The sequence below is a fragment of the Paenibacillus sp. FSL H3-0321 genome, assembly GCF_038002865.1.
GTDB lineage: Bacteria > Bacillota > Bacilli > Paenibacillales > Paenibacillaceae > Paenibacillus_AQ.
The window spans coordinates 1-57,671 of the sequence record NZ_JBBODH010000001.1 but is presented as its reverse complement, the minus strand read 5'-3'; the positions used below and the strand labels follow the sequence as shown (position 1 = coordinate 57,671).

Annotated in this window: 47 protein-coding genes and 1 pseudogene (1 of these 48 running past the window's edge); 14 read left to right on the top strand and 34 right to left on the bottom strand. The window is 47.3% G+C overall.

Going from position 1 to position 57,671, the window contains the following annotated elements; all coding sequences use genetic code 11:
- From kdpA to MHI45_RS00230, 3 genes are all read right to left on the bottom strand, one after another.
- On the bottom strand, positions 1-726 hold the start of the coding sequence (gene kdpA, locus MHI45_RS00235; protein WP_076112014.1) for a potassium-transporting ATPase subunit KdpA. The gene continues 951 nt to the left of window position 1, outside the view; the window shows 726 of its 1,677 coding nt (coding positions 1-726); its start codon is at positions 724-726; the stop codon falls past the left edge of the window.
- A gap of 71 nt (positions 727-797) precedes the next feature.
- On the bottom strand, positions 798-875 hold the full coding sequence (gene kdpF / locus MHI45_RS35055) for a K(+)-transporting ATPase subunit F (protein ID WP_076112028.1): 78 nt from the start codon (positions 873-875) through the stop codon (positions 798-800).
- Positions 876-1,105: 230 nt separating this feature from the next.
- Positions 1,106-1,234 (bottom strand): hypothetical protein, encoded by a 129-nt coding sequence (locus MHI45_RS00230; RefSeq protein ID WP_256718162.1) that lies wholly within the window; start codon positions 1,232-1,234, stop codon positions 1,106-1,108.
- A 452-nt stretch (positions 1,235-1,686) separates the two neighbouring features.
- Here MHI45_RS00230 and MHI45_RS00225 point away from each other — a divergent pair, with 452 nt between their 5' ends.
- A complete protein-coding gene (locus MHI45_RS00225) occupies positions 1,687-2,445 on the top strand; it encodes a carbohydrate-binding protein (protein WP_256718168.1) in 759 nt (252 codons plus the stop codon).
- A gap of 553 nt (positions 2,446-2,998) precedes the next feature.
- Here MHI45_RS00225 and MHI45_RS00220 read toward each other — a convergent pair.
- Positions 2,999-3,622: a hypothetical protein gene (locus tag MHI45_RS00220; protein ID WP_076112017.1), complete on the bottom strand. Its 624-nt coding sequence runs from the start codon at positions 3,620-3,622 to the stop codon at positions 2,999-3,001.
- Between the two features lie 358 nt (positions 3,623-3,980).
- Here MHI45_RS00220 and MHI45_RS00215 point away from each other — a divergent pair, with 358 nt between their 5' ends.
- A complete protein-coding gene (locus tag MHI45_RS00215; RefSeq protein WP_076109383.1) occupies positions 3,981-5,132 on the top strand; it encodes an IS110 family transposase in 1,152 nt (383 codons plus the stop codon).
- Between the two features lie 616 nt (positions 5,133-5,748).
- Here MHI45_RS00215 and MHI45_RS00210 read toward each other — a convergent pair.
- The 6 genes from MHI45_RS00210 to MHI45_RS00185 form a co-directional block, all read right to left on the bottom strand.
- Complete coding sequence (locus MHI45_RS00210) at positions 5,749-6,459, bottom strand: response regulator (RefSeq protein WP_038591707.1); 711 nt, start codon at positions 6,457-6,459, stop codon at positions 5,749-5,751.
- On the bottom strand, positions 6,452-9,151 hold the full coding sequence (locus MHI45_RS00205) for a sensor histidine kinase KdpD (protein ID WP_341118786.1): 2,700 nt from the start codon (positions 9,149-9,151) through the stop codon (positions 6,452-6,454). Before MHI45_RS00205 ends, MHI45_RS00210 begins: the two co-directional genes overlap by 8 nt.
- Before the next feature lie 113 nt (positions 9,152-9,264).
- Positions 9,265-9,822: a 5' nucleotidase, NT5C type gene (locus MHI45_RS00200; protein ID WP_340898372.1), complete on the bottom strand. Its 558-nt coding sequence runs from the start codon at positions 9,820-9,822 to the stop codon at positions 9,265-9,267.
- A gap of 181 nt (positions 9,823-10,003) precedes the next feature.
- Positions 10,004-10,990, bottom strand: coding sequence for an alpha/beta fold hydrolase (locus MHI45_RS00195; RefSeq protein WP_341118784.1), 987 nt, complete (start codon positions 10,988-10,990; stop codon positions 10,004-10,006).
- Positions 10,991-11,140: 150 nt separating this feature from the next.
- Positions 11,141-12,583, bottom strand: coding sequence for a hypothetical protein (locus MHI45_RS00190; RefSeq protein WP_341118783.1), 1,443 nt, complete (start codon positions 12,581-12,583; stop codon positions 11,141-11,143).
- Between the two features lie 21 nt (positions 12,584-12,604).
- Positions 12,605-13,114 carry a sigma-70 family RNA polymerase sigma factor gene (locus MHI45_RS00185; protein ID WP_256718035.1) on the bottom strand — a complete coding sequence of 170 codons (510 nt, stop codon included), beginning with the start codon at positions 13,112-13,114 and terminating at the stop codon, positions 12,605-12,607.
- A gap of 198 nt (positions 13,115-13,312) precedes the next feature.
- On the opposite strand from MHI45_RS00185, the gene MHI45_RS00180 reads away from it, so the two are divergent.
- Positions 13,313-13,498 (top strand): hypothetical protein, encoded by a 186-nt coding sequence (locus MHI45_RS00180; protein ID WP_076109391.1) that lies wholly within the window; start codon positions 13,313-13,315, stop codon positions 13,496-13,498.
- A 49-nt stretch (positions 13,499-13,547) separates the two neighbouring features.
- Here MHI45_RS00180 and MHI45_RS00175 read toward each other — a convergent pair whose 3' ends face one another.
- Positions 13,548-14,138 carry a TetR/AcrR family transcriptional regulator gene (locus MHI45_RS00175; RefSeq protein WP_038591692.1) on the bottom strand — a complete coding sequence of 197 codons (591 nt, stop codon included), beginning with the start codon at positions 14,136-14,138 and terminating at the stop codon, positions 13,548-13,550.
- 204 nt (positions 14,139-14,342) lie between these two features.
- Between MHI45_RS00175 and MHI45_RS00170 the strand changes: the two genes are divergently transcribed.
- Together MHI45_RS00170 and MHI45_RS00165 are read left to right on the top strand one after the other, a co-directional pair.
- Positions 14,343-15,548 (top strand): MFS transporter, encoded by a 1,206-nt coding sequence (locus MHI45_RS00170; protein ID WP_076109390.1) that lies wholly within the window; start codon positions 14,343-14,345, stop codon positions 15,546-15,548.
- Between the two features lie 193 nt (positions 15,549-15,741).
- Positions 15,742-16,545, top strand: coding sequence for a polysaccharide deacetylase family protein (locus MHI45_RS00165; protein ID WP_256718034.1), 804 nt, complete (start codon positions 15,742-15,744; stop codon positions 16,543-16,545).
- Positions 16,546-16,602: 57 nt separating this feature from the next.
- Here MHI45_RS00165 and MHI45_RS00160 read toward each other — a convergent pair whose 3' ends face one another.
- From MHI45_RS00160 to MHI45_RS00140, 5 genes are all read right to left on the bottom strand, one after another.
- Positions 16,603-17,196: a TetR/AcrR family transcriptional regulator gene (locus tag MHI45_RS00160; protein WP_076109389.1), complete on the bottom strand. Its 594-nt coding sequence runs from the start codon at positions 17,194-17,196 to the stop codon at positions 16,603-16,605.
- 39 nt (positions 17,197-17,235) lie between these two features.
- The gene (locus MHI45_RS00155) at positions 17,236-18,006 is read right to left on the bottom strand and encodes a flavodoxin family protein (protein ID WP_076109388.1); all 771 of its coding nucleotides are present in this window, start codon (positions 18,004-18,006) and stop codon (positions 17,236-17,238) included.
- 189 nt (positions 18,007-18,195) lie between these two features.
- The gene (locus MHI45_RS00150) at positions 18,196-21,636 is read right to left on the bottom strand and encodes a discoidin domain-containing protein (protein WP_341118778.1); all 3,441 of its coding nucleotides are present in this window, start codon (positions 21,634-21,636) and stop codon (positions 18,196-18,198) included.
- A 165-nt stretch (positions 21,637-21,801) separates the two neighbouring features.
- On the bottom strand, positions 21,802-22,479 hold the full coding sequence (locus MHI45_RS00145) for a DUF6273 domain-containing protein (protein WP_341118777.1): 678 nt from the start codon (positions 22,477-22,479) through the stop codon (positions 21,802-21,804).
- Between the two features lie 278 nt (positions 22,480-22,757).
- The gene (locus MHI45_RS00140) at positions 22,758-25,430 is read right to left on the bottom strand and encodes a family 78 glycoside hydrolase catalytic domain (RefSeq protein WP_340898388.1); all 2,673 of its coding nucleotides are present in this window, start codon (positions 25,428-25,430) and stop codon (positions 22,758-22,760) included.
- Between the two features lie 134 nt (positions 25,431-25,564).
- Between MHI45_RS00140 and MHI45_RS00135 the strand changes: the two genes are divergently transcribed.
- Positions 25,565-26,437 carry an AraC family transcriptional regulator gene (locus MHI45_RS00135; RefSeq protein ID WP_076109384.1) on the top strand — a complete coding sequence of 291 codons (873 nt, stop codon included), beginning with the start codon at positions 25,565-25,567 and terminating at the stop codon, positions 26,435-26,437.
- Between the two features lie 653 nt (positions 26,438-27,090).
- On the opposite strand, the gene MHI45_RS00130 is transcribed toward MHI45_RS00135, so the two are convergent.
- From MHI45_RS00130 to MHI45_RS00105, 6 genes and pseudogenes are all read right to left on the bottom strand, one after another.
- Positions 27,091-29,352 (bottom strand): amylo-alpha-1,6-glucosidase, encoded by a 2,262-nt coding sequence (locus MHI45_RS00130; protein ID WP_340898389.1) that lies wholly within the window; start codon positions 29,350-29,352, stop codon positions 27,091-27,093.
- A gap of 33 nt (positions 29,353-29,385) precedes the next feature.
- Entirely contained in the window at positions 29,386-31,233 is a 1,848-nt protein-coding gene (locus MHI45_RS00125) for a glycoside hydrolase family 13 protein (protein WP_340898391.1), read from the bottom strand.
- Positions 31,234-31,316: 83 nt separating this feature from the next.
- Complete coding sequence (locus MHI45_RS00120; protein ID WP_341118775.1) at positions 31,317-32,471, bottom strand: MFS transporter; 1,155 nt, start codon at positions 32,469-32,471, stop codon at positions 31,317-31,319.
- 150 nt (positions 32,472-32,621) lie between these two features.
- Positions 32,622-32,924: an ArsR/SmtB family transcription factor gene (locus MHI45_RS00115; protein ID WP_038591660.1), complete on the bottom strand. Its 303-nt coding sequence runs from the start codon at positions 32,922-32,924 to the stop codon at positions 32,622-32,624.
- A gap of 31 nt (positions 32,925-32,955) precedes the next feature.
- Entirely contained in the window at positions 32,956-34,026 is a 1,071-nt protein-coding gene (locus tag MHI45_RS00110; protein ID WP_341118772.1) for a PdaC/SigV domain-containing protein, read from the bottom strand.
- A 209-nt stretch (positions 34,027-34,235) separates the two neighbouring features.
- Positions 34,236-35,139: pseudogene (locus tag MHI45_RS00105) on the bottom strand (NAD(P)/FAD-dependent oxidoreductase).
- 235 nt (positions 35,140-35,374) lie between these two features.
- On the opposite strand from MHI45_RS00105, the gene MHI45_RS00100 reads away from it, so the two are divergent.
- Together MHI45_RS00100 and MHI45_RS00095 are read left to right on the top strand one after the other, a co-directional pair.
- On the top strand, positions 35,375-36,424 hold the full coding sequence (locus tag MHI45_RS00100) for an ArsR/SmtB family transcription factor (protein WP_076109376.1): 1,050 nt from the start codon (positions 35,375-35,377) through the stop codon (positions 36,422-36,424).
- A gap of 149 nt (positions 36,425-36,573) precedes the next feature.
- Complete coding sequence (locus tag MHI45_RS00095; protein WP_076109375.1) at positions 36,574-38,286, top strand: ABC transporter ATP-binding protein; 1,713 nt, start codon at positions 36,574-36,576, stop codon at positions 38,284-38,286.
- Positions 38,287-38,424: 138 nt separating this feature from the next.
- Here the strand turns inward: MHI45_RS00095 and MHI45_RS00090 are convergent, their stop codons facing one another.
- Both MHI45_RS00090 and MHI45_RS00085 read right to left on the bottom strand, forming a co-directional pair.
- Positions 38,425-39,240, bottom strand: coding sequence for a GNAT family N-acetyltransferase (locus tag MHI45_RS00090; RefSeq protein WP_076109374.1), 816 nt, complete (start codon positions 39,238-39,240; stop codon positions 38,425-38,427).
- Between the two features lie 13 nt (positions 39,241-39,253).
- On the bottom strand, positions 39,254-39,376 hold the full coding sequence (locus tag MHI45_RS00085; RefSeq protein WP_256718033.1) for a hypothetical protein: 123 nt from the start codon (positions 39,374-39,376) through the stop codon (positions 39,254-39,256).
- A 279-nt stretch (positions 39,377-39,655) separates the two neighbouring features.
- Between MHI45_RS00085 and MHI45_RS00080 the strand changes: the two genes are divergently transcribed.
- Complete coding sequence (locus MHI45_RS00080) at positions 39,656-40,453, top strand: YheC/YheD family protein (RefSeq protein WP_076109373.1); 798 nt, start codon at positions 39,656-39,658, stop codon at positions 40,451-40,453.
- Positions 40,454-40,592: 139 nt separating this feature from the next.
- On the top strand, positions 40,593-41,183 hold the full coding sequence (locus MHI45_RS00075) for an AAA family ATPase (RefSeq protein ID WP_076109372.1): 591 nt from the start codon (positions 40,593-40,595) through the stop codon (positions 41,181-41,183).
- Between the two features lie 83 nt (positions 41,184-41,266).
- Here MHI45_RS00075 and MHI45_RS00070 read toward each other — a convergent pair whose 3' ends face one another.
- Positions 41,267-42,088, bottom strand: a complete 822-nt coding sequence (locus MHI45_RS00070; RefSeq protein ID WP_340898405.1) for an AraC family transcriptional regulator — start codon at positions 42,086-42,088, stop codon at positions 41,267-41,269.
- A 165-nt stretch (positions 42,089-42,253) separates the two neighbouring features.
- Here MHI45_RS00070 and MHI45_RS00065 point away from each other — a divergent pair, with 165 nt between their 5' ends.
- Both MHI45_RS00065 and MHI45_RS00060 read left to right on the top strand, forming a co-directional pair.
- Positions 42,254-45,367: a glycoside hydrolase family 2 TIM barrel-domain containing protein gene (locus tag MHI45_RS00065; RefSeq protein WP_341118767.1), complete on the top strand. Its 3,114-nt coding sequence runs from the start codon at positions 42,254-42,256 to the stop codon at positions 45,365-45,367.
- A 218-nt stretch (positions 45,368-45,585) separates the two neighbouring features.
- Positions 45,586-46,161 carry an acetylglutamate kinase gene (locus tag MHI45_RS00060; RefSeq protein WP_306080813.1) on the top strand — a complete coding sequence of 192 codons (576 nt, stop codon included), beginning with the start codon at positions 45,586-45,588 and terminating at the stop codon, positions 46,159-46,161.
- Positions 46,162-46,237: 76 nt separating this feature from the next.
- Here the strand turns inward: MHI45_RS00060 and MHI45_RS00055 are convergent, their stop codons facing one another.
- From MHI45_RS00055 to MHI45_RS00025, 7 genes are all read right to left on the bottom strand, one after another.
- A complete protein-coding gene (locus MHI45_RS00055) occupies positions 46,238-46,399 on the bottom strand; it encodes a hypothetical protein (protein ID WP_179091682.1) in 162 nt (53 codons plus the stop codon).
- Between the two features lie 241 nt (positions 46,400-46,640).
- Positions 46,641-47,519, bottom strand: a complete 879-nt coding sequence (locus MHI45_RS00050) for a metal ABC transporter permease (protein ID WP_341118765.1) — start codon at positions 47,517-47,519, stop codon at positions 46,641-46,643.
- Positions 47,516-48,439: a metal ABC transporter permease gene (locus tag MHI45_RS00045; protein WP_341118764.1), complete on the bottom strand. Its 924-nt coding sequence runs from the start codon at positions 48,437-48,439 to the stop codon at positions 47,516-47,518. Before MHI45_RS00045 ends, MHI45_RS00050 begins: the two co-directional genes overlap by 4 nt.
- Positions 48,439-49,167, bottom strand: a complete 729-nt coding sequence (locus MHI45_RS00040) for a metal ABC transporter ATP-binding protein (protein WP_076109367.1) — start codon at positions 49,165-49,167, stop codon at positions 48,439-48,441. The genes MHI45_RS00045 and MHI45_RS00040 overlap by 1 nt, the downstream gene beginning before the upstream one ends.
- Position 49,168: 1 nt before the next feature.
- Positions 49,169-50,134 carry a metal ABC transporter solute-binding protein, Zn/Mn family gene (locus tag MHI45_RS00035; RefSeq protein WP_341118763.1) on the bottom strand — a complete coding sequence of 322 codons (966 nt, stop codon included), beginning with the start codon at positions 50,132-50,134 and terminating at the stop codon, positions 49,169-49,171.
- A gap of 292 nt (positions 50,135-50,426) precedes the next feature.
- The gene (locus MHI45_RS00030; RefSeq protein ID WP_341118762.1) at positions 50,427-51,200 is read right to left on the bottom strand and encodes a DUF817 domain-containing protein; all 774 of its coding nucleotides are present in this window, start codon (positions 51,198-51,200) and stop codon (positions 50,427-50,429) included.
- Positions 51,201-51,346: 146 nt separating this feature from the next.
- On the bottom strand, positions 51,347-53,134 hold the full coding sequence (locus MHI45_RS00025; protein ID WP_341118761.1) for an SgrR family transcriptional regulator: 1,788 nt from the start codon (positions 53,132-53,134) through the stop codon (positions 51,347-51,349).
- Positions 53,135-53,246: 112 nt separating this feature from the next.
- Here MHI45_RS00025 and MHI45_RS00020 point away from each other — a divergent pair, with 112 nt between their 5' ends.
- Entirely contained in the window at positions 53,247-54,491 is a 1,245-nt protein-coding gene (locus MHI45_RS00020; RefSeq protein WP_341118760.1) for an MFS transporter, read from the top strand.
- A 7-nt stretch (positions 54,492-54,498) separates the two neighbouring features.
- Here MHI45_RS00020 and MHI45_RS00015 read toward each other — a convergent pair whose 3' ends face one another.
- Both MHI45_RS00015 and MHI45_RS00010 read right to left on the bottom strand, forming a co-directional pair.
- On the bottom strand, positions 54,499-55,107 hold the full coding sequence (locus tag MHI45_RS00015; protein WP_341118759.1) for a hypothetical protein: 609 nt from the start codon (positions 55,105-55,107) through the stop codon (positions 54,499-54,501).
- Complete coding sequence (locus MHI45_RS00010) at positions 55,088-57,100, bottom strand: sedoheptulokinase (protein ID WP_076109361.1); 2,013 nt, start codon at positions 57,098-57,100, stop codon at positions 55,088-55,090. The genes MHI45_RS00015 and MHI45_RS00010 overlap by 20 nt, the downstream gene beginning before the upstream one ends.
- A 179-nt stretch (positions 57,101-57,279) precedes the next feature.
- Between MHI45_RS00010 and MHI45_RS00005 the strand changes: the two genes are divergently transcribed.
- A partial coding sequence (locus tag MHI45_RS00005; RefSeq protein ID WP_341159853.1) for an SDR family NAD(P)-dependent oxidoreductase occupies positions 57,280-57,671 on the top strand: 392 nt, incomplete at its 3' end.

Here is a 57,671-nt window from a genome sequence, read left to right as displayed (position 1 = left end):
TGGATGTGCGGAATTCGCCCCGAAGAATCCTCCGCCATTCGTTCCCAGATGCTTGATGGATTCCAGTGAGGCAACCGGCCCGATCGCAATCTGTTGAGCAGCACCCTCCAGCGTAGTTACCTCCAGTGTAGGTTTTAATGTCTGCGGAACATGCAGTGCTACTAAAGCCATTGTTACAAGCAGTGCAAGCGGCAGGAACACCCGAATAATCGCCTTGACGAAGTCTTCGAAGAAATTCCCCAGTGAATTTTTACCGGTAATCCCTCTCACAAAAGCTGCTGCAACGGAAAAACCGCTGGCTGCCGATGTGAACATCATCATGGTGATAACCGTCATCTGCGAGAAATAGGAAAGACCGGTCTCCCCGCTGTAATGCTGCAGATTAGTGTTGGTCATGAAGCTGATTACCGTGTTAAACGTAAGGGTCTGTTCCAGCTCAGTAATTCCATTCGGATTTACAGGCAGTCCGCCCTGCAGGCGGAGAACCAGATAACCGAACACAACCAGCACAATGTTGGTAGAAAGAAAGCTGAGTGCATAGGTCTTCCAGGACATCCCTTCACGGTTTTTCAGGCCGCTCACCTTGTATATGCCTCGCTCGAATCCCCCAAAGATCCGGTCCAACCGGTTTGGTTCATTTGAGAACACATGATATAAATAAGTTCCTACCGGTTTAACCAGCAGCAGCAGTATGGCAATGACTACGACGATTTGTATAATACCCACGAATGCCCCTCCTTCTTATAATGAGCTTCAGCTCAATGCTCTATATGTCTTGCTGTTTTTTACCGCACTGCCTAAAATTTCTCCGGATGAATCAGGGCGTAGACCAAATAGAGAAACAACAGCAGCGTTGCGATCAGGACCACTGTCATTGCTCTTTCCCCCCTTTATCGTCGATGACGTGCCCACACCACTGTGCAAACGCATAGAACATACCGAAAAACACAGCGAGTGCCACCACCATATACATGTCCATCATACCCTTCGCACTCCTCTCCAACATTCTCTCATATCTGCTTTTAACTACTGATTCAGCGTAACATCTATGCCATTAGTTCAGGGTTAGGGTTTGCATGAGAGAATAAAGATTGCATTAAGATTGTCAGAATTCATCATCTTCATAGTCTCCTGCCCTCTTTAAATCAATGTAGTCGTAAATCTTCTTAATGGTATAAAGCACCACGATCACGATTGCGATCAACCCGGCATTTTTTAAAAATTCATCCATCATAAAGATCCTTTCCTGAATGTCATATTTAGCTACCGGTTTAGAATAGCACTCACGGCATTAATTCAGGGTCAGGGTTTGTATGAGCGGATAAAGATTGCATTAAGTTGATCGTATAGACGGCGAGTCCTTCCTTTTCTGAAACCAAAAAAAACCGCCTTCACGCAAGACGGTTAATTCCGTACTACAGTATCCAGTTAGTCTGTACATTCTTCCAGATGCGAAAGTACCCTTACTTAATATATTAAATATGTTACTAATTTACTATTTACATCAAGCCTAATTAAGATTATTGTATTAACAGGAAATGATTTCCTTTCCGTAAATTGCAATTTCGTTTCAGAGTGTTGAGGGAGGGATGAAAGAACAATAACGCGTATAAATGTATGTCTTCCTTGTCGGCTCAGACTCAGGTGTAAAAATTTTAAATTAGAGGAGCGAGAACTGTGAAAGCAATGAAAAAACTTTTTGCTGGATTGATGATGTTTACTCTGATTTTTGGTGTATCCTTTGCCGGATCGGCATTTGCCAGCGGTAATGAGGTCAAGCTTATTGACTCGGATGTCGGCGTTATTTATAAACCTGGATATGTCGGATTCAGCGGCAATATTGAAGTTGCTAATCTGGGACCCGTGAAGAATGTGACTGTCCACTACACGACAGATAACACAAATTGGTATGATACGAGTGCATCTTATGTTGGGACGGCGGATGTAAACCGTGAGAAATGGCATTTTGGCATTTCCAGAACTGATTCTTCAACAGATCATTTGGAGTTGAAAAATCTGGACTTCATAAAATTCGCAATCAAATACGAAGTGAATAACCAGACCTATTGGGATAACAACGGGGGAGCGAATTATTACAATCAAGTGAATCATACAGTTCCCCTAAGTTCAGTGATTTTGGGATCACCAAATGTGCTTAACGCCAATAGCACTCTGAGCAATGGTGAATTTAGCGGCAATATCTATGTGAAAAACCTGAATCCGGCGAAAACAGTAAAGATACTGTACACAACGGACGACTGGGCAACAACTCATGAGGGCTACGCCACTTTTAATGGCTCCGTGAATAATTTCAATAGTGTTGAAAGATGGAGCTATAGTTTCAATGTTCCGGGTGCTACAAATGTTAAATATTCGATTGAATATACAACTGGCGGGCAAACGTATTGGGATAATAACTATGGCCATAATTACGAGGTATTCTAATTCATTTTACATTTAATAGCAGGATCACAGGCGGCTTATTATTCCGCTCTGTGATCCTTTTCTCTGTGGAGACCAAGTATCTCCACTATTTATAACGCTGCTTAGTGTTCCTATTGATTTTACACTTTTCTTTATTGAATCATTTTGTACCTATAGATTGAACTTATAATTCTTCTATTTTGGGATTGGTCGTGACTACAGAGAATGTTTGGACTTCCGGCCGCTGTTAGGTTTGGATTTCCTGAATTTAACCGCGAATCGCGGTAGAAATCCAAACCTAAAGGCGGACGCTGTCGCTCCTACAGTTCCAAAATCCCCCTCCGCCACTTTTCCCTACATGTAATTCTCAAGTTCAATCTATATTGCATAATTATAGTCATTTACTTGAATACAAATCTTTTGACCTTCCACAGAAAGAGCCTTCTCAATTTGTAAATATAGTGATTAAAGGGCTGTCAATAAAAGAATCATTATTTTCAATAAAAAACTTTCACAAAGTGAATTAAAAAAATGCCCATCAGCCGAAGCCGTTGGGCAGATATATAACATTTTATTAGTGAAAAACTGTAAGCGATCCATCTATTGGGCTATCCATATCATTCAAAATACCAAAGTAATACGTCTTATTTTGATTGAGATTATAGAATATCGCATTTGCAGTTATGCCAACAGTCCCCTTATAGGTTGCAGCAACATTTCCAGTTGTAAGTTCATAAGCAACAATTCTATATTTTCCAGTTGCCCCATGATTCACTGGGGTAGTAGTAACATTGATATATATTATTTTCTCACCATTAACAGGGAAATAATAATTCGTAAATACATAGTCCTCTACATAAGAGAAGGAGCCTGAATAAGAGTTATTTGCCAAGTTCCAAAAGTTAGTTGGAGCATTACTTCCTCTTGCAGCAACGTTTTTCTCAGTCAGAACTTGCACAGGCTCTGTGGATAGAGGGACAGTGATATTAGGGACATCAGTAACTTGAACAGTAGAATTTGTCTCAATCTGTGTTGTATTTAAATTATCTACGAAATTGCTACTTGGAACAACCTGAGCAATTCTGGCAGGTGCATCCGAAGCATTTGGTGTAGAACTTGCCGCCGATACAGAAATAGAGATGGAAGTTAACAAAAATGCTGTAGCTAAAACTGTAAACACTTTTTTATTTTTCACCATTCAACCTTCTTTATAAATTATTATTATTGAAAGTAGGGACCCTAAAAGCCCGCAGCGGGTTCATTTACTCGTAACGGACTCAGGAGGCGCTATGGAGAGTAAAACCCCTGTTTATTCTCTTATGCGGACCCAGGCGACCTTATCAGCTCTGCATTCTATCTAAAAACGGCTATCAGGGAGAAATAACTGCGCTGGAGTCCGTTGTCCTCCTGTAACAGGTTAAAAACCCCAAATAGTTATCATGAACGAAACCGACATCGCAATTTGTTTATCTCGTAGGTTGAAATGGAAATCCTAAGAGTGAATGGCTCAAAGATTCCAAATCAGAGCTAACAAACAAAAAGGAGTCGGTTTACTAATGAGTATCGTCAAAAAGTATATTGGATTAGACGTATCCAAAGCCAAAGTTGCTGTAGCCATCGCAGATGAGGGCCGAGGTGAACCCCGCTTTTGGGGGATTATCGAACATACCAAGGAACGCATTCTAAAGCTTCTGCAGCAGCTGCAAGGTTCCGGGGAATCCAGAGTGGAACTGGAAGTCTGCTACGAAGCCGGGCCCACCGGGTATATGCTTCACCGCTGGCTGCTCGAATCCGGTATTTCTTGTACGGTTGTCGCTCCCTCCCTCATCCCTCAGCGGGCCGGCGACCGAATCAAGACCGACAAGCGGGATGCGCTGCGTTTAGCTCAGCTGTTTCGTGCCGGCGAACTGACCGGTGTCTATATTCCATCCCCGGAGGAGGAAGCTCTTCGGGATCTCGTTCGAGCCCGGGAGGACGCTAAAGAAGATATGAACCGCCACAAGCAGCGGATGGGTAAATTCCTGCTGCGTCTACAGCTCGCTCCCCCAAGCAAGGTCAAGGCATGGACATTCGCCTACGAAGAGTGGTTGGACACCCTCCGCTTCGAGAGTTCCTGCCACCGTATGGTCTTTCAGGAGTACCGGGAGAGCATTCGGGAAACGGCTGAACGACTCCGGCGTTACGAAAAAGAGATCGAGCTTCTCTCCCATACCCATGCGCAGGCGCCGCTTATTGAAGCACTTGAGGCGCTGCGAGGGGTGGCTACACTTACCGCGACAACACTGGTGTCGGAGATGGTCAGCGTGACGCGGTTTGCCAACGCCCCCTCGTTCATGAGCTACTGTGGCCTGGTGCCCAGTGAGCACTCCAGCGGCGTGAGCCGCAGTCAAGGAAAGCTGACCAAGGCGGGCAATGCGCATTTGCGACGGGTGCTGGTTGAAGCTGCCCACCATTACCGGCATTCGCCGGGCGTGCGCCGCAAACTGCGTGAGCGGATCAGCGGACTGCCCCCGGAGGTACAGCGGATAGCCTGGGAGGCACAAAATCGGCTGCATCGCAAATATATGACCATGCTGGGAAAAGGGAAACACCATTCTAAGATCATAGCCGCCATTGCCCGGGAGCTTGCCGGTTTTGTATGGGCGATTGCCCGAGCTTTGGAGATAGATGACAGGAACTCAAACCCGGATTCTCGGCTCGCAGGGTAAACACTTTCCGTCCGTTTACTATAAAGTGACGTTGTATGTCACTGAAAAAAGCGACTCCCTCAAAAGAAAGGAGATGAATGCCGGGAAGCCGGAGCATGACTTACCTTGGAGGCAAAATCGAGCAAGGTGAAGAGAAACGCCGCGGATGCACTTTGTGCCCGTTTGCTTGCGAACGATGGACGGAAATAGTTAGCGGCAGGCTCTTCAGATGAATAAATACCATGTGTAAACCCACGAATATCAGGATGCCGACCAGCGAATGATTTTTGCCTCCAAGCTAAGGACATGCTCTCTCCCTAATCTTTTAGAAAGATGTCACACTCAGGGTCAACCCTTTGGGAAAAAGGGACCCCCTCTTTAATGACGTCAATTGATAGGTTTGTTTAAGTGCGCCAAAAATGATGTTGCTACAGCGGCGTTTGACAGTTTCGTTCATATCAAGTGCAACTCGGTCCGTTCATGCTCAGAGCCAGGAATAGACTTTCCGGAAGCACACACACCTTGCGGGTGAAGCGGTTTGAAGACACGCCCTAGTAGAATGGGTGCTTTGAAATTTCTCGTTAAATTCTTCCAGGTCTACGCTGACATTTTCATGAATTCTAAGCGTTAACTCAGGTCACTTTGTATCGTCGCCAACCTGCAGCATACGGTAACCAACTCCGATATGGGTTTGAATGTACTTTGGCTGAGAAGGCAGCTTCTCTATTTTCTTTCTCAGAGTCGCCATAAATACGCGCAAGGCAGGGATGTCATAGGTATGACTGCCCCAGACTTCATGCAGGATGTAATTATGGGTCAATACTTTTCCCACATTTTTGGCCAGTAGGCAGATTAGCTTGTATTCAATGGGAGTGAGGTGGATTTCTTCTTCGTCCAACAATACAATGCCTGCCGAATAATCGATTCTGAGACTTCCGTTAGTAAAAATAGATGCATCCTTCAGCAGCTTGTCACTATCGTACCGGATGCGCCGCAGGCTGACCCGGAGCCTCGCCAGCAGTTCCTCCACGCTGAAGGGTTTGGTCAGATAATCGTCTGCGCCTGCATCCAGCGCGTCGATTTTGTCCCGGTCTTCACTGCGGGCGCTGACTACAATAATCGGGATATTCGACCATGCCCGAACCTTCTTTATAATATCTACGCCATCCATATCAGGAAGTCCGAGGTCCAGTATCATAATATCCGGCTGCTTGGAGACCGCCTCCAGAATCGAGGCCTGGCCTGTTTCAGCTGTATGGTACTTATAGCCCTGCGTCTCCAGTGTTGTAGTAATCAATTTGCGGATGGGCTTGTCATCCTCGACGACAAGAATTAAAGGCTTATTCATGAACAACCACCTCCACGGCCTGCAGGGTAAAGCGGAATACTGTACCTTGCGGAACATTATCTTTCACACTTATTGTGCCTCCATGAGCAGTGACAATAGATTTACACAATGAAAGCCCGAGTCCCAACCCGCGGCGGCCATCTCCGCGGATATTATCCGCCGTATAGAACATGTCAAACAGCTTGGCCTTCGCTTCTTCCGGGATACCGGGACCGTCATCGGAAATCTCTACACTGACCATTTCTTTATCGCGTCTCGCCGAGACTGTAATATGCGACCCGGTCCCGGTATATTTAATTGCGTTGTCGACAATATTGATCAGGACCTGAATAATCAGCCGGGAATCCATTTTAGCCATAAGCAGCTCTTCATCAAGTACGGTGCTGATCATATGATCTATGCTGCTTCGATGAATATGAAGCAAAGCTTCCGCAATAACTTCCTCCAGAAGCTCTCCCTGCATATTCAGATTTAATGACCCATTATCAATCCGGGTAATGGACAGCAGGTTCTCCACCAGATTAATAAGCCACATGGAATCATCATAAATATCGGTGTACAGCCCCTTCTTCTGTTCCTCGCTCAGCACCTTGGAGTTTCCGATGAGGATTCCCGCATTGCCGGATATACTGGTCAGGGGGGTACGCAAATCATGGGAGATTCCCCGCAGCAGGTTCGCCCGCAGCTGTTCCTGCTGAATTTGGATCGAGATTTCTTTTTGTTTTTCGTTTAGCATTTCTTTTTCCAGCGCCAGCGCACATTCTCCCAGCATGGCAATCATCAGACTTTTCTCAAAAACCTCCAGCGGGTCTTCCTTATCCATGGCGATGGCTGCCACTGCAAATACGCAATCTCCTCCCCGCACCGCATGATACAAGCAACTGGCGGCAGAGAAGGTATCTGTGGTAGCCCCGGCCCGTTTGTTATTCTTATAGACCCAGTCCGCAACAGCTTGTTCATTTCCGCCCGAAAACTCTTGAGGATCCACAGCCGACTCTTCCTTTAAAAAAACGAGCGGCTCAGATAAGCTGTCTTGCTGAACCGGATAAAAGATAATCGTTCTGTCCAGCAGCTTCACCATTTGCTGTGCCGTCTCATGAATGATTGCCGTGGTGTCTTTCGCCTGCTGCAGTTTACGGCTTGTCTCCAGAAGCACCTCTGTCCGATAAGCCTTTTGCGCGGATTGCCGGGCCTGCTCTTTTACCCGCATTGTCAGAGTGCTTGTGATAAAGGAAGCCGACAGCATCACCAGGAAGGTAACCGGATAACCCGAACCATACGCCTGTAAAGAAAAATAAGGTTTGGTAAAAAAGTAATTAAACACAAGCACACTAACAACCGAAGACACAGCGCTGTACAGCCGGCCTCCGGTAACCATCGCATTGAGCAGCACCCCCAGAATATAGACCGTGATAATATTTGCTTCCCTGAAACCGAGATAATTAAACCACAGTCCGATTAAGGTGCAGACAACCAGAATTCCAGTCGTCTTGGCTGTGTCAGCCAGTGACAGCTCGGGATAGCTCACATATTGCGGAAATCTTTTATAGAACGTAGGCTGGGTGTCCGGAATAATATAAATGTCGATATTGGGTGCAGATGCGGTCAGCTTATCGGCCAAATTCGCTTTTGCAAACCACTTCTTTTTGTTATGGGAGCGCCCCACCACGATCTTCGAAACCCGGCTTGCTTTGGCATACTCCGCAATCTGTCCAGGGATATCTTCTCCGTAGACTGTGGCAATTTGTGCGCCAAGCTGCTCTGCAAGCCTAAAGTTCGCTCTAAGTTCCGCCTTGTTTTTTTGGGTTAGCTTTTGCGTCTTCGGTGTCTCCACGAACAATGCGGTGAATTCCCCGTGAAAAGCCTCCGCCATTCTCGCCGCCGTGCGGATCACCTTTTTATTGGTAGCCGCCGAAGAAAGGCAGACCAGGACATGGTCTTTGGCATAATATTCGTTGGTTTTTACCTGAGTACCGATGTGTGAAGCGATTCTGTTCAATTGATTTGCCGTGTACCGCAGTGCAATCTCACGCAAGGCAGTCAGTTTTTCTTTGATATACAAATGGGCATTTGCCCTTTGTGCTTCTTCATCCGGATAAATGTTCCCCTTGTTCAGGCGGTCGATCAAATCATCGGGTTCAATATCAACCAGTTCAACCTGATCGGCACTATCGAATACACTATCAGGAATACGCTCCTCTACAGAAATACCGGTTATTGAAGCGACTACATCCTGCAGGCTTTCAATATGCTGCACATTAATGGTGGTATAGACATGGATTCCTGCGCGAAGCAGCTCGCTTATGTCCTGATATCTTTTTTTATGCCGGCTGCCAGCTGCATTGATATGAGCCAGATCATCTAACAGGATAAGATCAGGTCTTCTCCGGATCGCACGGTCCAGATCAAACTCCTCTGTAAGGATACCGTTATAGGTGACTTCCAGTGGCGGCATCAGTTCCAGACCCTTGAGCAGAATCAGCGTCTCCGGCCTGTAATGAGACTCAATATAGCCTGCAGCAACATCAATTCCGGCTTTTTGTTCCTCATGGGCGGCACTCAGCATGGCACAAGTCTTGCCGACACCTGCCGCGTAACCGAAGAATATTTTCAGTCTTCCAAGTCTTTTCTCTTCCGGTATGTCTGGAATCTGCTCAAATACGGAAGCTGAGCCGGTGCGGTTTGTTGCCATTTGGCTACCCCTTTTACAATATCTTCGCTTTTAGCGCTAGTATATCATGAGCAAAATCTGCATAGTGTTACAACTTTGGCTGTGGTATTAAGATTGTATTAAGATGAAACGGGCTAACCCCCGAGGATTAGATCAACCTGCTCTTTGGCACCTTTCCAGGTGGTAAGCAGCGGAAACGCATATTGCTCCCGGGCCTTCAGGTTCCAAGGATGTGGAATGCAGAGTACTTTCCTTCCCTCCTGCAATGCTGGCACCAAATTATGTACCCCGTCATCAATGAGCAGATCGTAGTTAATCAGCGTCTTCCGCTTGCAAGGAAAGAAGTTCTCGATTGGAATAAAGGGCATATGCTTCTGAAGCCAGTTCCACTTCTCGACGACTGTCTTCGGCTGTGCAGCCGTAACGATAATTACATCATAAGCGTTATGCAGCTTCTCCATTTCCCCGACAACATGCTCGTCGAACAGTTCAAGCTCCTCAAACAGACCGGGCCGCCCGTAGAAGATTTCCTGAGTGCAATCCGGATGACGCAGATGATCGGTATCCCAATCAAGCATATCTTCATACCGCAGCAGATGCGTAGGAAAATCATTGTTGTTATGATAAATTGCCCGCTTGACCAGATGACAGATCGTATCATCCATATCCACGGCAATAATTGGCTTTCTCATATATGTACCCCCATAGTTGTTTCTAGGTTATAGTATTGCTTTATTTATATTCGCTTATATTGCTGTTTTAGTCGAGAGCAACTTTATCACAAGAAATAATTCAAGGCAGGAATTGCAAAAGCCAAGCCCCTCTCGTAAGAGGTGCTTGACTTATTTGTTGAAGCGGCTCATTTGTGTACTATTAGTTCCCTGGATATGCAGTGAGGAATTCATTAACTTCCTCTGAAATCTTCTTGGAATGGGTCCAATGCAGATAATGATGCCCTTCCAATACGACGAGCTTGTTAGAAGCTACATTCTTAAGCTGGTTTTCGTAAAAGGTAATGTTAGATTTGCCTTCTTCATTCACTTTGTCCGGTTTTGTAGTAAAAATCATTACAGGTACGTTTGAAGGGAATGACAGGTTCTTTGTTTTTTTGATATTGTTGTTAATTTCGCTTGCTTCATTTACTACATTCTTATTATAGGCATTCCATGCAGTGAGGATCTTGGTCAGCTTTAAATTCTCATCAGAATAAGTTCCATCAGCAGATATCGGTAGAACATTCTTAGGGCTTACGTAGGTTGCCAATCTTACAAGTCCGGTTGGTGCCGCCATGCTCAAATATTTAGGCATCGCGGGCGCAGACTCTTTGAAATACTCAACCGCCTGCGGCAAGGTTGGATCAATGCCTATTACTGCTTTTACCTCAGACGGATATTTATTGGCATAATACATGCTATAAATTCCGGATATAGAGTGGGGCATTAGGATATAAGGGCCTTTTACATTTGCCTTTTGCAAAGCGGTCCGCCATTCTTCAACGATATTTTCCACAGTTCGTTGTTTTGAAGTCCGCTCACTCCAGCCAGATCCGAAAGGCTCCACGACGACGACTCTATTGTTTTGAGCCAACTCATTCATCAAAGGTTCGAAATCCAAGACAGGCGCTGCTGTCCCCAGGCCGCTTAATAGAACAATGGTGTTTCCCGTCTCGCCTTTGGTGTACACATGCATTTTCTTGCCGGAGACTTCCACGAGTTGGCCCCATGCAGGGTATCTCTTTTGTTCGTACTTAGTCACCAGCATATTCGCAACCACACCGAGAATCAAGACTACTAATAATAGCAGTATAATACTTCTAACAATTCTCCAAAATTTAATCTTCTTTTTCTTTTTCTCTTCCATCGGTTTCACTGCTCCCTGTAACAAGTCTTTGAACGTAATCGGATAATCGCCTCTCCCCTACTGGTCTATTGTAAAAGACGTAGTTTAAAAATCGGGTTGGTGAAAGGTTAAATTCCGTTTAAATAAAAATCTCATTACAGGAGACAGTACCTATTTTTGCGATGAGAACTCTACAGTTTGCGTGTCCATAATCGGGTTCCAATACCGCTCAATAGTTAAGGTTAGCGGTTGCGGGTATTCAACGGCTTCCTTTCCAAAATTATAGAGGTATTTATCTACGGCCGTACTCTCCTTGTTCGAAGAAATTCTACTGATTTGGCCGTTCACACCCGCCGTTTTGTGGGATTGACCATTGGCATCGGTAAAGGTATCCGACAGCCGCATACTAATGATACTGTTCAATGGGGCTTTCTGAAACGTTTGCTGGAACAGGATCTTTCCAGCTTCCGCCCCCTCTTCAGACTTAATAATAGAAAGGTCTGTGCCCGGAGCTTCGATCATCTGCTTTTTGCTTAGATCGACTTTAATTTTCATTTGATCTTTATCAAGAGCAGCAATTCCGAAGGTCTTCAATGTGGCAGCGTCCGGCTGGCCGTCCTGGGTGTTCTTGAAGTAAAGCGTGGACTGGGAGCGGTCCGAATAGACCTCGGAATTATCGGCTGTGATGATGCCGGGGTAGTAGGATTTCACCGTCTTTCCTGCGCTTTTAACAATCAGCACAGGCTCAATCAGGCTGAAGACTTGTTTATCATTATTCTTATCAAATTCCAAATCCACATAGGTGTTCAGCGGAGTATAGAGCACCTGATTCACTTTAATGGTCTGACCATCAACGATCAGATTGCTTTCGGGATGTAGCGTTCGTGTCTGTTCCTTGAACATGTCCGGATCAAGCTTGAAAGGAATTGACAGGTTAGTCTGGAGTCCCTTGCCTGAAGTTTGGTACAGCATCACATTCCATGTCACTTCCTTGGGATAGTCAACCGTGGGTGACAGGTTATTCGTATAGATGAAATAGGAGGTTTGGCCCGCGTTGATTTGACTACTATGAGCAGTTATCTCTAAACTCGCTCCGATAGACGCTGCTTCAAAAGCTCCAAAATCCAATGAGAAATCAGCATGAGATACCGTTTGGTCCGTATTGTTGTGTACACTATACAAAATAAACAACTTCCGTGTGTCCGCAACGGCGCCCATCACTTCGACCCGCAGGCCGTTTTTCTCCACGCTTTGGTAGACTGGCTTTATAAGATTCCGGTCTAGTATGCTTTGAAAAGACCTATCTTTCATGGAGGCTCCGCTAAATTTTGCGGAATCGGTCCATGGTTTAGTGGTAGCTGTGTAGCTCTGCGGCGATTGTTCGGCAACTTCCGTTCCTGGAGCATCATTGATATTAAAAAGAAACAGTGCTGCTGCAGCGGCTGCGATTACTACACCCATTCCGTAGAAATAGCTGCGCCGCTTTTCTCGTTTTTTCCCCTGCATGATTCCACCTCGCATTGCATTATAGAGTTTCATTTCCTCAAGGGATTCAGCATTATGCTTTACTTCATCCACATTCTGGCGCAGAACGCGTTCTTCTTTGTCAAGCATGTTCTTTCACCTCCCGTATCTCTACAGATAATCCCGCAGCTGCTTAAGTCCCTCGCGAAGCCAGGTTTTAACCGTACCCTCCGGTTTTTGCAGCACATTGGCAATTTGGGCAGTTGTCATGTCCTGGTAGTATTTTAGAATCACCGCATGCCGGTATTTCGGCTTCAACCGGTCCATCGCCCGTTCCAGGTCAATCCGTTCATTGCTTTTCATTTCCTGCGCCGCTTCTTCTATCAGTGTCTCCGCCGGAAACACACGTTTTTTGCGCCGGAGTTCATCCATGCAGCAGTTGATGGTAATTCGTATCACCCAGGGTGTAAAGGCTTGCTCGTCTTTGAGCTTTTTGCGCTTGATCCATGCCCGGCAAGACGCTTCCTGCACCACTTCCAGCGCGTCAGCTTCACTTCTCAGGTAGCTGAACGCGATCGAGTACAACTTGCGGTGCTCCACATACAGCCGCTGAAAAAAAGCTTCTTCATCCATCTCGGCAACATCCACCATTCTGACCTCATTCATCGTATTTTCTACCATCGCCACTCCCCCTCTCTTTCTATAGTGTTGGCATGTAGAAGAGGCCCTCTGAAAGAGTTCATGTAAGTAAGACGCCTTTCAACGGGAAAACGATTGATTTATTTTTACCGCGCTCACATGTTATACCACAGATCAACCTTCCTTTAATGTTCTCAAAAGGTTATAATTAACTAATAATGAAGCAAGGAGCTGATTTATATGTTTGATGGCAATAACTCTCCTCCGCCCCGTACAACGGACCATGTAGGCCATAAAGCCAACTTTGATGTAAACGAACAGAAGCTTCACTCCCGGGGCGTTCCCAGTCTGTGGGATGAAATATCCAGCTGGCTGATCATCGCCGGAATCATCGCTGTAATATATCTGCTTTTCAAAATATTTTAGATCAATAAAATGACCGTATCCAGATAATTCACCTGGACACGGTCATTCTTCATTTATACGTTGCAATGGGAGCAACTCCCTGAAAACCAAGCTTTACAAGTTTCTGAATATAGACATCGTCAAGTGTTTCACCAGTTAATAATAATCTGTAGAAAATAGGACCGTAAATGAGATCCGTACATATCCCGATATCGAGTTCTGCATTTAACTCCCCCCGCTTGACGCCTTGCTCCAATAGTTGTCTGGCCTCCAGCCTGCGCGGCTGAAAATACCGTGTCCGGTACGCCTCTGCCAGACCCTCATCGAGTTGTCCTTCACCGATAATCTCGGTAATCATTTTGCCTTCCCGGCTAATCAGGAAACGGGCCAGATTCGTGGCGTGGATAAGGATGTCCTCGTACACCGAACCTGTATCCGGCAACGGCAGCCTTTCTGTAGTCGCTGAAAGGAAGCCATCCATTACAACTGCCGCTTTATTGGGCCACCACTTATAGATCGTAGCTTTGCTAACCCCGGCACGCTCTGCAATTTTCTCTACGGTTACTGCCGCAAAACCATGCTCAAGAAGCAGTTCATAGGACGATTTCAAAATCGAACTCTGAGTCTCCATGTTGCGTGGACGCCCTCGTTTGGTATTCACACTATCAGTCCCCTTCGCAAATAACATCACAATCCCACATTTATAAATACTATACGTTCATTATACTTAATTGCCCACAAAAAGAAAATCAAAATTACCTATTTACAAAACGATACGTTCAGTATATTATTTGATTATGAATTAGTGAACTGAACGTTCAGTATATTATTTAAACCATACTTTTATGAAATGAGGAGGATTACAATGCAAAATGAACAAGAAGTGAAGGGTCAGCCTATTCCGGGATGGATTACCTTTCTACTCGCGGCCTCTTGCGGTATCATCGTTGCCAATCTTTATTACGCACAAACGTTAGTGGGTCCGATCAGTGCTGCAACAGGACTGTCCTCAGCAGCAGCTGGATTAATAGTTACCATTACTCAAATCGGTTATGTTCTGGGTCTGCTGTTCATTGTACCGCTTAGTGATATTATCGAAAACCGGCGTCTTGCCGTGGTTTCGCTGATCGTCGTCGTAATTGCTCTAGTGGCGGCGACTTTCGTACATCACGCAGCACTGTTCCTGACGGCTTCCTTTTTTATTGGATTAGGTTCTGTAGTCGCTCAAATTCTGGTCCCTTATGCTACTTATCTGGCTTCTGAAGAACAACGTGGACGTGTGGTGGGAAATGTGATGAGCGGACTTCTGCTCGGCATTATGTTCTCCCGTCCATTAGCCAGCTTTACTGCAAGCTTCTGGGGATGGCGGTCTGTATTTGCAATCTCCGCGGTTCTGATTGCTGTACTGTCGGTCTTGCTGTCGCGGATTCTTCCGAAACGTATGCCCTCGCGGGCAATGAACTATGGAGAGTTAACCCTGTCGCTGGTTACTTTATTCAAGCAAACGCCGGTATTGCGGCGCCGCGCCTTTTATCAAGCTTCTCTTTTTGGAGCCTTCAGCCTTTTCTGGACTGCGGTCCCTTTACATTTGGCAGATGAGTTTGGATTGTCCCAGCAAGGGATTGCATGGTTTGCTTTAGCCGGTGTGGGAGGAGCCGTAGCGGCTCCAATCGCCGGACGTCTGGCGGACAAAGGCTGGACCCGCCGTTTAACCGGACTGGCGATGGTTTTGGCTACACTTTCCTTTCTATTGGCTTTTCTGCTTCAAGGCCATTCCAGAGCAGTTCTACTCCTGCTTGTACTCGCCGCTATTACCCTGGATATGGCAGTGTCGGGAAATCTCGTGCTTGGACAGCGTGCAATTTATTCACTCGGGAATGAGGCCAGGGGCCGGCTGAACGGTCTGTTCATGTCCATATTCTTTATGGGCGGGGCTATTGGATCCTCCTTGGGAGGCTGGTCCTATGCTCATGGCGGCTGGAGCTTCACCTCTTTGATCGGAACGGTCTTGCCGCTGCTGGCGTTGCTTTACTTTTTTACGGAGAAAAAAAGCGGAGTGAACAACATTTAACCTTTTACTGAGACGCGGATGATATTTAGTGCTTTTCTGAAACAGCCATAATGGTAAAAAAGGCGTCCCATCTGCAGAAACTCAGCTGAAGGGACGCCTTAAGTGTAAAAAACCTCCCAATTTTTCGGGGAGTTACACTATAATAAAGCTTAACAGGCTTGTTTACATAAATGAACATTAATGGAGTGTGGTAATGATGAAGCTGCAATTTAATTTATTTCCCGGCGGGATGTCCAAAGCACTCACCATGAGCTATGATGACGGGCAAAAACACGATATTCGTCTGGCCGGAATATTTGATCAATACGGGATCAGAGGAACCTTTCATCTCAATAGCGCAATGCTAAACGCTCCCGGATTTCTTACGACTGATGATGTACGGGCCATAGCCCGCAATCATGAAATATCGGCGCATTCTGTAACACACCCGCATTTGGACCGACTGCCATTACCCATGGTGGTGGAGGAGCTATTGGAAGACCGCAGACGACTGGAGCAGCTAGTAGACTATCCGATTCGGGGAATGTCTTATCCCTATGGTTCGTATTCGGCAGCTATCATCCCTCCGCTACAAGCAGCAGGTATTGAATATAGCCGTACTGTTGTTTCCACCAGGCAGTTTGATGTCCCTCTTGATTTTATGGAATGGCATCCCACTTGTCATCACAAGGATGAGCTTGAAGGGATTTGGGAGCGCTTTACTACCGAAGGACCTTCGCAGAAGTTTAGGCTCTGCTATGTTTGGGGGCACAGCTTTGAGTTCGAGCGCCAGAACAATTGGGAACTGATCGAAGCCTTTTGCCGGAAAGCCGGCGGTCACTCCGATGTATGGTATGCAACAAATGTCGAAATCATGGATTATATTCAAGCTGTCCGTTCCTTGAAGTTTAGTGTCGACCGCAAGATTATCCGCAATCTTTCCTCCGTGGACGTTTGGCTATCCATTAATGACGAGCCAGTTTGCATTAAAGGCGGCGGTACCTATATCTCAAAGTAATCCAGTGAACAAGCTGCCGGTTCTCCCGGCAGCTTGTTGCGGCTGCTTAACTTCAATCTACATGGGTTTTGCCTGCGGATGATCAGTCAGCCCCTTCATTACAAACTCCGCCATGTAATCCATAATCTGCGGAAAATGCTGAATCCCGATTTCATCTTTATGAGTGTCAATAATGATAATTCCTGTGAAAAAAGCCATGATCAGCTCAACATCCAGGTCATTTCTTATCTTCCCTTCAGCCTGCCAGCTTCTGAACAGTTCTGCAAAACTGTCATATAAGAAATCAACCTGTTCGACTCCGTTCTCTTCACGGTATTGTTGCTCAATCTTGAAGAAAACGTCTTTATTAAACCATTCTTTAAGGATTGGGTTTGAATTCATTCCATTAATGTTTAATGCTATTAATTTTTTGATCAGCGGCAGAGGTTCCTCATTTAAGTCGATGGATTTCATAATGCTCTTTTTCAGCTTCACATTTTCTTCCAGGAAGATCTCCAGGAACAGCTTCTCCTTAGAAGAGAAGTAATTATAAAATGTGCCTACTGCAATCCCGGCCGCTTTTGTAATGTCGGAGACATTGGTTTGTTTAAAACCTTTCGTACTGAAGATAGCTTTACCATTGTTAAAAATCTCTGTTTTCTTATCCTCCACTCTATTGCCCTCCGATAGATAATTAGTCACTGTAACTTGCTATGAGCGTTTAACCATTCTTTTTCCCATTCCATCGAAAATACGACCAGCCATTTTTTTGACAAGCCCTAAGGAAACCGGGTAATAGTATCCCGATTCAAACCAGCCGTTTTCCTTGTAATACCGGTAATCCTTAGACTTATCGTCGAGCATTAGCTGAATGCTGGTACGGGACATACGGAACGTCATCAGCCTGAAAAAAGAAGGAACTGGTGGTGCTGCACGCATAAGGTCCTTGTAAAATCTCGCAGATGCTTTTTTGATTTCCCGGGTTATTTTATTCTGCGCAGCTTCACTTCGGGGCTCAAGCGTCGTCAGGACACAGCCTTTGGAGACTCGAAATCCGAAGTTCCCCCCCATACTGCTAAGATACTTAACGATAGCGTTGCCTCCAAAGATTCCCTGATTAACAATAGCCGTAAAGGTCTTCCCAAAAAACCGCGGTCTATGGAATGTAAAAGCAAGCCGGTCCAGCAGGTTCTTCATTGGTGCGGATACATGAAATGCGTAATTGGGGGTAGCGAAAATAACTCCGTCTGATTGGATCATCTTTTCCATCAGAATGTCACGATCATCATGCAAAGGGCAATATTCCTCCCCTTTTTCAAAACACACCTTACACCCCCGGCAATATTCAAGCTGATAATCTTTAAGAAATACGATTTCGAACTCAATATTACCATAAGCTTTGAGATTACGCTCAAATTCACATACTGCCTTGTAAGTCGAATGCTTCTGATGATTCCCGATAAATGCAGTAACTTTTTTCATTGAAGCCCCTCCAGTATCTTCTGTGCTTAAGTCGAGTTTGCTTGTGAATGAATGAATAATTTATTATTCATTCATATCATAACATGGATATCCGGCTCTGTCAGGATTGATATCCATGTTTATATAAAAAGGCCCTGCCCGAGATATCCCTTAATGGAATCCTTCTCAGGCAGGAGCCTTTAGTTAATCTTATTGAATGGTCAACTTAAACCCATTTTGGATGAAGTATAAAGCTGGATAAGCGATATTACTTGTCGTCAGGTTCTTGAACGTTGCGGAACCATTGCCGGTGTAAGTGTAGATCGCCGCACCCAGATGGGGCCCCGCGAACCGCGAAGTGGTTATCCCGTCAAGTCCAGTACCGTTAATATTGATGTTGTTAAACACAATATTCTCAAATCCGCTTCCGTAGCCGAACTGAACTGCATCCCGCTGAGTGTTGATGATATCTATATTAGTGAATGTTACGTTCTTGATCGGATCATTGGAAGCCTCCAGATCTATCGCTCCGCGTTCTCCATCGTACAAGTCTTTACTGGTTCCGCTGTTGATTATGGTTGTATCCGAGAATACAATGCCGGTATTGTTCTGGAAATGATATCCCGGGAACACCGTGTTCATTCGGATTCCGGAACCTCCAACGGTGTCAATGATGTAGTTGTGGTCAGCCTTATGCCCGCTTCCGCCAAAGAAGGCAATAGCCGCTGCACGCCAGTTATTCTCGATCGTATTGTAGGAGAAGCTATTGTTTACACCCGCAGGTGCACCATTGGTATTGCTGGTCCATACCGCAAGACCGTCATCTCCGTTATTCCGCACGCTGCTGTTACGCACGGTGGAGTTGCTTGTTCCTTGGGCGAAGTTGATTCCGTCGGCGAGGTTGTTGCGGATGCGGCTGTTCTCGACCACCAACCCGCTGGCATAGATTGCTGGAGTATGCCCATAGTCCCCTACCCACATGCCGCATTCAAAATGCTCTACCCAGACGTCATGGATGATGGAATTGGTTCCGAAATTGTCCATGAAACCCTTGTAAATCGCATTTTGCCCATATCTTGAACGCAGATTCGAATTAAGATACACATTGCTGAAATCAAGCTTGCCTGTTATTCGGAGCGAAATGCCTCCACCCGCCGCATTTGGATTGGTGAACTGAAGATTTGTATGCCAGTAACCCGCTCCAGTAATTGTTATGTTGCTTATCATTTTACTGATCGAGCCAATCTGCCAAATGCTGCTGAGGTTGAAGGTTCCTGCCGGAATGTAAAGTGTTTTCCCGCCTGCAACTGCTGCAGTAACAGCAGAATTGAAAGCAGCAAGATCATCCTTATTGTCATTCGCCACTGCCCCGTAATCCGTTACAGAGACTGCACCTGCCGGACGTGAGACAGCCGCCGGAACGGGCTCAATTTCAATGAAATCCACACCATATTCCAGGCTGTCCCCGTTATTCTTCTGAATGCGTATCGTATCTCCCGGTTGCAGCGCTGCGTCCATTTTCCAATGCACTTCATCAAACCTGAACAGCGGGCGTCCTGCACTAGGCGCATCTCCCGGCATATCGCCCGAGAAATACTGCCAGCTGTAATAGGAGGTCAGCGGAATAGTCTTGGCCTTGACTCCATTTACATATACATCCAGCGAACCGTTGAGTCCCATACCGTCTGCCGAATCTGGCATGGTGAATCTCATGGTTACACCCGCACCGCCTTCACCCGGTCTTACTGTCCACTGGGCATAAGAACCGTTCGAGGGCAGTGCCACATAACGCTGGCCGGAAGCTTCCGAAGCAATCAATGCCTGATTGAACGTAGGTGCACTCTTCAGGGCTGCAGCTCCACCTCGGGCAGCGTCATCGGTGTCGTACCGTGTGTAGGGTACACTTGCCCCACGAAGAGAAGATACAACCAGATTTGTTGTATTTACATTGTTAGCCTGCTTTGCCGTCACTTCGTTGGCGTCTGCAGCGACGGTAGTAGTTACGGTATAGTTGCCATTAAGCGCTTCCCAAGTCCCCGGAATAGCAACATGAACAGCTGCTCCGGCAGCGAGGGTACCACTGTAAGAGCCGTTAAAGGTTTGAATGGTTGAACCGGCAGAATTCTTAAGAACTACAGTGACTCCATGAGCACCATTTGCTGAATCCATGGTTCCCTGATTTTTAAGATTCACAGTAAAGTTGACAGCGTTATTGGCAACCGGGTTGCTTGGTGTCCACGTTACTGTACCCACCAGATCTGAGCTAGTCACAGGAGCGACAACGAGCGATGCTGCGTTCGTATAGCTGTTGTTGGTGTCGTTCTGCTCGATAATAAGGTTGCTCTCATCAACTTTGGCGGTTAAGGCATAGGATGCAGCGGCTTTTGTTCCGATATTCAGCGAAACGTTCGCCGACCCGCCTGCCGCTAATGCGCCTACCGGGGAAGTTCCGGCAAGTTCACTGTTCAGGTAAAAATTCACCGTAGAGGCTGCGGAACTTGCATTGCCGTTGTTCTTAACCGTTGCATTCAACGTGATCACACTGCTCTCAACAGGAGCGGCAGGTGTCCAAGATATGCCGCTAATCAGGAGATCCGGGTTCGGTGCAGGTGTGCCGAATACTTGAAATTCAGCAATTTGTCCGGCGGGTGCACCGGAATTTGCTGTGATGTTAAGCTGTATACGTTTGAGCGTTGCGGTCACAGGAATAGTGACCGTATTACCGGAGGCCGGATTAAATGTATACGATTGTGCGGATACCTGACTGCCAAAAGTCGTCGTGTCCTGGTTATGGCCGAGGACTTGAATGGTTTGTGTGCGCGTACTCCATTCAGTGGACGGATTGAGCTTGAGCACGACCGATGTAACGTTGTGATTTGCGCCGAGATCAAGCGTTAATGTACTTGGATTGCCGCTGCCTTCCCAGTATGTGCTTGTATTATTATCGTTTGCATTAGCAGCCACGAACGATTGAGTACTTGAGGATGCGCTGATTGGTTTGCCGGTGGCAATGTTGCTGCCCGGAGAAGTCGTTGGAGTTGCTGTCGGGTTGACTGTTGGTGCCGGTGTAACCGTTGGTGAAGCTGTTGGTGTAGGAGTAGGAGTCGCTGTTGGTGCTGGTGTTGGTGTAATGCTGCCGGTACCATAAATTTCGAATTCAGAGAGTTGTGCGGCTGGCCAGCCGGTATTGGCTGTTACGTTCAGACGGACGTAACGTGTACTGACAGCGGTGAAATGAATGGTAACTGAATTGCCAGCCACCGCCGGATTAAATACGTATTCCTTGGAACCGACAATATCTGTAAACGTTATGCCGTTCGTGCTGCCTTGGATGGCCAGCGTTTGCGTACGGGTTTCCCAGCCTGCAGGAACTTTGAGCACTATTTGATCCATGCTCGTACTTGCTCCAAGATCGACACTAATCCATTGGGGGAATGTATTGTTCGTGCTTTCCCAGTAGGTTTCCTGGTTGCTGTCTTTGATGTGGTCCGGGCTGTACGTTTGAGATTGTCCACTCGAAGTTACGTTCTTTCCCAGCGTCAGGTTCGTTCCGCCAGCCGCAGATACGGGTGCGAAAGGCCCAACGGCCAGGAACCAGCTTGAGATCAGCAGAATGACTACTAGTGAGCCTGCAAGATACTTGCTGCGCATGATACTCCTCCTCCAAAATGTGTAGGTGCTTGATCGTAGCTGTAGCCGATGCTCCTCCTTTCTATGCAATACACCTTCATTATAGAGATTACGCAGTATAACCTATGAGAGGTAATTCTACGGAAAAGATGGCCGATTCCATGAATAATCCAGCGCCGATCGTTATCATTGAAAATGTATTATTAAAGCGGGACGCACACCGTAACAAGCTAAGTTGACACGTCCATAACTGCGAACGCTGCTGCGAGGGCCAATAAAAAACGCGCGTGAAGAACTGCCATGCTGAGTTCTCAGCCACCACCAGGAGCAGCCCAATTCTTCACCCTCCTCGGTGATGTAGTCATTTTTCACTTTTTTATTATACACGTACAAGTGGCATCCATCGTTCTTTTTTATTCTGGCAAATTCTGTTGCTGTTGCCCGACGTTTCGCACTTAAAGAGACTTCATCAAGTTTATAGGTCAATTCTTTCACCTCCGAAACACTGGGCAAAAAAACCTTGTCCTCCGTGTCTGCACTACCCTCTCCATTATCAGCGCAATGTGTAGTCTTGATGAACCTCTTCTCGGAGCCATTGAATGCGGCATTATAAAACTCATCGTTCAGCCACCTTCGCAAATCAGAGTCACGCCATGTAATATCAGCGTACTCCCCATGATATCGCCTGCAATCCAAAATGTACTCGCTCAAAATGAATAGCTCACTACCCGAATTTTGCAGCACCCGCCACTTAATCGGTGTTCTGTCCTCGCCGCCAAGCGTCTGCGGGTAAGTGCCAAAAGTAAAGATTTCGCCGGGCTTTGCGCTCAAGTGCAGCGTGAAAGCAACGTTATCTTTTTCCAAGTAAGATCTCCTCCTTTCGTTTCTAATGTAATCGTACAACATTTATGCAAGTGCTAAGCTAAAGCCGCCAGACCCTTGATTAGCCGCAATATTAATTCAAAAAAGTTTAGCTATGTACTTTAATGTTTTCCTCTAAGTTTTGTCTGCAGTTAAAACGTTTGCCAGAGCCTAAGTGCAAAGATCATAATGCATAATTAAGCGAAAAAAAACAGCGTCAGGCTCTCACTGTAGAGTAAGAACCTGACGCCGCCGAGTCTGAACAGCAGCAATTACAGCATTTACGAAGGATACCCGTAAGTAAATTGGTAGCTGCCCGATCCCATTTCTATTTGCACACCAGTTTCTGCAGGCAATGTGCTGTAAATGCCTTCAGCCTGCTCCACCGGAATGCGGCTCTCAAGCAATCCCTGCAGCGTTGCTCCCGGAAGTATAACTACCGCACTTGTATTTGCGGGGACCGTAATCTGAACTTCCATGCCGCCATCCTCCAGCCGCCGCCATGACGAAGCCACTGTGCCATACATAGTTTCTAGACTGGCTTTAGCGAAATCCATGCCTTGGCCCGGTCTCGGACGGATATGAACCTTCTTAAATCCCGGCTCGGCTTCGTCCGGCCCCATTCCGGCAACATAACGGTACAGCCATTCTCCAATGGCTCCGTATGCGTAGTGATTAAAGGAGTTCATGTCTGCACTCCAGAAGCTGCCGTCCTCCCTGATCCCGTCCCAATGCTCCCAAATCGTTGTTGCCCCTTTAGTCACTTGATAGAGCCAGGATGGATAATCCTTCTGAAAGAGCAGTTTGTAGGCAAGATCGTTGTGTCCACTGTCACTAAGTACAGGATTCAGATAAGGCGTGCCGACAAAGCCTGTTGTCAGATGATCTCCGGCTTCGGCGAGCAGTTCTGCCAGTTTCAGGATGGCCTGCTCCTTTGCTGCCCCGTCTATAAGATCAAAGCGCAGCGCCAACACCTGAGCCGTTTGGGTAGGGACGGATATCTGCCCGTCTGGATTCACATATTCTTCGTGGAAGGTTTCAAGGATTCTACGATGTAATTCGCGGTAATTATCTGCATCCTTTGTATTTCCCAGTGCGGCAGCAGCTTTAATTGTCAGTGAAACCGAATAGGCATAAAATGCGGTAGCTACGTAATTGGGATCTGTGGCTCCAACATAGCTGTCCGGCTTTGAATCCAGCGCCAGCCAGTCCCCGAAATGAAATCCGGTATTCCACAAATAAGGATTGTCTCCCTGGGCGCGAATATATCCCACCCAGCTTTTCATACTCTCATACTGTTCTGCCAGAAGCCGCTTGTCGCCGTACATTTCATAGATCGTCCATGGACAGACTGCAGCTGCATCACCCCAAGCTGCCGACGAGTTGCTTGTCTCTCCCCAGCCGTCAGAGAAAGCTTCCGTCAGGTTGGGAACATAAAACGGAATGCCTCCTTCAGGGGTCTGATCCGCCTTCAAATCCCGCAGCCACTTGGTGAAAAACGGGGCAGTGTTCATCAGATACGAAGCTGTACGGACAAACATCTGCGCATCACCGGTCCAGCCGAGCCGTTCATCCCGCTGCGGGCAGTCGGTTGGCACATCCAGAAAGTTCCCCTTCTGCCCCCAAAGAATATTATGATGCAGCTGGTTCACCAAGGGATCCGAACACTGGAAGTCCCCGGTACGCTCCATATCTGAATGCACCACCACACCTGTGAAATCCTCAAGTTGAACGGTTTCCGGGAAGCCTGTAAGCTTCACATAACGAAACCCATGGAAGGTGAAATGAGGCTCATAGCCCTCTATTTCATCACCCTTCAGCGTATAGCGGATGAGCTGCGTCGCACTACGGATATTTTCCCGGTAGAAATTGCCGTCCCGGTCCAATATTTCGGCATGCTGAAGTTCAACGGTCTCGCCGGCCTTCCCCTGTACCGAAAATTTGAGCCAACCGACCATGTTCTGCCCCATGTCCAGAACTTTATCGCCTTGGGGAGTTGTCAGCACTGCAATAGGCTGCAGACTCTCATTCCGGGTTACAGGAACATTTTCCTGTGCCACAATAATATCTTTGGAATGCCCGATGACAGCAACGGGATGCCATCCTGCTTCCGATGTACTCATAAGATTACGCTCCAGCCGCGCATCGTAAGTCTCACCCATATAGATATCCGACATGCGGATCGCGCTTTCTGCCGCCTCCCAGCCTTGCCCGGTATGGATGCGCTGCGTACTGCCATCCGTATATTTTATATGAAGTTCCAGTAAAAGCGCTGTTGTAGATCCATAGATTTTTTTCTCCTTTTTCCATCCCAGATGTCCCTTGTACCAGCCATTCCCCAGCAGTGCGCCTAGCACATTTGTCCCCCCGGACAGGAGAGTGGTTACATCATACGTTTGATATTGTAAGCGTTTGCCGTAACTCGTCCAGCCGGGAGTGAAATAGTGATTTCCTACACGCCGGCCGTTCAACTGCAGCTCGTATAGACCCAGTGCGGTAACATAAATTCTTGCACTTGCAACCGTCCCTTTAAGCTCAACGAATGTACGAAGCTGCGGGCAAACCTCGGAATCTTCAGTGAAATACTCGGTTGGAGCACTGATCCACTCTCCCTCCCATTGCTCACCCATTAGCCCGGTTTCAAAAAATGCAGTCTCCGACCAGCGGGAGCACACTCCGCTTTGATCCCATGCCCTAACTTGGTAATAGTAACGTGTGCGTGCGTCCGGCTTCACCTGATCCAGCTCGACATGAATGGACTGCGATGACTCCACTCTGCCGGAATCCCAGCTCATTTCACGGTAGCCGCTATCCACAGCAACCTGAATCTGGTAAGCAGCCTGTTTGCAATCTCTGCGATCCGTTACCAGCTGCCAGCTGATTCGGGGTGCAGCGAGATCGATGCCGAGCGGGTTTTGTTTGTACTCACAGCGAAGTTTTACAATTGAGAACATATCGGTGTGATCCTCCCTCTATAGCTATAATTTAATCATTGCTCTATAATTATAGCTTCGGCACCGCTTTCATTACCCGGTAATACGGTCAATATATCCCTGAAATCATGCCATTTTTTATAGGAGGAGACTACATGCAACGATCCGCACAATTGTTCAAAAGCGAGAGTTTACTGCAGAACAATCTGCACTTGCTGGTCAACCGCTACGCGGAAAACTTCTTCGCTCCTTATCACTCCCATGACTTTATTGAATATTGCTACGTCGCTGAAGGGCGGGGTTTTCATCACATTGATCAAGCTGTTATTCCGGTCCGCAAAGGCATGCTGTTCGTGATTCCAGTGGGCGTATCCCACGTGTTCCGGCCGGCCACATCTCATCCAGAACAGGACCTTTTGATTGTCTACAACTGTCTTTTTGATGATCATATGGTGGACCGTTTGTCCGCCCTGCTCCAAGAAGAATCACCAATTATAGAACATCTGCAGTCGCTCGGCAGCAGCGGCTCAGCTTATTTTTCCGTCTCGGATTGGGACGGCTCGATAGAGAAACTAATGCTGAATCTACACCGCGAAATGTCTGTGCCTGGCATCGGCTCCGTAACTATGCTGCAAACACTGCTGAGCCAGCTGATAGTCACCGTATACAGACAACTATATGCGGATCAAGACAGGTCCACAATCGAGGCTTCCGATTTCGCCCAGGTCATTCTATTTATGGAGCAGAAGCTTTCCGAGGGAATCACTCTTGCCCATCTGGCCCAAATGTCCCGCTGGAGCAGCCGGCATCTCCAACGTATGTTCCTCAAACATACCAGCCAGTCCTTTGGCTCCTATCTGCAGCACCTGCGGATTCAAAAAAGCTGCGAACGGCTGCGCACCTCTGATCTCAAGATCAGTATGATTGCCGGGTCGGTAGGATACCGGGATATTGACACTTTCAACTCCGTATTCAAGAAAATTGTCGGTGAGCCGCCAATGGCGTATCGAAAGCGACATCGAACGTAACTTTTCCTCTGTCACAAGCGGAGCGGCTTCGCCGTCCTCAAATAAATTATATTTTAAAAAACCGCCCAAAGGGCGGCTGCAACATTCTTTTATTCTAAGGCGTATCTTCAAACCGCTTCCCCGCCAAAACCAGCTGCTGTATGCCCTAAGGAATCATGGGTGCTCTGAGCACGAACGGACCGAGTTGTACTTATTTGGGGCTTTTAGCCTGTTACAGTAGGAAAACGGACTCCAGCGCAGTTATTTCTCCCTGCTGGCCGTTTTTAGATAGAATGCATAGCTGATAAGGAGTACGTACCGGAAAGTGCACCATAAAAGTATCGGAGTACGTAACCCGAAAAAACACCGGTATACGCACTTAGCAGATCATCCCCGCAAGCTGCGGACTGTATAGCCTCTATTTATACTGGTTAGCTCTTTTTACTAGGTTCGCGGACCGTATAGCCTTTATTCGCATTCAGTTACTTATAAATAGGAGAGATTAGAGCAAATAGCTGCATCTGGGTCCGCCAAAGAGAATAAACAGGTGTTTTACTCTCCATAGCGCCTCCTGAGTCCGTCCGAGTAAACGAACCCGCCGTGGTTTTTTAGGGCCCCTACTTTCAATACTAAATCTCTGCTTCCCCAAAGCTCTTCCAGTTTGAAGACATCCTCTAGTCACTCGGGCTTTCTGTTGAAACATTGTACCGCCGCATCACCGGATGCGCATTCAGAGGCAATGGCTCTGCAAATTTGACATCCTTAAAGATCTGATCGCTTCGCGACTGCCACCGGGTTCTTTCTTTTGATTGTGGTATAACAGTGCCTGTAATGATCTTACCCTCCGCATCACGCTGAGTAATCTTTAATGTATGCTCAGCCCGGTTAATCTCCAGCATGGTATTGGATTCAACCTCTATACTCGCGACCTCAAAAGGCAAAATATCAATAATTACAGTCAGCCCAATTCCATTAAAGCTGTATTGATAGGTCTGTCCGGAAGCTTCCGCAGAATATCCTGCATTAATGCTGCCGCCACCTACTTTGACCTGATAGTGCAACTCTTTGATCTCTTCAGGGATTCTAGGTGCAAGCGTAAGCGTGCGGCGGATCATATCCGGCCGGATGCCAAGAAAATATTGGTACCAGACCCGCAGCTGCTCCGCATTGGACCAGGCCTGCAAATAAGCTCCAGTTAGCTTCGCCCAGTCCTCACCCACCTGAGGGTAAGCATCCAGATTCTCACTCAGTCCTCCGACTACACCGAGATTCAGCGCTTGCCAGTTCATATTTCGGAACAGCTTGTATGCCGTTTCTGGCTGGCCTGCTTCAATCATCCGCTGCATGGCGATGCCGTTTAACCAGGTCCATACCGCGCCGTTGTGATAAGCTTCATCTTTGTGATATAGCTCCGTTAGGTGAAAGGGATGAAACAACGGATGATGACGGTCGAGTGAGGCAACTCCCCAAGGATAAGCCAGTTCCTCCCATGCTGTGCGGATAACTTTGCTCTTATATTCACTGTCTTCGAGCATATCCAGAGCAAACAGCTGGTTCGGACGCAAGGAGAATTCCGCTTCGCCCTCCGCAGTCAACCGGTCTGCCAGATAAGGATGTGTCTGATCACGGAAGTCCAGCTCGAAATTCCCCTTTAACTTCTCAGCAATGGCATCCCATTTGGCTGCATTTTCTTGATCGTTCATAACTTCCGCAAAATATACTCCCGCCCGAAGCTGATTGTACCAAAGTGCTTGTATATCATTGGCCCGGGTATCCCTTGGCGAATAAGAGTTCAGATCCGCATCGCGGGCATCCATCCACGTTTCATTATCTTTATGTGTAAGATATCCTTTATCATCCACCCAGTTGCGGATCGATCCTTCTATACTGTTCTGCACCGCCGGGTACAACTGCGTGATGATTGCAGTGTCGCCGGAGTATTTTACATAATCCTGCAGCTGGATAATAAAACGTGGTGTACCGTCAGTGGTATGGTAATCAATGTTCTGGGGAGCGAGAATATTCGGCACCCTGCCGAAAGTTCTGGATGACTCCTCCGTATCCTGAAATTCCGCAAAAGATAACAGGATGTGCTTGGCCGTCTCGAATTGTCCGCTTACGAGCGCTGCACCCGGAAGAGCAATAAATTGATCGCGCCCCCAGTACTCATTGAACCAGGGCAGACCGGCGTAAATCCCCTCTCCCTGCTGCCTTGTCACCAATTGATCCATCGTGAGATTCAGCCAATTCAGCGCAAGGGTGAGCAACTCCGAGCTGGAGTCCACATGTACATTATGGTTCAAAAAATCTTCCATCCGCTTCACACGTTCAGCTTTCCAGCGGACAGCATGTTTCTGGGCATCCTGAATCAAGGCAGTTGCCTCAGCGGCCGATTTGCCAACCGCTATGTAAAAGCCGTCTGAGTTGCCAGAGCTGGTTATAATCCCGTCGTCCATAGACAGCGGCTGGATGTTCTTGGAGCTTACGGCAATAATCCAGTCTCCCTCCATGGAGGCAAACAGAGCAATCTGATGATTTAGTGCTATACATTCAACATTCTCACCGTTTATGACAATTCCGGCAGCCTGCCCGGAGCCGCCTTCCAGACTTACTTCTATTACATTTTTATAATCAAACATCCAGAGCTCTTCGGTCAGTTCCCCGTGTTTGCGAAGCATTTTATAGGGATACACCCAGACATCCGACTTTTGATTATCGAGCTTTTGCTTATCTACATATAGAGAATATCCGCCGAAAATTCTATTCTTGGCCACATTGAAACCTTCAAAATAAGCATGCTCCGGATGATTTGTCACGTGTGATTGAGTGAAGTAAAAGGCCGCTTCCTTATTAGTAAAAGAAATGCCGCGATTGGCGTCCGGTGGTACAAACATCGACATCGATTCCAGAATAGCTGGGTTTTCCTGTGCATTCATCAACATTAACCTCCAAAGTTATTACGTTTTACTTTAATGAACCAGCAGCCTGAAGGAGTAAGGTTCCATACTGATTTCATCTGACAGGCGGACGGATTCTCCGGCGAAAATATCCTGCAGCACCTGATTCTTCAGTTCAACGGGCAGGTTGAGGCTTGCCGCAGCCGGTGAATTATGAATCAGCACATACAGTGTGCTGTCTTGCGACTCTTTTGAGTAAATCAAGCTTCCAGTCTCATCCTCAACGGACAGCCATCGGATATCCGTTTCCTTGAGCACGTTGTATTGCTTTCTTAATTCAATCAACCGGTGAATGGTCTGATAGAGATTCAGGTTTTGCTTCGCAGCATCCCATGGCATACATTGCCGGTTGTGGTGTTCATCCCCGCCCAGACCCACTTCGCCACCATAATAAATGCTGGGGGAACCGCCGTACGTAAGCTGGAAGACATAAGCCAGCTTCACCAATTCTGGATTGTCTCCGCAGCAGTGGAGAATTCGTGCAGTATCATGGCTGTCCAGCAGGTTGAACATATTTTGCATCACTGGTTTGGGATAGCTGACGAGCAGCCCGTTAATCGCATATACAAAATCTGCTGCTGTAAAACGTTCCTGATTCTGAAGATGGACCCCAAAGAAGCGGGTAACAGCCGCCGTGAACTCATAGTTCATGACCGCATCAAACTGGTCGCCCTGTAGCCAGGGGTTGGAGTAAAACCAGTTTTCACCGAGAATATAGATCTCTTTGTTGATGCCTTTGATTTTTTTGCGGAATTCCCGCCAGAAATCATGGGGCACTTCATTGGCTACATCCAGCCGCCAGCCGTCTATGTTATACCGCTCTGTCCAATAGACAGCTACACTCAGCAGATACTCCCTTGCTGCTGCATTTTCTGTATTCCATTTTGGCATAATTTCGGCAAATCCGAAAGTCCTGAAGTTCAGATGTGCTCCCAAATCATTGCTATCCGCCGGAGCCGCCATAGAATTTGATACCACAGGTTTGTCCGGATCCATAATATAAAAGTAATCAAAGTAGACCGAGTCTCTTCCATTCTTCAATACATCCTGCCAGAAGGGATGCTCCTGCCCGCAGTGGTTGAACACGGCATCCAGCATCACTTTAATACCCCGCTTGTGCGCTTCTTCCACCAGCAGTCCAAAGCTCTCATTGTCGCCAAACTGCGGGTCGATCCGGAAATAATCTTTGGTGTCGTATTTATGCGAGCTTGGTGACTCAAAGATAGGCGTAAAGTAAATCCCCTCACAACCAAGATCCCGGATATAATCCAGCTTCTCTGTCACACCCTGCAGGTCCCCGCCGAATTTCTTCTCAGGACCGTCCAGTTCATCGCTGCCCCAAGCGAGCAGATTGTCCTGTTGCCCGGTAGCTCCCCTGTTGAACCGGTCCGGGAAAATCTGATACCACACGGTATCCCTCACCCAAGCGGGCGCTTTATAAAGATCATCTTCGAGGATATAGGGGTAGTTGAAATAATTCGTATGGTCGGCAGGCGGTGTCCAGTCTTTCTGAAGCGGGATGAAGCTGTGGGACCCGGCAAAACACAGCTCCTGGCCGTCATCTAATACAAATCCATAGCGGATTCTGCTCCATTTAAACCCCGGCACCTCTGCAAACCAGCAATCATGCAGCCGGGTGACATATTCCTTCTTCATTTCCACAGGCTGTATGTTATTCACTGCAAATTCATACACATGTGATCCTTTGCTTACAGGCCTCCAGTCGAACGGGTCAATGGGAAGAAGCTTAACAGCTTGTATATCATCTCTTTTGGTCTTGATACGGATATGCAGTGTTTCCTGATTAACCCCATAGGAAAATGCCCCCTTGGGTTCGTGGATAAATGCTGCCAGTTCCATAATAAACACTCCTTATAAATTGATATTAACAAATCACTTATACGTTTAAGTAAATTTATTATATTCTTCTTATCAGCAGGCTGTCAATCGTGCGAGGAATCCAGACGGTAAAGCGTAAAAGCAGCAATAACCGCCAGGGCAACGCCGGCTGCACCGAACCATGCAATGGAAGACAAAGAAACTTGGTTGACGGCTATTCCGCCGAGTCCCGCTCCGGCAGCCATCGCGAGCTGCATCATGGACTGATTCAGGCCTAGCATAACCCCGGATGCTTCAGGCTCAATCGTCGTTAAATAATACTGCTGTGTCGGTCCAGTCGACCAGGCAGCAAATGACCAAAATACCAATACGGCCATTACTCCGGCCAAAGAGTCCTTAACCACAGCTAACAAGAGCAGCATTACGATATGAAGCGCCATTCCGCTGAATAAGGTACGGTGAATTCCCCAGCGGTCTGTACTGTAGCAGCCAGCCTTTGAGCCAATCATACTGGCGATCCCAAAAGCCAGCAAAACCCCGCTGATGTAACCGCTGCTTATACCCGATACTTTGAGCAGGAATGGTGACAGATACGTATAAGCGATAGAATAACCGCCAAGCCAGAAGAAAGAAATGGACAATCCCAGCGCTACTTTTGGCTTTTTCAGCAATTCTAGTTGCTTACGCAGCGGTACAGGTGTATCCCCCTTTATATTGGGTAAGGTGAACGAGAGAATGATCATTGCCAAAATGCCCAGCAAAGCAATTCCGCCAAACACAAACTTCCAACCCAGAATATCCGCTGTCATCCGCCCCAGAGGGACTCCAATAATAAGCGATGCCGTAAATCCCATGACGACCGTTGCGATGGAGTTGGCCTGTTTGCCTTCAGGAGCGATTTTTGCAGCAATATTTAAGGCCGTAACCACGACTACTCCGGCTCCAAGCGCCATCAGGATACGTGCAGCCACGAATAGTCCATAACCTGGCAGCACGAAGGCAAGAATGTTGGATACAACAAATACACCCAGTGCAGAGACGATTAATTTGCGGCGGTCCATGCTTGCCGTCAAAGCCATTAGCACAGGTGTGCAAAGCGCATATACCAGTGAGAAAATCGTAATCAATTGACCTGCAGACGATAGCGATACACCAAACGAAAGTGAAACCTTATCTAAAATCCCGGATAAAATGTATTCCGAGGTTCCGACCAAAAAACTGATGATGGCGAGTGTGTATATCTTCCAGCTCGTAGACATATGTAATGTTCAGCTCCTAAGTTGTAGTTATATAAAGATATATCGCGAATTATAGATATTATTAATCAAATAAAATCTACATATTACGAATTATCGAATTGTTAACTTAAAACAAAACTGAATTCTTAGAACAAGAACTCAGTTTGTGCCTTACATTTCTTGCTTCATGTATTCAGCCATATTTAGAATCGCTTCTTCATCCCTCTGGTAATACGTAAATTTGCCAATACGTTTGGTAGTAATAAGCCCTGCTCTCTGCAGTATCGAAAGATACTGGGAGGCAGTAGATTGGGTCATATTCAGCTTATCGGTAATTTGACTGACACATACCCCGGTTTCCGTCATATCAATCCCTTCATGGGGTGTAAAATGAACATCAGGCTCCTTGAGCCACTGCAGGATTTGAATCCGCGATTCATTGGACAACGCTTTAAAAACATCTATAGGTTTCATGAAATTTATTATATCGATAATTTGCGATATGTCAATTCTCTATTTCGGAAATTCGGGAGAGCGGAATCCGTATTTCAAAAATTCCATCGTGGATGAACTTGGCGGCGTCTTGCTGAACATATACAACAACCCGTCCATCCAGCAGATACCAGCCTGTACTGGAGTTTTCGATTCCCGGAAACTGAAGTGGTGCGAAAGGGCCTGCTTCCCCTGAAGCAATCCTCAGGTTAACATACTGATTTATCCGTGTTTGGTAATTCGGATTATTCCCGGCAACCTGCTGTAGTGACAGCTCCTCTCCTGTTGCGAGATCGAAGGTCCAGCTGTACCGGATGCTTTTGTCCTGCTTGGATTCGCCCATATACTGATAAGTATCCGCATATAGACTGAGCAAACCTTTTTCATTGTAAGCGATCGTCCACTCCACTTGGAGCCCGTAGGGTAAGATATGAGCGTAGTCAATAATTTTGTCCTTGCTCGGATGTGCTGCCCAAGCTTGCGCAAGCTCTTGCTCGGCCTGTGTTTTCCAGCCTTCTGCCTTATTCTGGAGGAAGTGATTGATTTTATCGATCCCCTCTTTGTTCGCAGAACCGGAAAGAACAGGATAACGGATAGAAAATGAATAAGGCTCTGTAGTTACCGCCAGCTCACCGGAAGCGGAAATCGTCAGCTCATTTTCAGGACGTGAGTTGAGGAGATAACTGTTTTTGCCCTTCAGCACAATATCATAACCAGACATTGTCGCCAGCTGGCGGAGCGGCACATAGGTGGAACCCTCTCTGACAAACGGTATTTTGGCTGAAGAAGTTAAGCCGTTGACACTATAAGAACTGTTGTAAAGAGTTAGCTTGATTACGCGCCGTGGTTTGCTGAGCGTTAGATCACCGGTGCTGGCATGATTATCCACCGTGTATCCCATGGCCCGAGCAATCGGCATCAGCTGGACCAACAAGGTTCCATCCGCACTGTACGCCAGTGCTTTCAGCTGTTTACCCTCAATGTTGAATGTTGTGAGAACCGGTGCATAAGGTGAGACGGCAGCGGCAACCTGAGGTTTGATTGCAGAAGCTGAAATTGCCTTAGCTGCTTGCCCGCCACTCATTCGGGAAAATGCTCCGACGTCGGCAGATACCCGGGCAGGTGTGGCAAGACACATACTCAATAACACGCATACAGCGGTAAATCTGAAAATACGGACTTGCATTTGTGACTTTTGAATAGGCAGTGACATGGTAAACCCTCCGTTTCCATTACTTACCTATAGACGAAGAATTGCTTGTTTTGTTTCGGTAACTGACCGGAAAGAGGATTTCAATTGAAATCTTCCTCTGTCAGATCCATATTTACGTTCATGCCAATTCGGCTGCCGTCGGCTGCGGCAAAAATCAATTGGGAAGGCGCGAAATACGAAGCATCACCTGCGGCATATATACCGGAGACAGAAGCTTGTCCTTTGTCATCTGTCCGAATTCCTCCAAGCTCCGTTATTTCACAGCCTAATTGCTCTCCTAACGTTGAGCTTTGCACAAGTTTCGGAGCTACAAAGCCGCCGGTTCTGGCCACAATAGTTCCATCTGCAAAACGAATGTGCTCAAGCCGCCCGTTCTGGCCGAGGAAAGCCGCAACCGGTTGTTCAATCACGACGATTCCTTTAGATTCAAGCTGCTGTCTTTGCTCTTCTGTCAAGGACGCCTGGCCATGTGTACACACAAGCAAATCCTTGCTCCAATTGAGGAGCAGCTTAGCCATATGGAATACGGTCGGATATTCAGAGACAATGGCCAATGGTTGATCCCTCAGCTCCCATCCGTCACAATAAGGGCAGTTAAACAGGCTTTTACCGTATAAAGGACGTAGGCCTTCGATCTCCGGAAAGATCTCCTTTAGACCCGTCGCCAGGATAAGCCTCCGTGCTTGAACACGGACTCCTCCCAAATCCTCTATCTCAAATCCACCTTGCTCTTGAGAGACCGAAACCACTTCGAAGGGCAAATGGTCTTACAGACGGATAATGCTGCAGTTCCTCATGTGCCACGCGCCTGAACTCAGCCGGAGTTACTCCATCCCTTGTAATAAAACCGTGAGACGCATGCGTGACAGCATTTCTGGGACGGTTGTTGTCGATCAGAGCCACACTCCTCCTTGCTCTGCCAAGCACTAGGGCTGCATTCAGCCCGGCAGGTCCCCCACCAATAATCGCGCAATCGTAAATCATAAATCTCATCCTCCTTGATGGCTATTAAAGACTCTTTATATCCGTAAATAGAACAAAATTTTTTTCTTGAACTGCTGACCTGAAATTCCAGATCGCAATTCATCATATTCAAGGACTTAATATATCTATAATGACTTTATATTTGCAGCTGCGTCAAGTTGAAACTTGATAATCCTATTTAATGAAAATATAATGAATTAGATAAGCACCAAACTAAAAAACCTATGGAGGACCTATGAACCTCAACATTCATGAACGTCTGGATCCCGTCTTTGAAACCTTGGGTTTGCTCTACGTCAGTTGCCATGTGGAGAATCACAAGAAAGGGACGATTGAAGACCTGAACAAATTCGGGCTGGACGGAGAAGCCTTTTACAGCAAGCATTTGAAAATAGTAGACAAGTACATCCATACCTTTCTTAAATATCGTGTGCTTGATAAGGAAGCGGACTTCTTTTTCGGGGATGAAAATGACTCCTTCTTCTCCATTCTCCATCTGCTGCTCAGTGAAAATACGGCTTGGCTAAACTCACTTGCAGAAGTGCCGGATGAGGTGCTTCATGAAGAAATATGGAAGATCCTGCTCGACATGGAAGTCATGCAAAATTACCAACTGCAGAAAACCTCACCTTCCGGAATTCTATCTTTGGTTGATATTATCACCTTCCTGAGCGACAGTCCTCTTGAAGAAGGGATGAAATGGAAAATGTTGAGGCTGCTGCAGCAGCCGCGCACACAAATCCAGGCGCTTGCCCGGATCATCAACAATAACTTGGCTGCATTTGAGCAGGTGTGCCAGGAACTGGAGAAGCCGCTGAACAAGCTGATTTCCAAGTATGTTCAATCCGTGCAACGGCAGGACGATGTACAATTTATTAAGCTGGTGGAGATGTTCAGCGATGCACCCTCTGTCCATCCATCCTTAATTGTTCCGCTTGGACAGGTGATGTTCGCCAAGCATTGCTACTATGGCCTGTTCGTCGATCTGCTTCCGGTAGCCAGCAAGGGCCATGCCGATTCTAAAGATTTTCTGCTGCTTCGGATGAAGGCACTCGGGGACAACAGCAAACTGCAAATTCTGGCGTCGCTCAAGGTCAGTCCGAAATACAATCTGGAAATTGCAGATCAGATGGGCTTAACAGCTGCCACCATGTCTCATCATATGAATGTGCTGCTGGCCTGCGGTATGGTCGGAATAGAGAAAAAAAACGGCAAGGTGTATTATCACCTGGACTCAGACAACTTGCGGCAGTTAATTACTGACCTTGAACATTTTCTGCTATAGCATTGACAGACTTCCCGAGAGTTTTTAGCGGGAAGTTTTTTTGCGACTGAATAAGATTATCATCTAATATGTTTGACATAATTATAATTTATATGATACTGTCATCTTATCAATTTAATGATAATCTAATTTTAGGAGTTGGCTATTTGATGAAACAGTCCATCCGTCAAAACAAAATGCTGCTTGCGGTTACCCTGCTGTTCAGTATCATTACCTCGGCAGCAGGCGTACTGATTGCGATCATTCTGCAAAAGGTAATCGATGCCGCTATGCAGGGTGACATGTTGCTTTTCAAAAAAATCGTAATCCTGTCGGTTGCATATTTGCTGCTGCTAAGCTTGTTCGGCTTCATGTATGCCATTTGCAGCAAAGCCTTGATCCGCAATCTGACCCTGTCACTGAGGGAGCGGGTATTCCGTGGGGTATTCCGCAGAAATGCAGAAGAATTCACTTCGTCCAATACGGCTGATTATTTGTCGGCACTCACCAATGACATCAAACTGCTGGAGGATAACTATATTCAACCTCTGCTGCTTACCCTGCAGAATGTTGTGGTTTTTGCAGCCTCCCTCATTATACTCCTCTACCTGAGCCCGCTGATTACCTTAATCTTGGTGGTATGCATGATTCTGATGTTCACCGTCCCTTCCCTCTTCGGCAAAGCTCTACAGGACAAACAAAGTGCCGTATCTGCCCAGATGTCCATTTTCACGACGAGCGTTAAGGATCTGTTGTCGGGTTATGAAGTGATCAAATCCTATGCGATGGGCAAACACACGGAGCAGAAATTCCAGCAGGAGAACACCGCGGCAGCAAACACCCGTTTTGCCGCTGACCGGCTGTTTGCCGCCAATGAGAGCCTCTCCGAAACTCTTGCCATTCTCACCCAGTTTTCAGTAGTCTTTATTGCCGCTTATCTGATTATTTCTGGAGATTTCTCAGCGGGGAGCCTGGTTGCCCTTGTCCAGCTGAGCGGCGGTTTTGTGGGACCTGTACTGGTCGTGATGCAGAATCTGCCCAAAATTCAAGGTGTCAAACCTGTTGTGCAACGGATCAATGATCTGGCAAGCGAAGAGGCACAGCCGAAGTCAGGTTTGCTCGAACCTGTGTTCAACGAGAATCTGGAGATCAGCCGCTTACACTTTGCCTATCAGCAAGGAAATCAGGTGCTTTCGGACATCAATCTTTCCCTGCAAAAAGGAAAAAAATATGCACTGGTCGGACGAAGCGGCTGCGGTAAATCTACACTTGTTAAACTGCTTAGCGGGTATTATGACAGGTATGAAGGCTCCATCACCCTTGATGGGATTAACATCAAACAGCTTGACCCAGAGCGGCTGCAGCAAATGACGGCGACCATCCATCAGAATGTCTATATGTTCGATACGGATATTAAGCAGAATATTTGCTTGCATGAGGAATTCTCCGAGGAAGTTATGGAAACTGCCCTTCATACCAGCGGAGTCCATAAGTTTGTGGAGAAGATGCCCAGTGGACTGCTGACCACCGTCGGTGAGAACGGCTCACAGCTCTCCGGCGGCCAGCGGCAGCGGATTGCCGTTGCCCGGGCGTTGATCCGCAGCAAACCGATCCTGATTCTGGATGAAGGAACTTCCGCGATTGATATGCAGACCGCTTATGAAATCGAAAGCAGACTGCTCACGCTTAAAGAGCTGACCTTAATGACGATAACCCATAATATGAATGAGGAATTGTTGGGATTGTATGATGAAATTATCTATATGGAGAACGGACGAATCGCTGAGGTTGGCAGCTTCCATGTGCTTCGCGCGCGCGGTGGCGGATTTGCAGCCTTTTGCTCATTGCACAAGGGGGATGTTGCGGAGGCGCTTCAAGCATAATCAGGTGAGATCATAGAAACAGCCAGCTCCCCATAAACCGGAGACTGGCTGTTTTTCCCTCGCTAAGAAATGCTGTTAATAATAACATGCTGAACCCTGAACGTCTTCACAACGGCTAATCCATTTGATTCTAAAAAATTAAAGGCGGGCTGTCCAAACCGCTCTTGTCCAAGCCAGTTGAAATCCGGCCCGTTCCATATTGTTCTGGCTTGTAGAACCAAAACCCGCCTGAGCCGTTATGAGCCGACAACCTGCCAAGTGAGCCTCGTGCATCCTCTTGTGCAATAATGCAGTCTGGATCCCCCTGTTTCTGTATTCAGGAATTGTTGCGGCGAGTGTGCAGGAGGCGATATCTCCGTTTATATGCATCGCAGCCACTCCGGCCGGAAGCCCCTCCCAATAACCTGCGAATAGCTTCCACCCCGGCCTATTCAGCAATCCTATGTTATTATTCACGAAATGAATCTTATCGGACAACGCCATGCCGGAAGCTAGGCAATGGATTTCTGCATATGTGTCAAAGGAATTTACGTTATCAATTTCGACAATTGTTATCTTGGATGGAAGTTCAGACGGCGCTTGACGCGGCAGCCCATACAGTACAGCATGAAAACCACTCTGGTAAAGTCCATGATCGGCTAACCCTTTAAAAAGCTTGGAGCTGCAATGAACAGGATCCACATCGATCTGGAAAGCTCTGTCTTTGGCCGTGTAAAATCGGATGATCTCCTCCAGCTTGTCTACGTCCTGATCAGAGATTCCTTTAACGGAATTAAACAGGCTCCATGGCATGGTCCTGATATAGAAACCAGTGGTGTGGCCGAAACGGACAATCTCAACACCCTCCGGGTTACCTTCGCGTTCGCGGATGGAGTTAATTCTTGAGGTTAAATAGTCAATTTCTGACTGCTGGATTTGTTCAGCAAGACCTTGGTTCAAGACTGGCAGCTTCATGAAAGATCACTCCTTATTCAAGTTCCCTAATATACCAGGCATCACAGGCAAAATGCTCCGAACCGGCCAGCGGTGCTTCCAGTAACGTAAATCCATACTTCTGATAAAAATGGTTGGCAGCATGCATACTCTGCATCTTCTACAATCCAGTAGGCGCAATCGTTACGGTTATTGTAAAAATGAAATAAATCACGGAGACAGTCATCTGCACATTGCCTCCAAACCCTTCTACATATTCTCTTAATTATACATGAAACTTCCGCGCATCCCCCCGTCTTTTTGCCTGTGGTTGATGACCGATGACTTACATACGATATCCTATGTGCTGAAGGCTGCCGAATGATCCATTCCCGTAAGACAGGCAATATAAGTGTGTAAAGCTATACTTCCACTATTAGAACGAGGTGACCTGCTGATGCTGTCCAAGAAAGCCGCGACCACCAAAAAAACAATTACCATTGCAAGCAAATGGTCCAAAACAAAAATGCTGCTTAATCATTCACGGCTCCGCCAATTCGTGCCCGATAGCCGGATCTATTCGTATGAAGCCCTGCAGTCCATGCTTAACAAGCATAAGATGGTATATGTAAAGCCTGTCAAAGGAACCGGAGGAAATGGTGTCATTAAAGTTATTAAGTATAGTGAACATAAATATGCCTATCACGTAGGCGAGACTCCCCGTTATTTTAAAACTTACGGCGCTCTGTTCACTTCGCTAGGCAGCAGTAAATTAAAGCGTGAATATTTGGTTCAGCAAGGGATAAATCTGCTAACTTATCAGAATCGTATCTTTGATGTGCGCATTATGACGCAAATGAACAGCACGAACCATTGGGAATGTACCGGATATATCGGGCGAATGGCACACCCCAAGAAAATCGTTACGAATTTCCACAACAGCGGAAAACCGCTTCCTCTGGAAACGCTGCTTAGTCCTTACCTGCAAGGAGACAAGAAAAAAGACTATATCAAAGAATTAAAAGCTTTAGGGGATCAGGTGGCAAAAGAATTCCATAAGAACCACAGCGGATTTAAGGAAATAGGCCTGGATATTGGATTGGATTCTGCTTTGAAGCCATGGATTATTGAGGTAAATACGCGGCCGGATGCTTATATCTTTAATCAACTGAAGGATAAAACGATGTTCCGCAGAGTGATCTACCTTAAGAAGTGGCATAAATTATTGAATTCCGGCAAGAAAGTTGTCAAATAAGGTGAACATTACCGGGTATAAAAGAGGTTGAACTTGAGCGCACTCTTTGGCTCTGTTCAACCTTTTTTTGGATTGCAAAAAATGATAGGATATACTGGTTGAGGTGTGAAATGAATCGGGATTTGAGGAGAGCAGATGGATGAATAAACTGGTGTTTTTTCTGGGACCGGCAGGTGCGGGCAAAACGACGCTGGCCAAAGCGGTAGCCTCGCGCCGCAAAGCCGCCTTCCTCGATATGGATATTCTGCTGCGGCCGGCGGCAGACGCCATTATGACCATGCATGGTCTGGACCCGACAGACAGAGATTCCGCAGAATATAAAAGACTTTGCCGCGACCTTGGTTACCGCATTACGATGGACGCCGCGCTTGATAATATCGGCCTGAATAGCGATGTATTCGTGGTTGGACCCTTTACCAAGGAAGCCGCCGACCCAGACTGGATTAGCAGTGAGCTGTCCCGGATTGGTCTTACGCTGCCCGAGGTTGAGGTCAAGGTTGTTCTGGTCGGACTGGCCAACGAGGATTTGTACCGGGAACGGATTCAAGGCAGGCACTCATCTTTGGATGACTGGAAATTTCAGCATTGGCAGGAATTCCGGTCTTCGCTTGGCAGCCGCACTGTCGCGTGGCCGCTGCCCGCGTCGAATGTCGCAATGATCGACAACTCAAATCCGGAGATCGAAGATACAGTAAGGACAGTTGAGCATTTTATTTATGCAGCACAATGAGCAGACGAAAGGCAGCCGTGGGCTGCCTTTTTTTGTTATGTAGAATTCATGAAAGGTCCTATTATTTTCATCTGTATTCACCTTTAATCCAAACCATGCAATCGTTTAAACTCCTCAGGCTTCATCCCTGTCACCCGTTTAAACACCGCACAAAAGTAGCTGGCATTCTCAAAACCGACATCCCGGGCAATTTCGTAGATTTTTTTACCGCGAACGTTAAACATTAATTGCTTGCTCCGGTTAATCCGCTGTTTATTAATGTACGTTACCGGCCGCTCATGAACCGTGTGCTGAAACAGCCGGCACAAGTACTGCGGCGATACCGCTGCTACTTCTGCCAGTTCTTTTAACTGCAGCGGCCGGTGCAAATGGAGTTCTATATGCCGCAGGACAGGCTTAATCCGTTCCATTTCATCTTCCTCATTGGAAGAAGGCAGCAGTTTGCGTTTCAGATCCAGCAGCAATGCGTAGAGCAGCTTGGAGCATTCCAGATCATCTTCAAGCGGATGTTCATTAGACAAAAGAAGCATCTCCCGCAAAGGCTCCAAAAGTGCTTCGTCTCTTAATCTCCCGGGTCCAGACTCGCGTATTCCCGCGTACATCAGCATCTGGGCAGCTTCCCTGCCGCTAAATGAAATCCACGCCAGCCTCCACTCCCTGCTAACCGGAGTATAGAAATGCGGAATTTCAGGATATAGAAAAAACACATCCCCGGGGCCAACGATGTAACTTTTGTCATTAATATTCAGTTCACCTTTGCCTTCAAGCACCTGATGCATCTGATAATCCGGAAAACCGGCCGGACGCAAAGTTTCAGCCTGATGCTCCCAATATCCGATGGTTGTGGCATATAAAGGCAGCAGCATCGTCTCATCAGTTTGGCAAAAAATCATTTTGCTTTTCACAAGGATTCTCCGTTTCTAATTGTTGCTTCTATTTTAGCCTTCATTTCTAGCGAAAGAAAGCCCTATTTAGTTTCATATTGTGTTATTTGATAAGAATATCATTATATATACCTTGAGCCTTTCTCATTCTATAATATGAATATAACAATATAAGGAGATGTTAAAGTGCGTAAGAAGCTAGTCTATCAGCCACCTGCCAACGGATATCCCGAATGGAATAACAATCCGGAGATTTTTCAATTGAACCGAATGGAAGCGCATGCTTCCATGATGTCTTTCCCGACTGCTGAGCAAGCACTCCAAGGAAATAAACAATCCTCCTCTCGTTATCAATCGTTGAACGGCACTTGGAAATTCGCCTTTGCCGAAACTCCTGAGAAACGCAGCAAGGATTTCTATAAATCAGATTATGACAACAGCAACTGGGCGGATATTCCTGTTCCTTCCCATTGGCAATTCCAGGGCTATGATTACCCTCAATATACCAATGTGCGGTATCCCTGGGCAGAGTCAGAACCGGATTTGAAGCCCCCTTTTGCCCCTACTTTATATAATCCTGTAGGTTCCTATGTACGTACATTTGATGTACCGCAAGCTTGGGACGGCCAGCCTGTATTCCTCAGCTTCCAGGGTGTGGAGTCTGCTTTTTATGTATGGGTGAACGGAGAACTAGTCGGCTATGGTGAAGATACCTTTACCCCGTCGGACTTCGATATTACAGCTTATCTGCAAGCAGGAGAGAATAAGCTGGCCGTTGAGGTGTACCGCTGGTGTGATGCCAGTTGGCTGGAAGATCAGGATTTCTGGCGGCTTAGCGGCATTTTCCGCGACGTTTATTTGTATACCGCACCTCCCGTACGTGTTGCCGACTTTTGGGCCCGGACCGATCTGGACAACGAGTTTGTGCATGCGGAGCTGAACGTGGACATCAAAGTGGAAGATTACTTTAGCCGCAAAGCTGGAGATTACTCGCTGCAAATGCAGCTTCATGACAACAATGGCCAGGGGATCTGGGCTGCTCCGGTTGCTGCTGCAGTATCTTTTCAGGAAGGAGATTTGCAGCAGCTTAAACTGTCGGCACCTGTAGCTCAGCCTCATAAATGGAGTGCGGAGAAACCATACCTTTACACCCTGGTGATCTCGCTAGTGGATGGTCAGGAGGCCGTTCAAGAGGCGGTCAGCACAAAGGTTGGCTTCCGCTCCTTCGAGATTAAAGACGGCTTAATGAAGATTAACGGGAAACGGATCGTACTGAAAGGCACTAACCGGCATGAGTTCTCTTGTGACACTGGACGCGCATTGTCCGTAGAGGATATGATCCGCGATATTCATCTGATGAAATCCCATAATATTAATGCGGTACGGACCTCTCATTATCCCAATCAGTCAGTTTGGTATGAGTTGTGTGACGAATACGGTCTCTATGTAATCGACGAAACCAATCTGGAGACACACGGCAGCTGGCAATATGGACAACAAGAGCTGCATGAGGGGAATGTTCCCGCCAGCAAGCCGGAATGGCGCGCCAATGTCATCGACCGCTGTAATTCCATGATGCAACGGGACAAAAATCATCCATCCGTTATCATCTGGTCACTCGGCAATGAGTCCTTTGGCGGCGATAATTTTATTGCCATGCATGACTATCTGCGGGCAGCCGATCCTACCCGTCCTGTTCATTATGAAGGGATTTTTCATTACAGACCTTCGGAAGCGGCGAGCGATATCGAGTCTACGATGTACATTAAGCCTGCCGGCGTTGAACAATATGCTACAAACAATCCGCAGAAGCCTTATATCCTCTGTGAATACAGCCATGCTATGGGCAATTCCTGCGGCGGACTGCATCTCTACACCGATATGTTCGACAAATATGATGTGTTCCAAGGCGCATTCATCTGGGACTGGGTGGATCAGGCCATCCGCACTACAACTCCAGAGGGGATTGAATATCTGGCGTACGGCGGCGATTTCGGTGAATCTCCACATGACGGGAACTTTAGCGGCAACGGCCTGCTGTTTGCGGACCGGACTGTAACCCCTAAGCTGCTTGAGGTTAAAAAATGCTATCAGAATATAAAAGTCACCGCCCAGGATCTTCACAAGGGTCTCTATCAAATCCGCAATAACTTCTTATTTACGGATATCGAAGAATATGATTTACATTGGAAGATTGAATTGGAAGGCGTAACTTCGCAAGAGGGCTCTCTGCGGATTGCTGCTGCACCGGGAGAAACTGTCAATTGTGTCATTCCGTATGAGCTTAGTTCCATAGCCACTGATAAAGAAGCAGTGCTGACCTTGTCCTTCATTCAACCCGCTGCAGCAGCATGGGCAGATGCCAACCATGAAATTGCATGGGAACAGTTCATTCTAGTTCCAAGAGTTGCAGGAAGTGTTCCCGTTTCAGCAGGAGATCCCCTTCACATCACTGAGCAAGAGGAAGCATTGATCATTGCAGGAGCTGACTTTTCACTTTCTTTCAATACGGCAACCGGAGATTTGTTCTCTTATCAAGTCCTGGGCAAAGAACGCCTGATTGAGCCTGCAAGACCGAATTTCTGGAGAGCCGTCACCGATAATGATCTTGGCAACCATCTGCAGGAACGTTCAGCAGTCTGGAGAAAGGCTTCCTATGAACGCAGTCTTGTTCAATTCAATACCCGGACTCAAGAGAATCTTTGTTTCGTATCGGCAACCTACTTGCTGCCCACAAATCCCGTGTCCACTCTACTGGTCACCTATGAAATCCGTCCTGACGGATCTGTGGAGATTTCGCAGGAACTGAACCCGGGCAGCAGCTCGCTGCCGGAAATTCCCGAGTTCGGAATGCTGTTCGTGCTGGATGGAAGCCTGGACACTGTGTCATGGTACGGACGCGGACCACATGAGAACTATTGGGACCGGCAAACCGGAGCCCGTCTGGGACGCTTTAGCGGCAAAGTCAGTGAACAGTTCACTCCTTACCTCAAGCCACAGGAATGCGGGAACAAGACAGATGTCAGATATGCTTCAGTTACAGAAGGCCGCGATGGATCAGGGATCCATATTGACAATGCAACATCGCTGGAAATCAACGTACTCCCTTGGAAACCAGAAGAACTGGAAGCCAGCGATCACGTCTATAAATTGCCGGCTTCGGATAAAACCGTGCTGAGGGTCAATTACAAGCAAATGGGTGTCGGCGGGGACGACAGCTGGGGTGCACCGACGCATGAACAGTTCACTCTGCCTGCAAACCGGCCGTACAGCTTCCGCTTCACGCTTGCTCGAATTTAATCTGCCATTGCAACAAAAAGCGAGATTCCGCTCAGCGGATATCTCGTTTTTTTGTTTAGGGAAAATGTAAAAAACACCTTCTTTTGAAGCCGTTGGTGAACACATAGGCGGAATCCCCATACTATGGGGATATAAGTATTCAGGGGAGGTTAGATTGTATGTATTCTTATGGGGGCTTTGGCTCCTCCGCAAAAAGAACGTCTTACGCATGGCCCAATATGGCTCCTGTTCATGCAGGTCCACAGGTGATCTGCTTGACCAAAGCTCAGATTGAATTCAAAAACCATATGCGCTTATTATGGGAGCAGCATGTGGCGTGGACACGAATGGCCATCACCAGTCTCGTTTTCGGATTGCCCGATACCGATGCGGTACTGGCGCGCCTCCTGCAGAATGCGCCGGATATGGGCAACGCTCTTAAGCCCTTTTACGGGGAGAGTATAGCTAATGCTTATAGCAATCTTATCAAAGAACACTTGGTAATAGCTGCTGATCTTGTCAAAGCTGCGAAAGCAGGTGATACCAATGCAGCTGCCGCCGCAGAGAAAAAATGGTATGCCAATGCGGATCAAATTGTTGAATTTCTAGCCCGTATTAACCCCTATTTCCCCAAAGATGAGTTCAGGAAAATGTTCTACGATCATCTTGCACTAACTAAAGCAGAAGCAGTAGCGATGTTGAACAAGGACTACAACACCAGTATTCAGCTGTATGACCGTATCGAGCGTGAGGCGTTGATGATGGCGGATATGATAAGAAATGCCATACTCATCCAATTCCCTCAGAGGGTATAAACCGGATTATTGCTTCTTAAGCTTAACAAAAGCCCTCAATGCTCCGCTTCAAGGCGGAAACCTGAGGGCTTCTTGGTTATACAGACTCCTGCATATTATGCTGAAAAAGTGTCCGATACAGCACGTTGCGGCTCCATAATTCGCTGTGGCTTCCACGGTCCGCAATACATCCGTCTTCAAGCAGAATAATCTGGTCTGCCCGCATCACAGAGGAAAGGCGGTGTGCAACGATAATCATCGTCCGCTCGCCAGATAGATTATCAAGCGTGCGGTTTGATTTAATGAGAAAAATGTGGCCTAAATCCATATATTAGTGTAATGCTTGACAATCATTTTTGATAGTTATAATTCTGTGATAGCCTTGTGGACTCGGTAGATTCGGTGTTGCTTCAACCTAAAAATCCCCGTTCTATCGCCCTTGAGCAATAAAATGGGGATCTTCATATTCGTATGACACAAGCTCGCAACGCTGGCTTATGTTATTCCTCGATCACTGCTGGAGCCCGGAAAAACCTGGACAACACGCCGCTTGACGGAGAACCAAGGAAGCTTGCTATAAATATAAGTCCGGTAGCAAACGCCATGGAACCTGAAATTGAGGTGTCCAGCCACACTGCAATATAGTAACCCGCGACTGCAGAGAGGACGCCAAAACCGGCGCTGAGCATCAGCATGACCGAAAGACGGTCTGTCCACAGATAAGCGGACGCAGCCGGGGTAATCAGCATGGCTACGACCATAATTGCCCCGACGGCATCAAATGAGGCCACCGTTGTTACCGATACAAGCGTCATGAACAGATAATGCATCAATACGACCGGAAGTCCAAGACTGGCCGCAAGCGCCGGGTCAAACGATGTAATCTTCCATTCTTTATACAATGCAAGAATAACGGCAAGAACAATAATGAGTACAATGAACAGCATTAGCGTTGCTTGAGGAACGGCACCTATCCAAGGCAGCTCCACTGTATTCCACGGAACAAATGTAATTTCACCCATCAATGCGTGTTTTACATCCAGATGTGCATTCCCTACCTTTGTTGCAATCAGAACTACACCGACTGCGAACAATGTGGTGAAGACTACGCCAATGGAAGCATCCTGGGCTACGCCGCGGGAGTGCAGGAATTGGACCAGCATGGCTGTCAGCAGACCGGCGATGATGGAGCCGATCAGCATATGTCCGCCGCTCAGCTGCTTGGTGATCAGGAAGGCAACGACGATCCCCAGCAGCACACTATGGCTGATGGCATCCGCCATCATCGCCATTCGTCTAAGGATGAGGAACGTTCCAATTATTCCGCAGGTTAGGCCGACAAGTGAAGCTGTAAGCAAGATCCAGGCCGTGTAACTCATACCGCTCTCCCCTCCTCAGGCTTACGCAGATGTGCTGAATCCGCCGATTTTTTCTTTTGCGCCCGCAGGTGAAGAAGCTTCGCCAGCCAGCCTTTCTGAAAGCCAAAGACAAGCGACACAAGGAACAGCGAAGACGAGACCAGAACGATAAAGGGTCCTGTCGGCCAGCCTTTTCCCAGTGTGCTGACCCATGTTCCTGCGGCCCCGGCACCCCCGCCGAATACAGCGGAAATGATAAGCATCCGCTTGAAGGACTGGGTCCAGTATCGCGCACTTACCGGGGGAATAATCAGGAGAGCCGACATCAGGATGACGCCAACTGCCTGAATCCCGATGACAATAACAAGAATCAGCATGCTCATATACATCCCGTTCATCACCCGCCCGGACAAGCCCAGCCCCTTGGCAAAATCCGCATCGAACAGAAACAGCTTCCACTCCTTGAAACCGATCCATATGAACGCGATCACAATCAATGCCAGCACCAGCATGATCTTAACATCTTTACCGGTCATGGAAGCTGCCTGGCCAAATATGAAGGAATCCAGACCGCTCTGGCCTCCGCCTGCCGTCCGGTTTACAATGGACAACAGCATGATTCCAAGTCCGAAAAAGATCGACAGCACGATTCCCATCGCCGTATCCTCTTTAATTTTGGTGGACGATTGAATCCACTGGATAAAGAGGAAACCGAGCACTGCGCTTATCGCCGCTCCGGCGATCATTGCCGGAACGCTTTTGACACCAACGATCGTAAAAGCTATCACAATTCCCGGCAATGCTGCATGGGAAAGGGCGTCGCTCATCAGGCTTTGCCGTTTCCAGTACGCCAGACAACCGATCAAACCTGAGGCGATCCCAAGAATTAAAGTACTGAATAATACCCAGAGTGTGTTAGGTGAGATGCCGCTTATATCCATTAGGTGCCTCCGATCCAGCGAAGCGAACCTCCATAGGCACGGTACACTTGCTCTTGGGTAAACGCCTCACGGGTACTTCCGTGGGCTACAATCGTACGGTTCAACAGCAGCACGTGGTCGAAATACTCCTCTACCGTATGTAGATCATGATGTACGACCATCACTGTTTTGCCCTGCTCCTTCAATAGCTGGAGTGTCGTCATAATCGCCTTCTCCGTCGCGGCATCTACCCCGGCCAAGGGCTCATCCAGAAAATAAAGGTCAGAATCCTGTACCAGCGCCCTGGCCAGAAACACCCGTTGCTGCTGCCCGCCGGACAGCTGGCTGATCTGGCGGTGCGCGTAATCGGCCATCCCCATCTGGTCCAGGGCGTGTAATGCCTGCTGCCGGTGACTGGCTTTGGGCCATTTCAACCACCCGACTTTGCCATACAGCCCCATCATGACTACATCCAGCGCATCCGTCGGGAAATCCCAATCCACAGAGCCCCGCTGCGGCACATAACCGATACGTGATTTCACCTTGGAGAAGGCGGAGCCGTAAAAAGATACAGTCCCCGACAGCTTGGGATGCAGGCCCAGCATCACTTTGAGCAGGGTCGATTTCCCGGCACCGTTCGGGCCGATGATCGCCGTAAGCGTGCCGGGCTGCACCTTGAAGGAAACATCGTGCAGTACTTTATTTTGCCGGTAAGAGGCATTTAAGCCTTCTACTAGAACATCGCTCATCTTATTTCCCTCCCCCGCTGAGTGCAGTATAGATCGTCTCCACATTATGTTTATACATTCCCAGATAAGTACCCTCAGCGGTATCTGCATTGCCCATGGCATCGGAGAACAGCTCACCGCCGAGCTTGACCTCCAGCCCCTTGCTCTTGGCTCCTTCAATCACAGCCTCTATGGATTTCGGGTTAATACTGCTTTCTACGAATACGGCAGGAATTTTGTTCTGAATCAGCAAGTCAATGGTATCGTTAATGTCAGAGACGCCAAATTCATCCTCTGTACTCAGTCCCTGCAAGCCTATTACCTCAATACCATTTGCCCGGCCAAAATAGCTGAATGCATCATGCGCGGTAACCAGTGTCCGCTGGGCTTCAGGAATCTGTGCCAATTTGGCTTTTGAATCCGTGTTCAGCGTGTCCAGCTCTGCGAAGTATTTCGCTTTATTGCTCTCGAAATATTCTGCATGCTCCGGGGCCAGCTTCTTCAGCTCCTCTGCTGCATTGCCAAGGGCCTGCTTCCAGAGGTCAATATCAAACCATACATGGGGGTCCGTGTCTCCCAGTTCATTTTTGAGCAGCTGGTCTTCCGGGATACTCTCAGCTATCGCTACTGTCGGCCTCGTTTTGCCGATCTCTTGGAACACCTCATGCATTTGGCCTTCCAGATGCAAGCCGCTGTAAAGGACCAGATCTGCACCGCCCAGCTTGGCTATATCTCCTTGAGTGGCATTATACAGATGGGGATCCACACCCGGTCCCATAAGACTCTGTACCTGTACTTTATCTCCGCCAATAATCGTTATAGGCTCTGCAATCTGTGAAATGGTCGTAACCACAGCAATGGTGTCTTTGCCTGTCCCTTCTGCTGCGTTCCCGCTCTCCTTTTCACCACAGGCCGTGATTACTAGTGCCAAAGACAGCAATGCACCCACACCTAATTTTCTCGTTCTCTCCACCCATAGGTTCCTCATTTGTTTCTCCTCCTGGTTCATAGAATAGATAAGATTCAATAACGTGCATTAAGGAAAATATGTTTCCCTGAAGAAACTTATTTATATATATAAAAATAAAGGCATTTGTTTCTAATGTCAAACTAATTTTCACTAGGGAAAGTTTTATGTTATAATATTCCATTTCGGCCTCATGCGCTGCGTTACCTGAACACAACAAAAAACAGCGGCAGCCATGGACGAGAATATTGTCCTGGACTGCCACTGTTTTATTGTACTATCGTGTCCCGTTTGCTTAATCTTAGCTGGACCCTTACCCTTTTGTAATACGGTTAGCTTTAACATGTTTTAGTTGGGCCACAATAATGACGCTGATGATGACCAGCAGGAACCATGAGCTGATCTTACTGAAGCTAACCACTTGCCAGGCTTGGTACTGGTCAGGATATTTCCAGGCATTAAAGAATGTAGCTATATTTTCGGCTAACCAGATAAAAAAACCTACGATGAAAAAAGCCAGTGTCAAGGGCATTCGATATGTAACGGTCCGTACCCGGTAGATGATCCAGGTTTTCCAAAAAACAATGAGCACAAGCGCCGTCAGCCACCAGCGAAAATCTGGAATGAAATGATGTGTGAAAAAGTTCAAATAAATGGCTCCTCCCAGTAATCCCGCAGAAGTAAGCCCCGGCCAGCCGGTCATGTCCATCTTCAGTCTACGCCATACCTGGCACATAAAGCTTGCAACACTTGCATACATAAATCCGCTATAGAGCGGTACACCGAATATTTTCGTAAGCCCGGGCTCCGGGTATGACCATGATCCCATACTCACCTTATATATTTCCAGCAACAGTCCAATACAGTGAAATATACAGATCACTTTAATCTCATCCCATGTCTCTAATCCACTGCGGTACATGAGGTACTGCACAGTAAGCAATATGAAAAGAATGGCATCATAAAGGTAAACGAAAGGCACATCTATTACACCGGAAAGAGCTAAGGTCCCAAAGATCGCAATCGGAAAAATGCAGCTCATCGCCTGGTGATAGCCAAAATGCAGAAGTTGTGTTATTGGTTTCAATGATGTTATCTCCTCGCCGGGCAGCTTTTAGCCTTTCTTAATGAATGAAGCATTACCGTTTTGAATTTAACATATAATTTATCGTTTTACAATATATTTTGATTGTTTTATGATAGAAAAAGCCTTCTTTAAGCTATTATATGTTCTTACTTCATCCATATTTCCTTGTAGTCGATTTTGCCCCAGGCATTCATCTCGATCCCATGCAGCGACTTCTCATGCCCGACTGTCTGCACACTATGATACATAAAAAGCACACTGCACTCCCGCTTCAGCTCCGCCTCGATCCCCCGCAAAATCTGCATTCTCTGCTCCGGATCGGCAGTTTCCAGAGCATCCCGGATTCGTCCATCGACTTTTGCCAACGTGGCAGCATCTAAATGGTTACGGATATAACCGTTAGGAGACCGGTACATCTCAATTAATGCAATCGAGGGCTGCCCGCCCAGCACTTCGCCAACGAAGATCATATCTGCCTGCACAATCACCCCGGCTTGCGACAGCTCCAGAATAGGCAGCACATTTATTTCCACCTTAACGCCCAGCTTGCCGCACTCCTGCCGGATCCAGCGCACATCCTCTTCATTGCTGAAGTACTCATAGGTGTACAGCTGCAAGACTTCTCCGGCATAAGTAGAGGATCGCAGCAGTTCTTTGGCTGCATCCAAATCAGAACCTTTCCCATATGCGGGGTCATTCCACCCGGGATCAAAGCCTGAAGAAGTCACGGCTCTTTTCCCCTGCAGCTCCCGAATCATCTGCTTCCGGTCCAGCGTAAGATGAATTGCCTCCCGTAATCGCCTGTCTTGCACTACTCCGTCTTTGCTCAAATTGAACGTTAGCAATGTACTGCCCAGCTCATATTGGTTCAATGTCCGGTCAGAATCCCCCTTGCTAAGCGCTTCAAAATACAGCAGCTGTGTTTGATCCGAAGACCGCGCCCTGCTCCGCAGCTGTTCTTCGTAATTAGGCCACACCCACATTTCAATCCTGTCCAAGAAAGGCCGTCCGTTAAAATAACGTTCATTGGCCTCCAGCACCAGGATGGATTCATTGTTCTCCTTTATTTGAAAAGGGCCGGTACCCACAGGCAGCCTGGTGAAGTTTTGTCTCGCAGCTATCTGCTCTAAATCATTCGGGATGATCGAAAATCTTTCGGTGGCTATAAAATGCGCAAACAGCGCATTCGGCTCAGCCAGCTGGAAACAAACACTATACGCACTCTTCATCTCCACCTGTAGCACACTTTGTGCCAGAAAATCGCCGGCACTCCAGTCCCTGATACGCTCGAAAGTAAAGCGCACATCCTCCGCTGTCAGCCTTTTACCATGATGGAACATCACGCCCTTGCGCAAATAAAAGGTCCAGCGGCTTTTCGTTTCGTCACACTCCCAGTGATGGGCAAGTCCAGGCTTTAGGGTCTGCTGCTGCGGATCGTATTCCACCAATGTATCAAACAACTGGCGGATCATATGTGCCTCCGTTCTCCGGACAACTGTCAGCGGATCAAGATCTGGCACGGGCCTGTAAAAGGGAAACCGCAGCACATCCTCATCACTCCGCTGCTTATGCATGCCAAACTGGTCACCAAGCCAGCTGTGGAACTGCGTATGCAGAGATTCGTCACTACTGGCCTGCAGACATTCGAAGGCTTCACGAATCCGGCCTTGCTGCGCCCGTCTGCGCGCTTTTTCCAGAATAAGCTCTTCTTTGTCCCGGAGAAGTACAAGCTGTGAAGTATTCCCCCTGCCCAGTCCCGATTTCCAGTCAATATAACCATGCTCCTTCAGCTTCTGGACGAGAAATTGCGTATTGCGGCGCGTGCAGTCAAAGATAACCGACAGCTCATCCATTGACACGGGAAACCAGGTTTTATCCGGTTTTAACTCATATTGTTTATGCAGCGTTAGGTAATGATCTTCAATATCCATCATCAGCACTCCTCTAAAAGGCGAAATCAATAAATTAAATTTTCTATTTTACTACCACTTTTGTAAAAGTATAATTTGAGTCATTCCATCCGTAAAGAGGAGCGTGTATGAACTAATGTCATCCAACATAACGCAAGCACAGCCGGAGATATCCATTTGGCGCAGTCCGGCTTTTATGATTTTACTTGGGGCAGGTGCGGTCATGGCGCTGGGGAACAAGATCTATGAGCTGGCCCTACCGCTCATTTTGTATGATCTCACAAAGTCCTCCGTGGTTATGTCGACGATGCGGGGCATTGAATACCTTCCGAATTTGCTGCTCGCGATGTTCATTGGCGTACTGGTAGACAGGGTACATAAAAAAAGGTGGTCTTTGACGGCTATTCTGCTGCAGATCGTAATTCTTGCGGGGTTGTACGCGGCTATCGAAATGGGGATTCATTCTCTTTGGCTGTTGTACATTGCGGGTTTTCTGCTGATGACCTTTGGGTATGCCTATTCCAACGCCCGGGTTGCCATGGTGAAGCAGTCGCTTCCCAAGTCCATGCTCACCCCGGCAAATGCTTCCTACAATTTCGTGACGACCTTTGTCGGGATCGCCGGACCCGTATTAAGCGGCTTGTTGCTCATCCTACCCAGTCTCCATGTATCTCTGCTGATTACGGCGGTTGCATTCACATTGGCCTTCATTACACTTTCCTGTATTCGAACCCATGAAGAGACCGCATCGCCTCCTTCGAAGCGAGACGGGTTCTGGAAAGAGCTGCATGCAGGCTGGATTGAATTACGCACGAACCGGTTATTATGGACGATGACGATCGCCGTTATTTTTCTGAACAGCACGTCAGGGATGGTGGATACGACAATTATTTTTTTCGCAAAAGATGAACTGAAGCTCGGGAATGCGCTACTTGGCCTCGTTTTCTCGGCTGCTGGAATCGGAGGACTAGCAGGAAGCTTGCTGACCGGTAAATTGCGGGGTTATTTCACTGTTGGACAGCTGATTACGTTATCCAGTTTATGCGTCGGATTGACGAGTATCATCTTTTATTGGTCGCACTCTGCTTATGTACTTGCCTTCGGTCTGTTTCTATACGGTTTGTTTGAGACGATAAGCACGGTAAGCATCTGGACGTTCCGCCAGGAGACGACACCTTATCAGCTAATTGGCCGGGTCAGCGGAATTACGGGATCAATCTTCAAGCTGGGGATGCCCTTCGCCATTATGGCGTCGGGCTGGATCTCCGAGCTGTCGGGGCCACGCACGGTGTTCCTGATTACGCTAAGCATAAATATGCTTATATTTGCAGGTTGTCTGTTTAGTCCATTATGGAAACATCGCGGGGCGATAAAGGGATAAATCAGCATCATTTCACGCTAAAAACAATTTCAATACCTGTCTCTTTGTTCTTGAATGGTCCGATGTATTCCTTAAATGCAAGGTCTATCCCTGATAAATCGTCAGGCAGCGAAGGGGAGACCACATAATTATAAGCGGCATGCCCCGTTGAACTACCGCCATCTGACATTCGGCAGTCATAAGCTTCACCCAGATCAAGTTCAAAATGTTTGTGATGTTTGTAGGAATGTCTGATCAGATCATCTACAGTGACATCCCAATCTATATTGAATGTAATTACGCTGGCATTGCTGTATTGCCGCATGGAAGTCAGTGTATAGAAATACTCCCCCTGCTCAATGGACTGAAGCACAGGAATATGTTGTCTGAATCCGGAAGGCTCAATCAAGGGTTTAAAATGCTCTTCACTCAACAAGGTTCCGAATACTGATTTTAACAAATCCTCGTAGAGTTCGAAATCCGCCGCCCATTTAGAGATTTGCTCTAAGGGCGGAAACCCCGGATTATTGCCGGAGATATCTTTCCGTTGCTTGATAAGCGCACAGATTTTCTCGTCAATATCCATGATCCGTGCATCATAATGTTCGGTTGGACGTTCAAAGGGCATCCGTTTCATCGTTAACCTCCTTTAATAGAACAAACACTGACACCGATTCAAAATACAGCAGCCGTTTCTCATCCTCGTAAATATCGGGAGGAAGCGACAAATACTCTTCAGTAAGCAGATCCGCTTCGCTAAGTGCATCAGACCGCCATAACGTTAGACCAAGCTGCGGAAAAGTATAGGTGCATCCGGTTTCCGCAGGATTCCGTTCATAGGGAGATAATGGATCCAGAATAACTGCCAGCTTCTCAGCCATGGTAGCAAATAGATCAATCCCGGCAAAACTGCAGGTCCACTCTTCGCCAGGGTTGGCGATTTCGATGAATACCGCCGATCCGGCGCCGTTATATTCTACTTTATAAAATATCGGGAAGTCCGCCGCGGCTTTCGCGATCTCCGCCTCGGTCATTCCCAATCGCAGCGGGCCAATGGATTGCCCGGGTAGTACAGGGATTAGCCGGGAACCGGACTCCATTGAATCTGCACTCTGCGTGAACGGAATTTGTGCACGCCCTGCTTGTTCGGCATCACTAATTAGCGGTGCAACAGATTCCCGTGGCTCTGGAGCAGACAATCCGTATTTGTCCATCAGACGAAGTTTATCCTTGCTGCTTATCTCTACCTCGCAGGTTTGATTGCTTTGTTCCAACGTAATGTATTTTCCGGCTTCTCTGAAGCTGCTTAGGTAACCTGATCCTACCGCTGCGCATAATGCCGCACCCACTGCCGCTTCTTCCTGTGAGCTACTCAGACTAAAAGGAAGCCTGAACGCCGACCGGACTTTGGCACATAATACTGTGTTGGCACGCAATGCGTTACCAGAGCCAACTATATAATCGTAGGTTCTGCCGGTTTTCATCCCAAGAGCCGTATAGAATACGTGCAACTCATCTACCATCCCCTCCAGAAAGGCATGGGCAAGTTTGCCGGGAGTGAAATTGTCCAGCGAAATGCCTTCTATGCTGCCGCGTGTCTCAGGGTTCGTTCGGGTTCCGAGAAACTGCGAGTGTACCGTCAGCCCCTGGCTGCCCGCCGGATTATCCTGCAACAGCCGATCCATTATACTGTATACCTCTTCCGCTGCTTCTCCGGTATAAGCTTCGATGATTTGCCGGAAAAAATGCTCCAAAAGAGCGTAGGATTTGCCTCCGCTGAGTGCAGCACCTACCATGAGCACACCACCGCCGGGATAAGGCCGCATTTCCATTCCGTCTACTTGCTCCATACCCTCCGGCAGCAGCACCGACAACTGGCTACCTGTTCCAATGTTCAGCAGCAGCGATCGGTCGGGAGCCGGAACACTTCCCAGAAAGCTTGCCTGATTATCTCCTAGCGAGGTGTATACAGGAATTCCGTGAGATGTGAGTCCTACTACCGTTCCTGAGGGTACAACCGGTGGCAGCACCTTCGGATCAATTCCTGCCTCAGCAAGGGCTGTCCGGTCAAAATCATTTAGAAGGAAGCTGTAGCAGCCAATCGCAGCAGCTTGTGTTGCGTCGATTCTTGGCACATTGCACCCTGCTAACCTTAATGCCACATAATCGGCAATCGTACAGAAGCTGGAGGCAGCATTCGGAACAAGATCATGCATCAGGTTATAATAGTGTGTTGCCAGCCCGTATCCTGGAGCGACCGGGTAGCCGGTCGATTCACTCAGCTTCTGCGCATAGGAAAGCGAAGCATCGCAAGGAAGACCCCCTCTGCCATCTTGCCAAGTATAAAGCGGACTGACGTGTTGCCCATTTCTATTTATATATAGGATACCGTGCATTTGTCCGGTCAGGCCTATCCCGGACACATCCGGTTCCCATGATACCAGTTGCTCCAGAATATCTTCCACTTGCAGGATAATTCTTTCAGGGTCCTGCAGCCTTTCCCACTCTGCCGAGCCAGTAGGGGTATTTCCTCCCTCATCCGAAAGGGTATGAAGCACTGTTCGCTGCTCCAGATCATACACCAATCCGGAAATTGAAGTCGTTCCGATATCCAGTCCGATAAACTTCACAATTGCTCTCTTCCTTCCCTGTAAACTCCATAATTATTTCCAGAATAACATAAAGCAGATAACATGCAAATAAACCTGAGGAAGTGATCCACAGGTACAGCACAGTGATTCTGCATAAACTGGATACCTTTAAAAGATACTAGCGTTTGGAAGATATTCGCGACATTGGAGGAAATCAGATGAGACTTCAGGACAAGGTAGCTGTGGTTACGGGTGCGGCTTCAGGAATGGGTAAGGCAATCGCCATTCTTTATGCAAAAGAAGGTGCCAAGGTAGTAGTCTCAGATATTCATGAAGAAGCTGCCCAAGGAACTGTGGACGAAATCAAGTCAGCCGGAGGCCAGGCTATTGCAGTAAAGGCGAATGTAGCGTCCGAAGCAGAGATTCAGAATTTGATAGATACTACAGTGAATACCTATGGCACATTGGATATTCTGGTGAACAATGCCGGAATTATGGATAATTTCGAACCGGCCGGAGATATTGAAGATGACAAATGGGACCGTGTCTTCGCAATCAATACGAACTCCGTGATGCTCTCAACGCGCAAAGCTCTCCCTATCTTTCTTGA

Bases quoted from the DNA above. Each gene is read 5' to 3' on its own strand.
- kdpF (WP_076112028.1), bottom strand. From the start codon at position 875: ATGACAGTGGTCCTGATCGCAACGCTGCTGTTGTTTCTCTATTTGGTC.
- MHI45_RS00230 (WP_256718162.1), bottom strand. From the start codon at position 1,234: ATGATGGATGAATTTTTAAAAAATGCCGGGTTGATCGCAATCGTGATC.
- MHI45_RS00225 (WP_256718168.1), top strand. From the start codon at position 1,687: ATGAAAAAACTTTTTGCTGGATTGATGATGTTTACTCTGATTTTTGGT.
- MHI45_RS00220 (WP_076112017.1), bottom strand. From the start codon at position 3,622: ATGGTGAAAAATAAAAAAGTGTTTACAGTTTTAGCTACAGCATTTTTG.
- MHI45_RS00215 (WP_076109383.1), top strand. From the start codon at position 3,981: ATGAGTATCGTCAAAAAGTATATTGGATTAGACGTATCCAAAGCCAAA.
- MHI45_RS00210 (WP_038591707.1), bottom strand. From the start codon at position 6,459: ATGAATAAGCCTTTAATTCTTGTCGTCGAGGATGACAAGCCCATCCGC.
- MHI45_RS00205 (WP_341118786.1), bottom strand. From the start codon at position 9,151: ATGGCAACAAACCGCACCGGCTCAGCTTCCGTATTTGAGCAGATTCCA.
- MHI45_RS00200 (WP_340898372.1), bottom strand. From the start codon at position 9,822: ATGAGAAAGCCAATTATTGCCGTGGATATGGATGATACGATCTGTCAT.
- MHI45_RS00195 (WP_341118784.1), bottom strand. From the start codon at position 10,990: ATGGAAGAGAAAAAGAAAAAGAAGATTAAATTTTGGAGAATTGTTAGA.
- MHI45_RS00190 (WP_341118783.1), bottom strand. From the start codon at position 12,583: ATGCTTGACAAAGAAGAACGCGTTCTGCGCCAGAATGTGGATGAAGTA.
- MHI45_RS00185 (WP_256718035.1), bottom strand. From the start codon at position 13,114: ATGGTAGAAAATACGATGAATGAGGTCAGAATGGTGGATGTTGCCGAG.
- MHI45_RS00180 (WP_076109391.1), top strand. From the start codon at position 13,313: ATGTTTGATGGCAATAACTCTCCTCCGCCCCGTACAACGGACCATGTA.
- MHI45_RS00170 (WP_076109390.1), top strand. From the start codon at position 14,343: ATGCAAAATGAACAAGAAGTGAAGGGTCAGCCTATTCCGGGATGGATT.
- MHI45_RS00165 (WP_256718034.1), top strand. From the start codon at position 15,742: ATGATGAAGCTGCAATTTAATTTATTTCCCGGCGGGATGTCCAAAGCA.
- MHI45_RS00155 (WP_076109388.1), bottom strand. From the start codon at position 18,006: ATGAAAAAAGTTACTGCATTTATCGGGAATCATCAGAAGCATTCGACT.
- MHI45_RS00150 (WP_341118778.1), bottom strand. From the start codon at position 21,636: ATGCGCAGCAAGTATCTTGCAGGCTCACTAGTAGTCATTCTGCTGATC.
- MHI45_RS00140 (WP_340898388.1), bottom strand. From the start codon at position 25,430: ATGTTCTCAATTGTAAAACTTCGCTGTGAGTACAAACAAAACCCGCTC.
- MHI45_RS00135 (WP_076109384.1), top strand. From the start codon at position 25,565: ATGCAACGATCCGCACAATTGTTCAAAAGCGAGAGTTTACTGCAGAAC.
- MHI45_RS00130 (WP_340898389.1), bottom strand. From the start codon at position 29,352: ATGAATGCACAGGAAAACCCAGCTATTCTGGAATCGATGTCGATGTTT.
- MHI45_RS00125 (WP_340898391.1), bottom strand. From the start codon at position 31,233: ATGGAACTGGCAGCATTTATCCACGAACCCAAGGGGGCATTTTCCTAT.
- MHI45_RS00120 (WP_341118775.1), bottom strand. From the start codon at position 32,471: ATGTCTACGAGCTGGAAGATATACACACTCGCCATCATCAGTTTTTTG.
- MHI45_RS00115 (WP_038591660.1), bottom strand. From the start codon at position 32,924: ATGAAACCTATAGATGTTTTTAAAGCGTTGTCCAATGAATCGCGGATT.
- MHI45_RS00110 (WP_341118772.1), bottom strand. From the start codon at position 34,026: ATGAGTGGCGGGCAAGCAGCTAAGGCAATTTCAGCTTCTGCAATCAAA.
- MHI45_RS00100 (WP_076109376.1), top strand. From the start codon at position 35,375: ATGAACCTCAACATTCATGAACGTCTGGATCCCGTCTTTGAAACCTTG.
- MHI45_RS00095 (WP_076109375.1), top strand. From the start codon at position 36,574: ATGAAACAGTCCATCCGTCAAAACAAAATGCTGCTTGCGGTTACCCTG.
- MHI45_RS00090 (WP_076109374.1), bottom strand. From the start codon at position 39,240: ATGAAGCTGCCAGTCTTGAACCAAGGTCTTGCTGAACAAATCCAGCAG.
- MHI45_RS00085 (WP_256718033.1), bottom strand. From the start codon at position 39,376: ATGCAGAGTATGCATGCTGCCAACCATTTTTATCAGAAGTATGGATTT.
- MHI45_RS00080 (WP_076109373.1), top strand. From the start codon at position 39,656: ATGCTGTCCAAGAAAGCCGCGACCACCAAAAAAACAATTACCATTGCA.
- MHI45_RS00075 (WP_076109372.1), top strand. From the start codon at position 40,593: ATGAATAAACTGGTGTTTTTTCTGGGACCGGCAGGTGCGGGCAAAACG.
- MHI45_RS00060 (WP_306080813.1), top strand. From the start codon at position 45,586: ATGGCTCCTGTTCATGCAGGTCCACAGGTGATCTGCTTGACCAAAGCT.
- MHI45_RS00055 (WP_179091682.1), bottom strand. From the start codon at position 46,399: ATGATTATCGTTGCACACCGCCTTTCCTCTGTGATGCGGGCAGACCAG.
- MHI45_RS00050 (WP_341118765.1), bottom strand. From the start codon at position 47,519: ATGAGTTACACGGCCTGGATCTTGCTTACAGCTTCACTTGTCGGCCTA.
- MHI45_RS00045 (WP_341118764.1), bottom strand. From the start codon at position 48,439: ATGGATATAAGCGGCATCTCACCTAACACACTCTGGGTATTATTCAGT.
- MHI45_RS00040 (WP_076109367.1), bottom strand. From the start codon at position 49,167: ATGAGCGATGTTCTAGTAGAAGGCTTAAATGCCTCTTACCGGCAAAAT.
- MHI45_RS00035 (WP_341118763.1), bottom strand. From the start codon at position 50,134: ATGAGGAACCTATGGGTGGAGAGAACGAGAAAATTAGGTGTGGGTGCA.
- MHI45_RS00025 (WP_341118761.1), bottom strand. From the start codon at position 53,134: ATGATGGATATTGAAGATCATTACCTAACGCTGCATAAACAATATGAG.
- MHI45_RS00020 (WP_341118760.1), top strand. From the start codon at position 53,247: ATGTCATCCAACATAACGCAAGCACAGCCGGAGATATCCATTTGGCGC.
- MHI45_RS00015 (WP_341118759.1), bottom strand. From the start codon at position 55,107: ATGAAACGGATGCCCTTTGAACGTCCAACCGAACATTATGATGCACGG.